This window comes from Methyloferula stellata AR4, assembly GCF_000385335.1.
Lineage (GTDB): Bacteria > Pseudomonadota > Alphaproteobacteria > Rhizobiales > Beijerinckiaceae > Methyloferula > Methyloferula stellata.
In genome coordinates this window covers 4,078,360-4,134,470 of the sequence record NZ_ARWA01000001.1, presented here as the reverse complement: position 1 = coordinate 4,134,470, position 56,111 = coordinate 4,078,360, and the positions used below count along the sequence as shown (strand labels likewise).

Below are 56,111 nucleotides of genomic sequence, written 5' to 3'. Positions count from 1 at the left end.
ATTGAATGGCGAGGTGCCCGAGGCCGCCCGCGCCGGAAATGACGATCCACTCGCCAGCCTTCGCCTCGGTCTCCTTAATGCCCTTATAGGTGGTAATGCCGGCGCAGATGAGCGGCGCGGCCTGCTTGGGATCGAGACCGGCTGGTATGTGGGCCACGTAGTTCGGATCGGCGATAACGTACTCGGCAAAGCCGCCGTTCTTAGTATAGCCGCCGAACTCCGCCTTGGCGCAGACCGTCTCCCAGGCGGTTAAGCAATGCTCGCAATGACCGCAGGCCGAGTAGAGCCAGGGCACACCGACGCGGTCACCTTCCTTGACGATCGTGACGCCTGCGCCGATGGCGACGACACGGCCAATGGCCTCATGACCTGGAATGAACGGAAGCTTTGGTTTCAGCGGCCAGTCCCCGGTCGCGGCATGCAGATCCGTGTGACACACGCCACAGGCCTCGGTCTTGACAAGGATCTGGCCTGGGCCGGGTGTCGGGATATCGACCTCCATGACCACGAGCGGCTTGCCGAAATGCTCGACAAACGCAGCCTCCATCTTCTTTGCCATATGTCGCTCCTCCTGTTGTGTCTATGTATCGATTCAGCCGCGTGAGGACTGATCATGCAGCGGCTTTCGATAAACCGCGCACAGCTTCAATCATCGTCGTCAGCACGGCAGCGGCGTCGCCGTAGACCATGTTTGTATTGTCGGCGTAGAAAAGCGCGTTCACGATTCCCGCATAGCCTTTTCCCTGACCCCGCTTGACGACGTAAACCTGCTTGGCTTGGTCGGCGTTGAGGATCGGCATGCCGAAAATCGGCGAGCCTTTTTCGGTGCGTGCCGCGGGGTTCACCACGTCATTCGCGCCAATCACCAGCGCCACATCGGTCGTCTTGAATTCTTCGTTGATGTCGTCGAGCTGGAAGATGAGGTCATAGGGAACGCCGGCTTCAGCGAGCAAGACGTCCATCTGGCCCGGCATGCGTCCGGCGACCGGATGGATCGCGAATTTGACCGAGACGCCCGCAGCCTGAAGCAACTTTACGAATTCATAGAGCTTCTGCTGGGCCTGCGCCGCGGCCAGCCCATAGCCTGGGACGATAATGACGCTCTTGGCGTAGCGCATGAATATGCCGGCATCAGCTGCTTCAACCGGTTTCAGACTGCCTTTGATGTGGGCTGGCGCATGCTTCTGTGTCTCGCCAAAATTCGTGAACAGCACGTTTGCCACGGAACGGTTCATGGCCTTTGCCATGAGCAATGTCAGCAATGTGCCCGCGGCGCCGACCACCATGCCGGCGATCATCAAGGCCGGATTCTCCAGTACAAACCCTTCGAGTCCGACGGCGAGCCCTGTGGCTGCGTTATAGATCGAAATCACCACCGGCATATCCGCGCCACCGATCGGCAGCGTCATCAGAATGCCGTAGATCAACGCACATGCGAAGAATAGATAGATCAGCTGCGGTGTCGGCAGCACCTGACCGGCTGCACCCTGAACCACATAGATGAGATAACCGCCGACGGCGAACGTGCCGAGCAAGACCAAGAGATTGAAATAAAGCTGCCCGCTAACACGGAGAGGCTTCTTGATGACGCCTTGGAGTTTGGCCCACGCGACCAACGAACCTGACAGGGAAATCGCGCCAATCAATGCGCCAAGCAGCGTCACGACAAGCTGAGTTACGCCCGGCGTTTTGGCACTGAAGAGTTCAACCGCGGCGATCGCGCCGGCGGCACCGCCGCCCATACCATTATAAAGCGCAACCATCTGAGGCATGCCCGTCATCGGCACTTTCTTGCCGCCCCACCAGGCAATCCCGCCCCCGACGATGAGCGCGACAATGCCCAAGCCGACATTGACCATCAGGAAAGGCCTCGCAGCCGTGGTGACATCGAAGACGTAGAGGAAGCTTGCCAGGATCGCGACCAGCATTCCGATGCCTGCCACGAAGATTCCTGAAGGCGCCGTTACCGGCGACGACATGCGCTTGAGGCCATACATAAACAGGAACGCTGCCACGAGATCGGTGGTGCCGATGATGAGTTGGGCGATACTCGTCATAGTCATGTCAGCTCCTCAAACCATTTTGGAGTGATGGGCCTTGGCGCGGTGCGATTTCCGATGCGCGCCTGCGTGCCCGCTGGTTTGGAACATCGCCAGCATGCGACGGGTGACGGTGAAGCCGCCAGCGGCGTTGCCGGCGCCAAGCAGCACCGCGAAAAATCCGATGATCTGCTCTTCCACCGTGCTGGCGTTGAGTAGCGCGTACATTCCGCCAACAACGACGATGCCATGCACGAAATTGGAGCCCGACATCAGCGGCGTGTGCAGGATCGCCGGGACTCCCCCGATGATGACCCATCCCGCGAAGGCCGCGAGCATGAAGATGTAAATGGCGACAAAGCCAGCGATATGAATGGAAAAGTCCATGGAAGAATCCTCCGGCTCACGCCGCCTTTATGGGGGCCTTGGCTGCGGCCTTATCGGCAGCGTTGCTGGGATAGGCCTTATGCTCGCTCTCATCGCTGTGCATCTTGCCCCCATGGGTTAGAACCGTCTTGGCAAGCACTTCATCGTCCCAGTTCAGCGTGACGATGTTGTCTTTCATCATCAAAGCGAGCAGTGCCTCGATATTTTTCGCGTAAAGTTCGCTGGCGTCCTCGCCGAGGAGCGAGGGCACATTCAGCGGCGCGACGATCGTCACCCGACCGATTCGTATCGTCTCGCCCGGTTGTGTGTCCTCGCAATTGCCACCGCCCTCGGCCGAGAGATCGATGATAACGGCACCGGCCTTCATCCCCGCGACTTGCGCCTTGCTGATCAGCTTCGGCGAAGGACGGCCGGGTATGGCGGCGGTGGTGATGATCAGATCCGACTGCTGGATATGCTTGGTCAGCACAGCGTCGATCTTGATCTTCTCAGCTGCTGTGAGTTCGCGTGCATAGCCGCCCTTGCCGCGCGCATCGACGCCGGTCTCGACGAAAGTGCAGCCCAAAGAGGCGACCTGTTCCGCCGTCGCCGGACGCACGTCATAACCCTCGACGACAGCGCCAAGACGGTGCGCCGTTGCGACCGCCTCCAAGCCTGCCACGCCGAGCCCCATCACAAGCACTTTAGCCGGCCCTATGGCACCAGCCGCCGAGGTGATCTTCGGCAACACGCGGGCCAGATGTGTCGCACCGAGCTGCACGGCGTAATAACCAGCCAGGGCCGATTGACTGGACAACGCGTCCATAGCCTGCGCCCGCGTGATGCGCGGAATTCGCTCCATGGCAAAGCAGGTGATCTTCTTATCCAGAAGACGCTTCACCAGCGCCGGTTCCTTATCCGCATAGATGAAGCAGATAAGGATCGCACCCGCCTTCATCGCATCTATGACCTCCAGCGCGGGCGGCTGCACGCCGAGAACCACGTCGGCGTCGCTGACCAAGGCGTGACGATCATCTGTGAACACAACATCGCTAAATGCGGAATCGGCCAAGCTGATCGCATCTCCCGCGCCCGACTGCATATGCAACTTGGCACCTAGCTTAACCAGCTTGGGCGCCACGGAGGGAACGAGAGCGACGCGGCGCTCGCGCGGCTGCGTTTCCTTTAGGATGGCGATGTTGACGTACATGCCTCGCTCCATTTTGTGAAAGATGCCGTTCGATAGGACGGACTGGCCAGAGAGCACCGCCGCGAGCGATGAGGCATTTCGGGGAAGGGAACGCCTCATCGTCGCGGCGGTTGGCACGAAAGCAGCCGTGCCAATCGATTGTGCTAGAGCGCAATTGCCTTAAGTTGAATCATGATCGCGCTTTACGCACCTGTTCAAACGCATGGTCTATTCCAAAAAGTCTGCGATTTTTTGGATCATGCTCTAAAGCGGCGCTTCCGCCGCTACGTAGCGAACCAGCTTTTTGTTTACGAATTCCTGGATGCCCATGTCGCCAAGTTCGCGCCCGTAACCAGAGTCCTTGATGCCGCCGAACGGCAATTCAGCATCGGACCAGGAGATGTTGTTGATGAACATCATGCCCGTTTCGACGCGGCTGGCCACGCGCCGGCCATGGGCAATATCCTTGGTGAAGACGGAGCCGCCCAATCCGAAATCGGAATCGTTGGCAAGCGCGATCGCTGCGTCTTCGTCTTTGACCCGAAAGAACAACGCGACCGGGCCAAAGAATTCCTCTCTAAAGGCCGGGTTGTTGGGCTTGATGTCGGTCAGGATTGTCGGCTGCATATATGATCCTGGACGATCGACACGCTTGCCGCCCATGACCACTTTAGCGCCATGCGAGACCGCACCGTCGACTTGCTTCAAAAGATCGACCAAGGCCGATTCCGAGGATAACGGACCCAATGTCGTCTTCTCGTCCAGCGGATCTCCGGGTTTCAGTGCCGCAAGCGCCGCCTGAAACTTCTCCAGGAACTTGTCGGCGAGTTTTTCGACGACGATGAACCTCTTTGCGGCGCAGCAGGTCTGGCCCGTATTGTACATCCGTCCCCAGACGGCCCATTTGATCGTGTGTTCGAGATCGGCATCTTCGAGGACAATGAACGCGTCGCTGCCGCCGAGCTCCATCGACGACGGCTTGAGGTTCTTTCCGGCACGTGCCGCGATGCTCCTGCCAGCCGCGACGCTGCCAGTGAGTGCCACACCTTTTATTCGCGGGTCATCGACGACACGATCCGACTGATTGTGCGAGATCAAAAGATTAGTATATAGCCCGACAGGCGCTCCGGCCTCGATCAAAAGCTTCTCGAAGGCGATTGCGCATTGCGGCACGATGCCTGCGTGCTTCACCAGCACGACATTGCCCGCCATCAAATGCGGACCGGCAACCCGGGCAAGCTGGTAATAGGGAAAGTTCCAGGGCTCTACACAAAAGATCACGCCGATGGGGCTGCTCTCCATATGGCCTTCGCCGAGCGTCGGATGGAGCTTCACCGGCGCCAGGAAGCGCTCGGCGTTCTTGGCATAGTAAGCGAGGATATTCGAACTGAACTCCACCTCTCCCCGGGCTTCGCTGATGCGCTTTCCCATCTCAAGCGTCATCGTATGCGCGAACTCGTCTGCCTTCGCATGCAGGATCTCGGAAGCTTTGGCCACGATGATGGCCCGCGCGGCATAGGTCTTGTGCCGCCAGGTCTCGTAACAAGCGGCTGCGGTTGCGAGCTTGCTTTCAAGTTCCTTGTCAGTCAGCTCCTTGAACGTCTTCAGAGTCTTGCCGTCGGCAGGGTTGACACTTTGGTATGTCATGGCTTCGTCCTCATGAATTTTGTGGGGCAGGAGCAAGAGATGTCGTCGCGACTGTCACTAAGCCTTCACCATCACCCTATCGAGATCGCGAACTTTCATCGCTGACATCGCCCTTGGCGTGAGTTCAGATAGTGGGCCGCGCGCGGCTTCATCAGACGACGTGCAGTCGGCCGGCCTTCAGCTCAAGCCGATCTGCGGGCGTCGGGATTGGCTCGATCAAAAAGCGACGCGGGCTAGAATGTGGTTCAGTGCTTTGCTGGGGCCATCTGGTCAAGTTGCTTTGAACCCGCCGCGGAAGGGGCTTCAGGTACGTCGATGCCGGCAACTGCGAAGCGCTCGCTTTCCTGCACTTGCCGTAACAACTGGCTTCCTTCGTAATATTTGCCGTCGTTGATCAACTCGGCGGCTTGATGCACGTCCTTGATGGTCTGTTCGACAGGAACAACAGCCAAGGTAATGTCCACGTCCATGCCCGCGAGCTTCAGTTTTTCCAAAGCGCCTTTGCGGTCGCCGCTCTTGAGGCTTTTATTAGCATCGGCGACTGCCGCCGTCTTGGTTGTGTCAGCCGTATAGTCTTCGTTGATTGTAATTGCGCCATTGACCGGCAACCACGCGATCGGCTTTTTCATCGCGTCCGCGGATGACGCAGATCTGCCTGTGTCGGTGGCTTGATAACTCTGGCTATGGGTGGACTTGAGGTCGGCTTCCGCCTTGGTGAAAACCGTATCGTCGGTCTTCGCCTTACCAAAGGCTTTGTCAGCCTCGCTGACGAATTTCTTGGCGTCTTCAACGCGGCCATCGAAGATAGCGATACGGGCCGACGTCAGATCCTGAAAAGCGCGCGAGCCTTCATGAGAGAGCTTACCAAAGTCCTTGTCAGCCGGCGTTTCTTTCATCGTCCGATCCGGAGTTTGCGGGCTTGCAGCCCAAACTCCGCCGGCCGTTAGAAGTGTCGTGGCCATTAACGCTGCCACTAAAGCCCTCTTATTGTGTATCATCGCCGGTTTTCCTCTCGTAGCATGCCGCGCTATTCTTCGCAGGTATTGGACCGCGGTGGCACTCTCAATAATCGTCAGACTTTGAGCGGCGTTTTGATGACCTTGTCAAAAGGCGCAGGCCACGCCGCTATCGAAGTCAAAACATATTGCACCGAGGGTTGCCGCGCCATTGTCGGAAATTACCTAGGCCGCCTGCTAGCGTTGCCGTGGTCGACCGAAGCGTCCCCGAAAAATCAATTAAATTTTCGAGTCGTTAAAGTCTGAGTAGTTTCCGAGGCTACGGACCGGAGCGCCGACCCCTATAATCTTTCAGAAAAGATTGGTCTGCCATCAACTTGACGGCAGCCGTTATGATTTTACGCAAGTTTGCAAGTTGCTGGCAGGATGGAAAGTAGCAGTTGCCCAGTTAAAGGACCCGCTTAGAAATCGTGATGTGAGGTTGGAACGGTGTGAATCGTGGCCACACAACAAAGTGTTCATGAGACTTTGATGCGCGCTTAAACCGGCGGCCGAGTCGTGCGTTCTCAAGAGTGCCGTTGTCATAATGAGAGGGAGCGAAGCAATGCGGATTGGCATGATCGGACTTGGCAAAATGGGCGGCAACATGTCTCGCCGTCTGATGAAAGCAGGACATCAGTGCGTCGTGTTCGCGCGCAGTGCCAAGACGCGCAACGCGCTGGCGAAGGACGGCGCCACAGCCGCGGCATCGCTGGAGGACGTGGTAAAGAGGCTCAGCGAAAAGCCGCGTGTCGTTTGGCTGATGTTGCCCGCCGGACAAACCACTGAAGAGACGGTCGAGCATCTTAGCAGCTTATTGGAGCCGGATGACATCATCATCGACGGTGGCAATTCGTTCTACAAAGACGACATCCGCCGCGCGAAAAAATTGGCCGAGAAGCACATTCGCTACATCGATTGCGGCACGTCCGGCGGCGTCTGGGGAATCGAGCGTGGCTATTGCATGATGATCGGCGGCCCAAAATCTGCTGTCGATCTGCTCGATCCGATCTTCGCGGCGCTCGCGCCGGGCTTAGGCGATATTCCGCGTACACCGGACCGGCCGGCCGGCGATACTCGTGCCGAGCGCGGCTACATTCATGCAGGCCCGTCCGGTGCCGGGCACTTCGTCAAGATGGTGCATAACGGCATCGAATACGGAATGATGCAGGCCTATGCCGAGGGATTCGATATCCTGCGCAACAAGGACTCGAAGGATCTGGCCGAAGACGAACGCTTCACGCTGAACATGCCGGATATCGCCGAGGTTTGGAGGCGCGGTAGCGTCATCTCTTCCTGGCTGCTTGATCTCAGCGCGGCCGCACTGGCGAAGGATCCTCAGTTGAAGGAATTTTCCGGCTTCGTCCAGGATTCCGGAGAGGGCCGCTGGACAGTTGAGGCTGCCATCGAGGAAGCGGTTCCGGCAGATGTGCTCTCCTCGGCGCTCTACGCAAGGTTCCGCTCGCGGCAGGAGCACACATTTGGAGAAAAAATACTCTCGGCCATGCGCTTCGGCTTCGGCGGCCACCTCGAGGGTCAAGAACCCATTGATCCCCAGCCTAAGCCAAAGGAATTGCCAGGGCATCCGGCAGCACAGCACGCCGCCGAGTAGACGCATGTCCAACAAACAGCCGAACCGGATACCTTCCGCCGCTCAGGTGGTTGAGTTGCCACCACAGCGTCTAGCCGAGCCGGCCGATCCTTGCGCCATGGTGATTTTCGGAGCCACCGGAGACCTGACCAAGCGCCTGGTGATGCCTGCGCTCTACAATCTCTCGCACACCAAGGTGCTGCCAGAGCAATTCGTGCTGATCGGCGTAGCCCGGGCGGCGGGAACAGCCGAAAGCTGGCGCGACCACCTTTACGACACGCTGAAAACCTATGTCGGCAATGGGGCGACGGAGTTCGACGTCGCCTCCATTGACGAGGCAGCATGGAAGCGGCTTGCGGAAAGAATGGTCTATGTCCAAGGCGACCTAACAAAGCCTGAGCTCTACGAGAAGCTTCGCGATGCTCTCGGAGAGGCTGAAAAAAACCATGGCACAAAGGGCAATGCCATCTTCTATCTCGCAGTCGCCGATCAGCTTTTCGGCACGGTGGTGGAGCAACTAGGCAAGACAAAACTCACCGATCAAAACGATCAAAATGGAAAGGATCGGTTCTGGCGCCGCGTTGTGATCGAGAAGCCGTTCGGCCATAGCTTGGCCTCGGCGCGCCAACTGAATGCCCGCGTCCAACGCACGCTGCACGAGGACCAGATCTTCCGTATCGACCATTTTCTCGGAAAGGATACGGTTCAAAGCATCATGGCCTTCCGCTTTGCCAATGGGCTGTTCGAGCCTATCTGGAATCGCGACCGGATCGATCACGTGCAGATCACCGCGGCGGAGACGGTCGGGGTGGAACAGCGCGGCGATTTCTATGAGGCGACAGGCGCTCTGCGCGACATGGTGCCAAATCACCTTTTCACACTGCTTTCGATGGTGGCCATGGAGCCGCCGACGAGCTTCGATGCCGCTTCGATCCGCACGAAGAAGGCCGAGGTGCTTGCCGCCATCCCTGCCGTCAAGCCGGTACATGCCGTGCGCGGTCAGTACGGAGCCGGCAAAATGCTGGGCGAGTCGGTGAAAGCCTATCGGCAAGAAGCGAACGTCGCGCCAGACTCAAACGTCGAGACCTTCGTCGCGATGCAGCTTGAGATCGATAATTGGCGCTGGGCAGGCGTGCCGTTTTACGTCCGTACGGGCAAGCACATGTCACGACGGATGACCGAAATCGCGATCCGCTTCAAGCAAGCGCCCTATACCGCATTTCAGGACACCGCAGTTGATGCATTGCGGCCCAACTGGCTGGTTCTGCGTATCGCCCCTGACGAAGGGATTTCTCTCGAATTCGAGGTCAAGCGGCCAGGGCCCATAGTGGATCTCGCCGCGGTCAAAATGGACTTCCGTTACGACGACTGGTTCGCGAAGGAACCCAATGTCGGCTACGAGACGCTGCTCTACGACGTCATGATCGGCGACCCGACCTTGTTCATGCGCGCCGACATGGTGGAGCAGACTTGGCGTATCGTACAGCCGGTTCTCGATTCGTGGGCGGAGGACCGCGCTGCAGAAACGCCGATCTATCAAGCGGGAAGCTCGGGACCGAGCAAAGCGGAGGCCCTTTTGGAGCGTGATGGCCGGCGCTGGCGCCCCGTCGATGGCAGTACGGATGGAAAGCCCTCGTGACTCCATTGCCGCGAATTCCCTCATCGAAAATATCGGCGCTTGTCTCGGATGTCGATGGAACGCTGGTAACTGACGACAAGGTTTTGACCGCGCGTGCCCAGACGGCCGTAGCTGAACTCCACGCCTGCGGAATCATTTTTGCCGTCATCAGCAGCCGGCCACCACGCGGTCTGCGCATGCTGCTTGAGCCCTTGGGAATCACGACACCGGTGTGCGGCTTCAATGGCGGCGTCATAGCGTCGCCCGAACTATCGGTAATTATCGAGCACGTGCTTTCACCCGAGGCTGCGCGGCGCACCGTCGACCTGCTCGGCACGCAAGATGTCCAGGTCTGGGTTTTTAGCGGACAGGATTGGCTGCTGCGCGACCCCGATGGGCCCTATGTTGGGCATGAGGAGCATACAATCGGATTTCGCCCGACAATGGTCGAAGATTTCGGGCGCAGCCTCGATGCCGCCGACAAGATCGTCGGTGTCAGCAAGGCCTTTGAGAGTCTCGCACAGCATGAGCGCGATGTTCGCACCGCGCTTGCCGGTCAAGCCTCCGTCGTGCGTTCGCAACCATACTATCTCGATATAACCCATCCGCTCGCCAATAAGGGCGTCGCCTTATCGGAACTCGCGAGGCTGGTGGCTGTTCCTCTCGCTGAGATCGCTGTCATCGGCGATGGCGGCAATGATGTCGCAATGTTCGAGAGAAGCGGCTTGAGCATCGCCATGGGCAATGCCAGTCCAGAGGTGCGGCAAGCCGCTGATTTCGTGACGGGCAGCAACCATGACGATGGGTTCGCCCATGCCATCCAGCGATTCATCCTCGGCGGCGACCGTTTGAATGCGCAACGTGGAATCGCTCGATCGGGAACCAACGCATGATAAAGCCCACGCACGCTGCATCGAAAATCTCGCTCGTATTGGCTGACGTCGACGGCACTCTTCTTACCACGGAGAAAATTCTGACGCCCAGCGCCGCGGAGGCCGTGAAGGCCTTGAAGGCAGCCGGAATCGATTTTGCGATTACCAGCGGCAGGCCGCCTCGCGGTATGGCGATGTTGATTGCTCCATTGGCGCTGCGGACGCCGATCGCCGGTTTTAACGGCGGTGTCTTCGTCAATCCAGATCTGTCGGTGATCGCCAGCCACACGCTGGATCTCGCGGCGGCGAAAGAGACTCTCTGGATGTTTCTCGATCGCGGACTGGATGCCTGGGTCTACACCTCGGACGAGTGGTTGATTCGTAACCCCGACGCTCCGCATGTGGCGCGCGAAGCGTGGACGGTGAAGTTCGACGCGCAGGTTGTGCCCGCTTTCACCGATGCGCAATTGGCATGCGCGGTGAAAATCGTCGGCGTCTCAGACGACCGAGATCTGCTCGCTGCCTGCGAGACCGCGGCGCAGAAGGCCCTGGGCAAGAAGGCAAGCGCGGAGCGTTCGCAGCCCTATTATCTCGACGTGACCCACTCACAAGCCAATAAGGGAGAAGTCGTTGCGACTTTGTCCAAACTCCTGAACATTCCAGCCGAAGAGATCGCGACGATCGGCGACATGCCGAATGACGTTCTCATGTTCCGCAAAGGCGGCATCTCCATCGCCATGGGCAATGCCAGCGACGAGGTGAAGGCACAAGCGAGCGCGGTTACCGCCAGCAACGAGGACGAGGGCTTCGCCAAAGCGATGCAAAAATTCGTTCTGAACGCGGTTGACGCATGATGCGACGCGATCGCCAAACTCAGCCTGCGTGGTCGCCAGCCCTCGCGCATAAAATCGCCGAACCAGTGATTGCCATTGTCATGGGCGTTTCGGGATCCGGTAAAACCACGGTTTCGGTCTTGCTGGCGGCGGCACTCGGTAGTCATTTTCAGGAGGGCGACGACCTGCACCCCGCCGCGAACATCGAGAAAATGCATAGCGGCAAGCCATTGACCGATGCCGACCGGCTGCCCTGGCTACGGAAGATTGCCGAGATGATCGATGGCTGGCGCGCGCGCGGCGAATCCGGCGTTCTCACCTGCTCGGCGCTGAAGCGGTCCTATCGGGACATCATCATCGGTGACCGGCATGGGGTGACGCTGGTCTATCTTAAGGGATCCTACGATCTTATCCGACGTCGCATGATCGCGAGGCAAGAGCATTTCATGCCGGTGGCGCTACTCGACAGCCAGTTTGCGACGCTGGAGGAGCCCGGACAGGACGAAGATCCGATCACCGTCGATGTCGACGGCCAGCCAGCCGAGATTGTTGCCAGGATTGTCGATCAGATAAAGGCGCGGCAAAGCGGGAGACCTCAAGAGACGGCATCGCGGGCGGAAGCATCGTCGGCAGGAGAGGCTATCGTTGGCCGCTTCCACCGCAACGCGTTGAGCGTTGGAGCATCCATCGCCAATATGCCGCTGCAAAGGCGAATTATCATCGCACCGTCGATCCTGGCTGCGGATTTTGGGCATCTCGCCGACGAGATTCGGGCCGTCGATATGGCGGGTGCCGACTGGATTCATGTCGATGTCATGGATGGTCGCTTTGTTCCGAATATCAGCTTCGGGCCGGTGATCGTCGAAGCGGTACGGCGCTACACGCGCAAGCCTCTCAACGTGCATCTGATGATCGTAGAGCCGGAGCGCTATCTCGCGGCCTTTGCCAAGGCCGGCGCCGATCATCTTCTCGTCCACGCGGAACCCTCAGCGACGACCCATCTTCATTCCCTCCTTTCGCAGATCCATGCCCTCGGCAAGAAGGCCGGCGTCGTGCTCGACCCGGCGAGCCCGATCGAGCGGATTGAATCGGTCCTCCATCTCTGCGACATCGTTCTTGTCATGACGGTCAAGCCGGGCTTCTGCGGTCAGAAATTCCTGCCCGAGATGCTGCCGAAGATCCGCCATTTGCGCCAGCTCTGCCAAGAGCGAGGCCTTGATCCCTTCATCGAGGTCGACGGCGGAGAGAATTGCGAAAGCGCTGCGCGGGTGGTCGAGGCGGGCGCGAATGTCATTGTCGCGGGATCTGCGATCTTTGGATCGCATGATTATTCCGCCGCGATTGCCGGGCTTCGCGGATCTCAGCTTCCGGCAGTAACGAGGGGCCTGCGATGATCGAAACATCCGGTGCCATACTGGAAGTTCTCGCTAATCCGGAGGCCTTGGCGCGCTGGGTTGCGGGCTGGATAACCGAAATGGCGACCGCGAAGCAGGGCGTTTTCGCCATCGCTTTGTCCGGCGGCTCGACCCCTCGACCGATCTACGAACATCTGGCTGCCCAACCCTATCGCGATGCCTTTCCCTGGTCGCGAACGCATTGGTTCTGGGGCGACGAGCGATTCGTGCCTCATGATGACCCGCTCAGCAATTATCGCATGGCACGAGAGGCGCTGCTATCGCGCGCGCCAGTCCCCGCCGCCAACATTCATTCCATCCCGACAGGCGGGGGCAATCCTGAAGCAGCGGCGCTTGCTTATGAGCGCGAGCTTAAATCCTTCTACGGTGCCGAACGCCTCGATCCGGATAGGCCGTTGTTCGATGTCAACCTGCTTGGGCTTGGACCTGATGGGCATACCGCGTCATTGTTTCCGGGCAATGCCGTGCTCGCCGAGCACGATCGGTGGGTTGCCGCTGTCGTTGGCGCAAAGCCGGAAGCGCGTATCACGCTGACCTATCCAGCGCTTGAGAGCACTCGAAGCGCGGCCTTCATAGTCGCGGGCAAAGACAAGCTGGATATCTTCGCCCGGTTCCGCAGCGGCGACGAGACTCTGCCCGCCGCACGCCTTCGGCCCACGGGCACCTTGTACTTATTTACCGATGTGGCGGCGGCGGGAGAGACGGTGCCATAACAATCGCCGTTGTTGAGCCAGAACGGCCTAATAGGCGGCTGTCGGAAAGGAAACTCTCCGTGAGCAGATGCATGGTTCGCATGGCACTGAGTTTTGAGTCGATCGACACGCGTTTATGGCGTCGGAAGGACTGTCATGCCGTCAAAGATCGAAGATTATGCGCTACTGGGGGATTGCGAGACGGCCGCCTTGGTCGGGCTCGACGGCTCTGTCGACTGGCTATGCTGGCCCCGCTTCGACAGCGGCGCTTGCTTCGCGGCGTTGCTTGGCGGCCCCGAAAACGGGCGCTGGATCATCGCGCCGCGTAAAGCTGTCAAGCGCATCATGCGCCGGTATCGGGACGATACACTTATCCTCGAAACGGACATAGAAACCGCCGAGGGTGAGGTAACGCTGATCGAATTCATGCCGCCGCGCGGTAAGGCATCGGATCTGGTGCGGCTTGTCCTGGGAAAGCGCGGCAAAGTCACCATGCGGACGGAATTGATTATCCGGTTCGATTATGGATCCGTGGTGCCATGGGTGACTCAGCGCAAAGATCGGACGCTTTGCGCTGTGTCGGGGCCGGATATGGTTGTCCTGCGGACGTCGATGCTTCTACGCGGTGAAGGCCGGAAAACCATCGGCGAGTTTACTGTGTCAGCCGGCGATACCGTCTCTTTCGTCCTGACCTATGGACCATCCTATCTCCCAGTTCCCGCCCCAATTGATCCAATGGCGGCGTTGGCCGACACGGAAGCATTTTGGCGAGACTGGTCGAGCCGCTTTCACGGAGCCGGCGACTGGTCGGCGCCGGTTCTTCGCTCGCTTATCACGTTAAAGGCTCTCACCTATCGCCCAACCGGCGGTATGGTGGCCGCCGCCACGACATCTCTGCCCGAATTGTTTGGTGGGGAGCGGAATTGGGATTATCGATTCTGCTGGCTTCGCGACGCGACATTTACACTCTACGCGCTCATCGGCGCGGGATTTCTTGACGAGGCGAAAGCTTGGCGCGATTGGCTGTTGCGCGCGATTGCAGGCAGTCCGGAAGACCTACGGATCATGTATGGCGTGGCCGGCGAACGCCGACTGCCGGAATACGAAGTACCGTCGCTACGAGGTTATGAAGGTGCGGGCCCGGTCCGGATTGGCAACGCCGCCGCGGAGCAGCTTCAACTCGATGTCTATGGAGAGGTTCTCGACGCTTTTTATGTGGGCCGTGCCGCGGGCCTCCCCGCCGAGGCAGCGACCTGGGCGCTTGAATGCGCCCTCCTCAGACATCTTGAGACCATCTGGAATCAGCCGGATGATGGGCTCTGGGAGGTTCGCGGTGGCCGCAGGCATTTCACACATTCCAAGGTCATGGCCTGGGTTGCCTTTGACCGTGCCGTGCGCTCGGTCGAAGAATTTGGTTTGAGCGGCCCAGTCGACCACTGGCGCATGATTCGTAACTCAATTCATAAGCAGGTCTGCGAACGGGGATTTGATCCGGCGCAGAACGCCTTCGTCCAATCCTATGGCGTGACCGCGCTTGACGCCAGTCTGCTGTTGATACCAATGGTGGGCTTTCTGCCTGCAACCGATCCGCGCGTGCGCGGAACGGTGGCAGCCATTGAGCGCAATTTAATGAGCAACGGCTTTGTCCGCCGATATGACACGCAAAAAGGGACTGACGGGCTTCCGCCAGGAGAAGGTGCGTTTTTAGCGTGCAGTTTCTGGCTCGCGGATAACTATGTACTGCAGGGACGCCACGCCGATGCCCTTGAATTGTTTAATCGGCTATTGCCTTTGAGAAACGACGTCGGTCTGCTTGCTGAAGAATATGATGCGTCAGCCAAGCGGCAGTCTGGCAATTTTCCGCAGGCATTCTCGCATCTCGCCCTGATCAATACGGCCCATAACCTTTTAAGCGCCCGGGGACCAGCGCATCAACGCGCCGCCAGTGGCGAGGTGATGAAGGCGAATTGAAACGACGGGTGAATAACACGGGGAGTCTTGCACCCTGGTCAGAAATCAATTTGAAGAAACAGCGGATTTGTTTCGCAGTGAGTTTATTTATGGATGCCATAGTGGCACTCCCCTTGGCCGACCTTCTGCGACCTCGGTGGAGCTAAAGATACAATAAAATCAATGACAAGTCGACTTATACCGACCCTGCGCGACCATTTGAAAATCGATTTGTGGCGGAGAGGGGGGGATTCGAACCCCCGATAGGCTTGCACCTATGCCGCATTTCGAGTGCGGTACATTCAACCACTCTGCCACCTCTCCAGAAGAATAGGCCGAGACGATCGGCTATTCAGGGGGCGGCGACGAAATATCATGGCGGTCCCGCGCATACAAGTGGGGTGCAAAAGGCGGTGCGGCCTTGGCGTCCTCTCTGGAGCATCAGCCCAAGATGGGGCTCTAGTGCTTGGCTGATGCAGGCGCTGCGTTTTTGCCAGCCTTCTTTGCCGGAGCCGGCGCAGCGGTGTCGTCAGCTGGCAGCGAGGCCACCTGAGTGAGGTCGGAATCGATGACCGAATGATCGGAGCCCAACAGTTTCAGCCGCACCAAAGTGTCGCCATCGTACCAGACGTCGCGGCTGAGGTCGCCTGAGATCTTATAATGGCGGGCTTGGCGCTGTGCGTCGTGCACGGTGATTTTTTCGTCGCCGAGATCTTTGATCTGCACGGCAAGCCTTTTGCCATTTTGCGGATCGAAAAGCTCTTTTTGCTGGTCGAAGCTTCTGTCCCAGAAGCTCGCGGGACGCAAAGTCAGCGGCGCTTCTATGTGCTTTCCATCGGCCAGGATATCGAGCTTGTCGGTTCCGGGCGTAGCTGTCACTTTATGTTTCGTGCCATTGTCGTTCGTCTCGGAATTGAAAGAGACGAGCTGCCCGGTCTTCCAGACTTCGGTCGAGTCGTGGTCGAAGCGGTAGGCTTCGATGAACATCACCTTGACCAGGATCTTGGTGCCGATCTTCACTTGCGTCGTGTCGCCGCGGCGCTCGACATCGACCGTATTGACCCCGATCGTGCTGCCTTCGCGAATGATATCATACGATTGATGCGTCTTTGTCGCCGCCGGAGGCGTTTCGGCGGCAGCGGGACAAAGCGGCAGCGCCAAAAGCGCGAGGCCTAGTCCTGCTTTTCTCATGTTCGCATCCCTCCAGAGCGTGATCCCAAAAAGTTGCAGACTTTTTGGATAAGATCACGCGTCAAAATAAAAGATTAGAACGTGACGACGATCCAACCTAAAGCAATCCCGTTCTAACGAAGCGACCGCGCCAGTCGGATGCCCTTAAAAAGCGACCGTTTTAGGACGGCTCTCCCTTTCGGCTGTGAGCTCGGGCTTGCCTGTAGCTGAATCAAGGGCGATGGTCCGGCCAGGCCACGCGGCCCATAATATCCTTAGCTGTCTCAGGCTCTTGCTTTGCTCGATATTCTCCTTCCCGTATTCGGATTGGTCGCGGTTGGTTATTTTGCCGCATGGTTCGGGCTTTTGAACCCGGAGGCCGATGCGCGCCTCTCGGATTTCGTCTTCATCATCTGCCTGCCTATTTTGATCTTCAAAACCGTCGCCACGGCGGTGCTGCCCGACGTGCAGCCATGGGGCTATTGGATTTCCTATTTTCTCGGAGTCGCCATCGTTTGGGCGATCGCCTCATGGGCCGGAAAACGCTGGTTTCGGTGCGGCCAAACCGAATCCGTCGTCGCCGGCTTCGCGTCGGGACAATCGAATACGATCTTCATCGGAATTCCGCTCATCCTCAAAGCCTATGGCGATGCGGCGAACGTGCCTTTGTTCCTGCTCATCGCGATCCATTTGCCGGTGACGATGACGGTTGCCGCCATTTTGATGGAACGCGGCAATGGTGTTTCCATCAAGACCTTGCTCCGGCGCCTGATCCTCAATCCGATCGTGCAAGGCCTGCTCATCGGCGTCGCCTGGCGGGTGATCGGTCTGCCTTTCGGCGGGCCTTTCAAAACCGTCGCAGATGATCTCGCCGGCGCCGGAGTGACCTGCGCGCTTTTTGCGATGGGGCTGTCGCTCTATCGTTATAATCTCCTCGGGGATCTGAAGCTTGCGAGCCTCATTACGGTTTTGAAGATCGTCGCGCATCCGAGCCTCGTATGGCTCTTCGCCTTCGAGATTTTTCCAATGCCGACGGTCTGGTCCGGTGTCGCCGTGCTCTTCGCGGCCATGCCGACCGGCGTCAATTCCTATCTTCTGGCCGAGCGAAGTCAGGCGGGCGTCGCCGCCGTGTCGAGTGCGATTGCGATGTCGACCTGCCTCTCGCTTTTCACCTCGGCCTTTTGGCTTTGGGCGTTAAACGTAGCGTAAGCATCATTGGCAGATTTTTCTGCGGGATGATGCGGAGGGATGTTCTGGGGGCAGGGCTCAATTAAAGCGCAGCCCGCCGTCATTGCGAGCGTAGCGAAGCAATCCAGGGCTGCAGCCCAGCTTTTGCTCCTGGATTGCTTCGGAGCGTCGCGCCTCGCAATGGAGGCTGAACAACAGAGTCCGATCCCTAAACCCGGGTGGCCACTTTCGGCAGGCCGAGCTTGCGATAAATATCGGCGGGCGTCAGCCCCTCCTGGCGCAAAGCGCGCAGGGACTTCGCGTCGCGGCTCTTCGAGAGTTTGCGGCCGGCTTCGTCCAGCACGAGATCATGGTGGCGATAGGTCGGGGCCGGCAGCACGAGCAAGTCCTGCAACAGCCGGTGCAGGCTTGTCGCCATGAAAAGGTCTTTGCCGCGCACGACATCGCTGACGCCCGCAAGCGCATCGTCGATGACGACGGCGATATGATAACTGACCATGATATCCTTGCGCGAAAGGACGGCGTCGCCCCAAAACTCCGGACGGGCGGGGATAACCTGTTCCGTGCCGGCGACATCGCACTCCCGCCATGTCAACGGCGCCTTGACCGCGCGGATCGCTTTTTCCATGTCGAGGCGTTGCGCCGGATGCTGTCCGGCTGCGAGCTTGTCGCGCCGATTGGCATTCGACAGAGGCTTGCATGTGCCGGGGTAAAGCGGCGCGTCATCAGGGTCGCGCGGCCAATCGGGCTTCGCGCTGATCGCCCGCAGAATATCGCCGCGCGTGCAAAAGCAGGAATAGAGCAGATCCTGCGCGGCGAGCCGGTCGAGCGCCTTGGCATAATCCAGAAAATGTTCGGATTGGCGGCGCACCGGCTCTTCCCAGGTCAGGCCGAGCCAGGCCAGATCCTCGTAAATGGCCTGTTCGAATTCGGGCCGGCACCGGGCGACATCAATATTCTCGATGCGCAGAAGAAAGCGGCCGCCGCAGGCTTGCGCCATCTGATAATTCAAAATCGCCGAATAGGCATGGCCGAGGTGCAAATAGCCGTTCGGCGAAGGCGCGAAGCGAAAGACCTGCGGCGTATGGGACCTTGTCATGCGCCTTTTTACCACAGCTTGATGGGTGCGATCATCCGGCCGAAAGAATGAGCCCTAACTTGCGCGTGCTTTCGCGCGGCGGAGGAGTTATGAGAAGGCGCTCGCGCGTCGCAGCTTGACCTTAAGGCCTGATGGCGGCGCGCCAAACCAGAGTCCCACCTTCCGGATTTTCAAATGGCGTCCACACTCGATGGTCCGCGGATTTCGGCCAAAAATCTCACGGCCAAACAGCTTGTCGTTTTTCTGCACGGCTATGGGGCCGACGGCAAAGATCTGATCGCGATCGGCAAGCAATGGCAGAATATGATGCCGGATGCGGCTTTCGTCGCGCCGAACGCGCCGGAGATCTGTGCCCAATCGCCGATGGGGCGGCAATGGTTCAAGCTCGAAACCTTCGAGCCGGAAGAGCAATGGCAGGGCGTGACGCAAGCGGGCCCGCTTCTCGACGCCTTTCTCGACGACGAATTAAAGCGCTATGGGCTTGATGATTCGCGCCTGCTTCTGGTCGGCTTCAGCCAGGGAACCATGCTGGCGCTTCATGTCGGCTTGCGGCGCGCCAAGGCGCCGGCCGGCATTCTCGGTTTTTCGGGGGCCATCGTCGGACCGGAGTTTCTGAGTGAAGCCATAGCGAAGACGCCGGCCGGCCGGCCGCCGCCGATCCTCCTGGTTCACGGTAATCAAGACGAGATGATTCCAGTCGAAGCCCTGTTCCTGTCGGCCGAAGAATTGGCGAAGGCCGGGATTCCTTGCGAGTGGCATCTTTCACCTGGCCTCGGTCATAATATCGATGCCGGCGGTCTCACGCATGGCGGCTTGTTTGCCTGCAAATCCTTGAAGATCGAAATCCCGAAAGAGGCGTGGCTGCGGAGATAGGGGCGTTTCAAGGCGCTCATGCTTCGAGACGGGTCCTGCGGACGCTCCTCGGCACGAGGACGACGGTCTAATCGTCTCCAACTCGAACCAAGGGCGCAATCACGTTCGGCCGGAACACCGGTGCCCATCTCTGCTGCGCCCTTTCGAGCCGCCGCTGCATGATCGGACGATAAAGCTGTTTCATCGCTTCGATGATGATGATGCCGGCGCCGGGCAGGGACAAAAACGCGCCGACCCTCTCGATCGCGAGCGTCGAGCGCAACAGCATCCGCCCCTTGAACGGCGGCGCGTAAAGCGCTTCGGTCCAATGCGTCGGCGAGAACCAGGTCTCGCGCATCAATTGATGCAATTGGCTGCGCGAATAGGGCTGGCCATGGCCGAAGGGCGTCGTGTCGAGCCGCGCCCATAGGCCGGAACGGCTCGGCGTGACGATGAGCACCCGGCCGCCCGGCGTCAGGATGCGCCAGATTTCGGCCAGAAGCTCATGCGGATGTTCGGTGCCTTCGAGCGCATGGACGACGAGCACGCGATCGATGCAGGCGTCGGGCAGGGGCATCATATGGGTCTCGACCAGCGCCGAGGACGAGAGGCCCGAAGACGGCCAGTTCACGACGCCTTGCTCCGCCGGCATGAAGGCCAGCACGCGCAACGCCTCGGGCTTGTAGACGCCGAGATAGGGCGTGGCATAGCCGATGCCGACGACCGACAGGCCGGCGCAATTCGAAAACCGCTGCCGCAGAATGCGTCCGACGAGACGCCGGGTCACTTCGCCCAGGGGCGAATGGTAGAAGGACCTGAGATCGACGACGTCGAGCGGCATGAAGACCCTTTCCGAGCGGGTCTGATGGCTCTAAATCATGGTTTCGAAAGGCGAAAGGCTAAACTGTGTCCACGCCGGCGGCTTCGCGGGCCTTCACGACGCCTTTCCTGCCATCAGCGCCAGCCAGTTGAGCCAGCCATTTTGATCGGACGTCTCGCAATTGCGGTCGATCCAGGCATCAAGCTCATATCTGTCGAAACGCTCGCATTGCGCGTCCCGATCCGCGGTCGTCGGGAGAACGGGGCAGGTCTTGAGAAAGGCCGAAGTCGTGAGACCGCAATAGGTTGCCGCCTGCGTGCGCGTGAGGAGTCGCGGCCAAAAGGAGCCAAACTCCGGCCCACCGCTCGAAACGGTCGGAAATGCGATCAATCGGCCCAATCTGCTCCTCCCCGCAATGTCTTGTCTGGACGTCGATTCTGAATTGCGATCGCTTCGTCTGGCGTGCGGCCATTCATAAGACCAAGTCTTAAGACCGCTGCTTCGAAATGTTATAAACAAACAGATACGCGTCTCATTTTCCAATAGCTCATGCGAGGCCAGAGTCACGTTCAATAGAGAACACTTCAGAGAAAATTCGCTGCGTGTTGCTGCCGGGTATCGCCAGGCGGGGCGCCTGAAACGCTCTCGGACGTAGCGTCAGCGTGGCGCCAAGCCGGCGAGTGCGGCGAAAAGCGCATTATCCGCATGGACTTCGGCATTAGGCGTCGTCAGCAGCGTCTCGCCATAGAAGATGGAATTGGCACCTGCAACCATGCAGAGAATCTGCGTCTCGCGGGAGAGATCGGAGCGGCCCGCGGAGAGCCTGACCCGCGCCTTCGGCATCAGGATGCGCGTCGTTGCGATCATGCGCACGAGATCGAGCGGATCGACGCGCTCTCTTTGCCCCAGCGGCGTGCCGGCCACGGGCACAAGCGCATTGATCGGGACGCTTTCGGGATGCGGATCGAATGCTGCGAGCACGCGCAGCATGGCGGCGCGATCGGCCGTGCTTTCGCCCATGCCGATAATGCCGCCGCAGCACATTTCTATGCCGGCGCCGCGCACGGCGGCAAGCGTCTCAAGACGGTCGTCATAGGTTCGTGTCGAGATGATCTCGCCGTAATAGTCCGGCCCCGTATCGAGATTGTGATTATAGGCGGTAAGCCCCGCCTGTTTCAGCCTTTGGGCCTGGCTCTCGTTAAGCATGCCCAAGGTGACGCAAGCCTCCATGCCGAGCGCACGCACGCCTTTCACCATATCGAGCACGGCATCGAATTCCGCGCCATCGCGCACCTGGCGCCAGGCGGCGCCCATGCAGAACCGGTCGGCGCCAGCGGCGCGGGCTAGCTTCGCCTTCTCCAGCACGTGATCGACGCGCATCAGATCGGCGGCCTCGATATCGACGTCGCCATGGTGTGAAGACTGCGGACAATAGCCGCAATCTTCGGGACAATGACCCGTCTTGATGCTGAGCAGGCTCGCCTTCTGCACGTCGCCGACATCCTGATGCGCGCGATGCAGCGCATTCGCTCTTGAGATCAGCTCGAGCAAAGGTAGATCATGGATGGCGAGAATCTCCTCGACCGTCCAATCATGGCGGAAGGAAAAATGCGCTCTGTCGTCGGTGCCGTCGTGCAAGTCTATTCTTTCAGGCTTGGAATGGCTTAGGGCTTAACGGGCCTTTTCTCCGGGGTCAATCGAGGGCGTGGACACCACAATTGCCGCGCTTGCCGGCTTTGTTAAACCTGGGTGAGATGATGATCGATGCCGCGACCGAAGCTTTGATGCAAATGTTCACGCCGCCCTTCCGGGCCGTGCTCTACAAAACCTTGGGCCTGACGCTGGTGCTTCTCGCCCTGGTTTTCGTTGCCCTCGACAAGTTCATCATCCATTTCATCGCGCTGCCCTATCCCTGGGCGAACACGCTGCTCTCGGTTTTGACCGGGATCGGCCTTGTCGTGACATTGGCATTCGTCGTGGCGCCGACCTCCTTCGTCGTCGCAGGGTTCTTTTTCGACGAGTTGGCCGAAGAGGTCGAGCGCGAGGCGCAAGGTCCGGTCGGCAGGGCGCCCCCGGTCGGGGACACGGTCTGGCTCGCGATCAAATTCGCTCTGGTCGCTGTGCTCGTGAACCTGATCGCGCTTTTGCTGCTTCTCGTGCCGGGTGTGAACGCCGTCGCCTTTTTCGGCGCCAATGCCTATTTGTTCGGGCGCGGCTATTTCGAATTATCCGCCTTGCGCTATCTGCCGATCGCCAGGGTGCGCCGCCTGCGCCAGCAGAATGTGTTGAGACTATTCGTGGCCGGGCTTTTCATCGCGGCCTTCTTGTTGGTGCCGATCCTCAATCTTTTGACGCCGCTGTTCGCCACGGCTTTCATGGTGCGGATCTCCAAGGATATTTTGAAGCCGGAGCTGGTGGCGGGACAGGCGGGCGTTTGACCGTCGTCGCCTCACGCCACCTTTGGGTCCGCGAATTGTCCGGTCTTGCGGAAGCGGTAGAGATAGGTCGGTACGATCGACTCATAGGAAGTCGGCGCGATGCCGAGCCCGGCCAGAACGCGGCCCTCGGCCTCCGCCTCGGGCGAGACCACATTATCGTGCCGCAGCAATTCGATCTGATCGCGCGTGACGTGGAAGGCTGAGGGCAAAAGCCCCAATGACAGCGCCGACGCGATTTCGCTGCCGAATCCAACGAGTTTCGCAAGCCCGAAGGGCAAAGGCAGAAGCAGCCGCTTGCGGCCGGTCACAGTGAGCACATAGGCCATGATCTCGTGCATTGTCGCCACGTCCGGGCCGCCGAGTTCATAAAGCTTGCCGCAGGCCTTCTCATCGAGGCTCGCCGCGACGGCCGCGCCGACATCGCCAGCATAGACGGGCTGGAGCCGCGTCTTGCCGCCGCCGATCAGCGGCAAGGCCGGCATCAACTGCGCCATTGTGGCGAAGCGGTTGAAGAAATCATCTTCCGGTCCAAAAACCACGGACGGCCGCAGGATCGTGGCGCCAGGAAAGGCTTGACGCACGGCTGCTTCGCCTTCGGCCTTTGCTTTGGCATAGGCAGAGGCGGAGCCTGGATCGGCGCCGATCGCCGACATTTGCACGAAATAACGGGCGCCGGCCGAAGCCGCTGCCTTTGCGACGGCCTCTGCGCCCTTATGCTGGATGGTGTCGAAGGTCTGCGCGCCGGAGGGGCTCAAAATGCCGACGAGATTGATGACGCCATAGGCCTCCCGCACGGCGGCGGCGATCGAATCAGGGTAGCGGATATTGGCCTGGACCGCGTGGATCTGGCCGACTTTGCCGGCCGGTTGCAGGAAAAAGGCGAGATCCGGACGCCGCGTCGCAACGCGCACCCGCCAGCCGGCTTGTGCGAGCGCGCGCACCACATGGCGGCCGACAAAGCCCGAGCCTCCGAAAACCGTGACGAGGCGGTCTGTTTTCAGCTGATATTCGGCCATGCTATTGGCTCCGGAAGAGCAGGGATGCCGCATCCTTTAAGCGAGACCAAAACGCCTGTACAGGGCTTCAACCGGGCTTGGCATCACAAGCCTTGCGCCCGTGCTCATTGACAAGGAATGGCATGGCCTTTTAAGGACATGGCATGCCCTGGTGGCGGAATTGGTAGACGCGCAGGTTTCAGGTACCTGTGGTGAAAGCTGTGGAGGTTCGAGTCCTCTCCAGGGCACCAAGTAATCGCCGAATAGTAGCGTTAATTCAAGTGCTTAAGGTGCTGCAGTAGCTCTCAAGGTGATACTTGAGGTGATCCACTGCGGCAAAAATCATTTTCCATGATGGCCGCATCACCGGTGCGAACGCATTTTATTGCGAAACCCGACGGCACTTATTTCTATCGGTGCCGTGTCCCGGCGAACCTCAAAGCTCCATCCGGTCAAACCCAAATCCGCCTCAGCCTCAACAAGGAACGTTGCCGGGTCGCTTGCCGCGACTGCCGGATCCAAGATGTTTTTGGCCCGGTTCAGGCTCGATCCTTTAACGTGCACCTTTCTTCCGAGGTGATGGGCAGAAGGCCGCATGCAGGGCTTCAACGATCGTCAAAACTTCCGGACGAATGATACGATAATAAACCGTCGTGCCCTCGCGTCGCGCCTCTACCAATCCGTCTGCCCGTAGTCGCATCAGCTGCTGCGACATTGGCACCTGATCGATTTCGAGTTCTTCACGAAGCTCGGCGACCGACATTTCTTCTTTTCCAAGAGCGCAAAGCACGAGAAGCCGCTGCGGATGCGACAAACTGCGCATCAGCTCAGCAGCCCTTTCGGAGGCCGGAATCATATCCTGTACATTCATAGACTTGAATTTATAATATTTGAATGTTAAACGTCAAGCCTGGCACCGAGAGGGATGGTCTCGCGAGTGTCAGCGCAGCAGCACGCAGCAGAATCTCATCGTGACAAAGCCTCATCGTGAATGGTGTCAGATCGAATAATTGGTAGCTCAGCGCTGTAAGATCCGCATGCTATCTCAAGAGCTTCGATTGTCGTGGGACTGTGCGGCAGATGGAAAAGGGCGGGGTAGCTTCATGGCACGAATTGTAATTCTCGGCGCTGGTCTCGGCGGAACGATTATGGCCTATGAAATGAAGAATGAAATGAGGCCCATCGATGACCTGACCGTCGTAAGTCTCGGAACGACCTATTCCTTCGTGCCGTCAAATCCGTGGGTGGCAGTCGGTTGGCGTCAACCGAAGGACATCTCCGTCGATGTTTCGAGCGCCTTTGCAAGACGCGGGATCAAGCTCCGGCCTGAAGGCGCAAAGAGAGTTCTTCCTGCGCAAAATCTCATCGAACTCAACGACGGCAGTATCCTCGACTATGATTATCTCGTCATTGCTACCGGTCCGGATCTCGCCTTCGACGAGGTGCCGGGCTTGGGACCCGATGGTCATACGCATTCGATCTGTCAAACCAATCACGCGCTCGATGCGAAGGCAGCTTTTGAGGCCCTGCTGAAAGCGCCAGGACCTATCGTCGTCGGGGCGGCGCCCGGAGCGTCCTGTTTCGGTCCGGCGTATGAATTCGCCTTCATCCTAGACACCGCGCTGCGGCGCGCCCGCACGCGCGATCGCGTTCCAATGACCTTCGTGACGCCCGAGCCTTATATTGGCCATCTGGGGCTTGATGGCGTCGGAGATACGAAGGCCCTTCTGGAGAGCGCTTTGCGTGAGCGCCACATCAAATGGATTACCAATGCGCGCGTGATGAAGGTCGAGCCCGGCCATATGATCGTCGAAGAGGTGAATGACGAAGGGACGGTCAAAAGCACGCAAGACTTGCCTTTCGCCTTTTCGATGATGCTGCCCGCCTTCCGGGGTGTGCCGGCGGTGCGTGGCATAGGAAGCCTCACCAATCCGCGCGGATTCGTAACGATCGATAAGCACCAGCGCAACGAGGCCTTTCCAAATGTCTTCGCGGTCGGCGTCTGCGTTGCCATTCCGCCAGTCGGAAAAACGCCGCTACCCGTGGGCGTTCCCAAAACCGGCTTCATGATCGAGTCCATGGTGACGGCAACTGCCAAAAACATTGGCGCGCTGCTCCGCGGCGCAGCCCCGCGCGCAGTCGCAACATGGAATGCCGTCTGCCTCGCGGATTTCGGCGACCAAGGTATTGCCTTCGTCGCCCAACCGCAGATCCCGCCACGCAACGTCAACTGGTCGGCGCAGGGCAAATGGGTGCACGCCGCCAAGGTCGGCTTTGAGCGTTATTTCCTCCACAAGATCCGTCAGGGCAAGAGCGAAACCTTCTACGAGAATTTCACGCTCGATCTCCTTGGGATCAAGAAGCTCAAGGACATTCAAATCGAGGCCGCCGAATAGACTTTGCGGTAGGTGCAATGAAAGAGCGGCGAAAGGAAAATCACATGAATATCGATCGTGCCGTCCTGATGTTCGCAGGCCTGATGGTGCTTCTGTCGCTGGCTCTCGGTTTCTATGTATCGCCATATTGGTATTTGCTCACGGCCTTCGTTGGCTTGAATCTGATTCAGGCCTCGTTCACCGGCTTTTGTCCGGCAGCGCTCATTTTCAAGAAGCTCGGCTGCAAGTCGGGTGTTGCCTTCGAATAACGAAGTACGCCGGTTCATTTTGGCGAATTTTCAGCGGCGTCGATATTCGGCGCAGCTCCAGACAACCCGTGAAAGATCATGATCCGTTTTCGTATTTTTGTCTCGGCTGCCGTGCTCGGGCTTCTTAGTGCTTGCGTGCCGCCTGCGGTGGCTGAGGAATTCGTGGCCAAGAGCATCGTTGTGCCTGAGCTCAAGGCGGTCTTCGGGCAGGTCGAGAGCTACACGATATTGCCGGCGCGCGCCCAGATTGGAGGCACGCTCCGCGAAATCACTGTACGCGAAGGTGATGAAGTCAAGGAAGGGGTGGTCATTGGTCGAGTCGTCGATGACAAGCTCGCTTTGCAGCTCAATGCCGCCAACGCAAAGCTGACGGAGCTCAACTCTCAGCTTTCGAATGCGCAAAGCGAACTCAACCGGCGGCAACAGCTTTTTGCCCGCGACGTCGCGAGCCAGGCCCAAATCGATCAAGCGCGAATGGGTTATGAAGTTGCTCTTAATCAAGTGAAAGCAGCCCAGGCCGATAAGGAGGTGGTCGAGCAAAGGACACGCGAAGGTGACGTTCTTGCTCCCCAGACCGGGCGCATTCTGACAGTGCCCGTCAGGGTCGGTTCCGTCATTCTCGCGGGTGAAGAAATCGCGCGTATCGCCAGCGGCCAATATTATCTGCGGCTTTCCCTGCCCGAGCGCCACGCGATTGACACGAAGGAGGGTGCAACCGTCCTCATTGGTCAACGTGGCGTCTCTCCGGCAAAGGGCGGAGACATGGCAAAGGCCCGAGAGGGCCGCATCGTGAAAGTGTATCCGGAGATCATTGCCGGCCGGGTCATCGCCGATGTCGATGTGGCTGGACTCGGCGACTATTTCGTTAACGAACGCACTCTGGTTTGGGTTCCGGTCGGTACGCGCACGGCCATTGCCGTACCTCCCGAGGCGGTCACGACGCGGCACGGCATAGACTATATCCGCGTTGCGACGCCGGATGGTTTGCTCGATGTGGCCGTGATCCTCGGCGAAGCCTTTCTGATTGACGGCAAGCCGCGCCTCGAGATCCTGACCGGATTACGGGACGGCGATCCCGTCGTGCTGCCGGACACAGCAAGATGAAGCTTGGAATCGCCGGCAACCTGACGCGGGCCTTTATTGCTTCACCGCTCACGCCGCTCTTTTTGCTCGCGGCATTTGCATTGGGCCTCGTCGCTCTTGTCACCTTGCCAAGAGAAGAAGAGCCGCAAATCTCCGTGCCCATGGTTGATATCCGCATCGAGGCCAATGGGCTCAAGGCGGAGGATGCTGTTAAGCTCGTCACGGAACCGCTTGAGACGATCGTCAAGAGCATCGACGGCGTCGAACATGTCTATTCACAGACGCAAGACGATTCTGTCGTCGTAACCGCCCGTTTCCTGGTTGGGACGACATCGGACGCTGCCATACTGCGCGTGCACGAGAAAGTGCGCGCGAACATGGACCGCATCCCGCGCGGCATTCCCGAGCCTCTGATCGTCGGCCGAGGAATCGACGATGTCGCGGTCGTCGTCGTCACCTTGATGCCGACCGAAGCCGCCGCGGCTCGCTGGAGCGAGAATGGCCTTACCCGGCTTGCCCGCGAGTTGCAGGTCGAAGTGGCGAAACTGCCGGATATAGGCCTCACCTATATCGTCGGAGAGCAGCCGGAGGAAATTCGCGTCGAGCCAGATCCCGAGAAGCTGACCCTCTACGGCATTACGTTGCAACAGCTGGCGGCCAAAATAGAAGGCGCCAACCGCTCCTTCGAGTTGGGCCGCGTGCGTGAGGCTGAGGAGCAACGGGTCCTTGTCGCAGGCCGGACGCTTCAAACTGCTCCTGAAATCGGCAACATGTTCATCACGGCCCGCGATGGGCGGCCCGTCTATGTGCGCGACGTCAGCACGATCACGCTTGCTACGGAGGCAAATGAGACGCGCGTCAGCGACGTGCGCAAATTCGCCGGCGGACTTGCGCGCCGCCCCGCGGTATCGCTCGCCATAGCCAAACGGCCCGGGACCAATGCGGTCGTGATAGCCGATGCGATCATGCGCCGTCTGGAAGCGGTGCGTGGTCAGATCTTTCCGCAAGATGTCGAGATGACGGTCTCGCGTAACTACGGCGAAACGGCCAATGAAAAAGCAAATGAATTGCTTTTTCATCTCGGGCTGGCCACGATCTCCATCGTTTTGCTCGTTGCCGTTGCGATCGGCTGGCGTGAGGCGCTCGTCGTCGCCGTCGTCATTCCGACAACAATTCTTCTGACGCTTTTTGCGTCTCGTATTATGGGCTACACGCTTAATCGCGTCAGCCTTTTCGCTCTTATTTTTTCGATCGGTATTTTGGTCGATGACGCGATAGTCGTCATCGAAAATATTGCCCGGCACTGGGCGATGCCGGACGACAGACCGCGCGCACAATCGGCAATCGAAGCTGTTGCGGAAGTCGGTAATCCGACCATCGTCGCGACACTCACGGTTGTCGCTGCGCTTCTTCCAATGCTTTTTGTGTCTGGCATGATGGGCCCCTACATGAGCCCGATCCCGGCCAATGCCTCAGCCGCTATGTTCTTTTCCTTTTTCGTCGCGGTTGCCGTGGCACCATGGTTGATGCTGAAAATCGCCGGCAAGAGCCGCATGCCGGCACATCGGCCCGGCGGACAAAACAGCGGGTGGCTCGGCCGCGCTTATGTCGCAGTCGCGCGGCCGATCCTCAAGACGCGAGCGCGCGCCTGGACCTTTCTGCTCGTCGTCGGCTTCGCGACCTTGGCTTCGCTCGGCCTGATCTACACTAAGAGTGTCACGGTCAAACTTCTGCCCTTCGACAATAAGACCGAGCTTCAAGTTGTCGTCGACCTGCCGAATGGCGCCTCCGTGGAGGATACGGACCGGGCGTTGCAATCGATGGTCGATAGGTTGGCGGACATGAAAGAGATTGTTTCCTTCCAAACATATGCCGGGACGGCGGCGCCTTTCAATTTCAATGGCCTTGTGCGTCACTATTATCTTCGGTCCGAGCCGCAGCAAGGCGACATAGCCGTAAACCTTGTCCCGAAGGATGATCGCAACCGGCCGAGCCATGCTATCGCACTTGAGATGCGCGAGCGGTTGAAGGGGCTTGATCTACCGGCCGGGACAGTCGTGAAAGTCGTTGAGCCGCCGCCGGGACCTCCGGTCCTCGGCACCCTCCTCGCTGAAGTCTACGGTCCGGACGGCGACACGCGACGCGCCGTCGCGGCCAAGGTCCGCGAAACTTTTGCCAGCGTGCCTTTCATCACGGATGTCGACGACAGCTATCACAATCAATCGACGCGCGTGCGGATCGCGATCGACCAGGACAACCTTGAATATTACGGCGTGGAGCAAAGCGACGTTTATGATGCGATCCGCGCCTTTTATCACGGGTCGACAGTCGGCTATTCGCATCGCGGTGGTGGCCGGCAGCCCATTCCTATCCGCATAGCTCTATCCAAGAGCAAGGAGGTGGTAAACGCGAGCACCCTTACAACGCCAGTTCCAGCGAATGCCTTGCCCGGCAATCGCGGCGTGGTGGAACTCGGCGATGTCGTGACCGTAACGCGCGAGCCCGCATCCTTTCCGATTTTTCGTCATAACGGCCGCGCCGCGGAAATGGTCACCGGCGAACTCGCCGGTCAATTCGAGGCCCCGATTTACGGCATGATCGCAGTCGACGACGCGATCGCCAAGGCGGATTGGGGCGTTGTGCCGAAGCCAACGATCGCCCTGCATGGTCAACCCGACGACGAATCCCATCCAACACTCTTATGGGATGGCGAGTGGGAAGTGACCTGGGTGACGTTTCGCGATATGGGCGCTGCTTTCGCCGTTGCGATTTTGGGCATCTATATCCTCGTCGTCGCGCAATTCGGCTCGTTCAAGCTGCCGCTCGTCATCCTGACGCCGATCCCGCTGACTTTGATCGGAATCATGCTCGGCCATTGGGTGTTCGCGGCGCCCTTTACCGCAACGTCGATGATCGGCTTCATCGCGCTTGCCGGCATTATCGTGCGCAATTCGATCTTGCTCGTCGATTTCATTCGCCACGCGCGCACGCCTGACCGGCCCTTGATCGACGTGCTCTTGGAGGCCGGTGCCATTCGTTTCAAGCCGATCCTGCTCACAGCCCTCGCTGCGATGATCGGTGCGGCCGTCATTCTCGCCGACCCGATCTTCCAAGGGCTCGCTATTTCTCTGCTCTTCGGGCTTGCGTCGTCGACGGCGCTCACCGTGCTTGTCATTCCGGCGATTTACGTGGCGCTGCGCAGCGAAAAGCAGCCGAAGCAACGCACTGAACTACCGGCGGCCTGATATGCCGGTTCCGACAACACTCGCTTGAATGGCAGGAGACGAGACATGCGCAAGGACTATAAATCGATTATAGGCGATATCGGAGCCTATGCGGGCGAGTTACGAAAGCTCATTCCCGAAACGATGAGCGGTTTCGCCGCGATGAGCAAAGCGGCGACGCAGCCCAAAGTATTAGATGAGAAAACCAAGGAAATGATCGCGCTCGCGCTCGGTGTCGCGGCCCATTGTGATGGGTGCCTGGGCTTTCATGCGAGAACGCTGGCTCGCCTCGGCGCATCGCGCGAGGAAATAGCCGAAACCCTTGGGATGGCCATTTACATGGGAGGCGGTCCATCGTTGATGTATGCGGCGGATGCGCTGCGTTCATTCGATCAGTTCGCGCAAACGCAGACTCAATCGACTCCCTCGTGACGTTGGACCGCCACTAGGCGATCTTGAGTCGAACGAATGCCGGAACCATACCAAGCCAAGACAATGCGAAGGTAGCCGCTGCAGTCAACGTGCCGGCGATTGTTAGGGCCGGTAAAGGCGTCATGATCTCCGGCAGGCTTCGCCGACAGGGCTCTCACGTTTCTGGATCGTCTCGTTCAACGCTCACCGGATCGGGCTCATCGGCGAAACTATGCGGCCGGCGAAAACGGATCCGGACAGGTTGACCTGACTGGGGCTGAATGCCAGAAAATAAGCTCGCCGGAATGCCCCCCTGAGCCGGCAACATCAAATCGGAACTCGGCGGGGCGAGCCGCGCCGGTTGGGGCATCGCATAATCGATGCAAAAGACCGCAGATCCGGCGATGAGTGCGGTAGCGCACAGCACCGCCAGCGCCAATTCCGCTATTTGACGAAGCATTTTTTGATCGGCTTCGTATGAAGCTGATAAAGAAACCCAGGGTGGCAAGAATATCTGCCGACGGCGGCCTTACGCTAGACTTGAGGTCCCGGGGCGTAACGTATCGCGGCGGGAAGATCGCCTAAAACGGGATAGATCGCGCGTCTGGGCTTTGCAGGGTGGCGTCTTCTTCCGGCTATTACATCTTGTTGCTGATATTATGTTACGAAGCGTCGAAATATCTTACCGTTTATACGTGACTGAAGCGTCGCCTCATGAAAACCGCCCCGGGACCGGACAATCTCGAACATGTTTATGCCCTGCCGAACGGGGGCTTTCTGCACGAGTATGAAATCCGCTCCGTTTTGGGCCATGGCGGCTTTGGAATAACGTATCGCGCTTTTGATACGTTGTTGAACGAGTTTGTCGCGATCAAGGAATATCTGCCGTCTTATCTCGCGGTGCGTTTCACGAATAAGACCGTCGGCCCCAAAACCGAGATGGATGCGGAAGCCTACAAAAAAGGTGTCGACGCCTTTTTGAACGAAGCGCGGACGATCGCGCGTTTCCGCCACCCGAACCTCACTCAGGTCCGCCGCTATTTCGCACTCAACGGCACAGGTTATATTGTTCTGAATCTGGAAGAAGGTGTCTCGCTCGACAAAATTCTCGCGCAGGGTCGCTTGCCCGAAAAACAATTGCGCGAGGTTTTTTTCGGCGCGCTTGCGGGCCTTGAGATCGTCCATAATGGCGGCGTCCTCCACCGGGACATCAAGCCGAACAATATAATTGTCCGGCCAGACGGCAGCGCGGTTCTGATCGATTTTGGCGCCGCGCGGGATTTCAAGGCCCGGCAAAGCATGACGACGATCATGTCGCCCGGCTATGCCCCTCCCGAGCAATATGGCGAGGGCGGCGTGCAAGGCTTCTACACGGATTTCTATGCGCTTGGCGCAACGGCCTATCAGTGCATTACGGGCAAAAAGCCGGATGATTCCCTTTATCGGATGCAATTGTCGCGGGCCAAGGCAGATCCTTTGGTGCCGGCGGAAAAGGCGGGTCTTGGGAATTACGAGGCTTCGTTCCTTCGCCTGGTCGATTGGACCTTGCGTCTCAATGAAAATGAACGCCCGCAGACAGTCGCGGAGATCCGCAAATATTTTGACTCCCTCAACCGTGAGAAACCCAAACCCAGACCGAAGCCCAAGGCTCGGCCTGCGCCATGGAAACCGGTCGCAGCGGCACTCGCTGGTTTGTTTTTGGTCGGCGGCGGAATTTATGCCGGCACGCGTTTTTTCGAGCCCGAAAAGCCGCTCCTGGCGGAAACGCCCAAACTCGTGCATCCGGCAAATGTGAACGAGCTATCGCATCTCGCCAATCTTCTTCATGCGGCAGGCTATGATCGAACCAAGCTCGACGCGTTTCAAACGGAATGCGGTCCTCAATGTCCGGACGATTTGACTGCCGAGTTCCAGAAGCAGATGCGTCTGCTCGATAAGGAGAGACAGCAATTCGATGCCGCGCGCGATAATGCAGATGAATTGAAAGCCTATGTTCAAACCTGCGAGGCTTGCGAATTCAAAGGGCTCGCCGAAAAGCGCCTCAACGCGAAAACCGCGCATGGCGAGGACGTTGCGGTCGACGATCCCGGGCTGCTGAACGAAATCAAAGATCGGCTCTTCGAACAGAATTTCAACCCGGGAAATCCGGGGTCTCAGGAAATGACCGACGCGATACATGGGTTCGAGACCAAGGCCGGTCTGCCTCTGTCGGATCAGCCGACTTTGGGATTGCTGCAGAGCCTTCGTGATGCGGCGGCGCTGGGCCCTTGGGCCGCGATCGTCTACGGCCGGGAGGTCGATAAATGGGGCATGTCGTGGAATGCCAATTCCCGGCGTGAGGCGCTGGCCGAAGCGAAGGCGCGATGCGGGTCGGACAAATGCGTCGCGCAGCAGAGTTTTTTCGCGCACCGCTGCGGCGCGCTTGCGCAATCGCCGAAAAGCTGGGCCATCAGCTGGCGGACCGATGAGACGCTGGCCCATCGCGCGGCTCTCGAAAGATGCGAAAAGAACGGAGCGTCCTGCCGTATCGTTGCCGCGGTCTGTTCCGATGGGTCGGGACATATCCCATGAGAGTTGAGAATAGGGGTGAAAATCATGCGAAACATTTCGACCGGTATGTGCTTTTTATTCTTAGCTCTCAGCCTTGGCCTCATCGAAACACGGCCTCTCTTCGCCAGCCCACGATCATCCGCGACGGGAGGCGTGGCACGTTTCGATGGATATTGGAGCGTGTCGGCGCGCGGTTCCTGTGCTTCGGGGGCCTCCGGGCAAGTCACCATTTCCGCCGGCCGTGTATTTGACAGCAGCGGCGCCGTCATCGGCATTGTGAGCCCGAGCGGTGCGGTCAGTACGCAGGCCAGTTTCAACGGCACGACGATTGTCGGCAGAGGGCGGATCAGCGGCCGCTCGGCCTCGGGCACGTTCCGCCAGTCTGACGGCTGCTCCGGGGGATGGAGCGCGGTCAGGTATTAGCGGTCTCACGTCATTAGGATTTGCCGCCTCACAACGTCTTTAAATAGGCGATGAGATCATTGATCTGGTCGCCGTCGAGGCGCCATTCGGGCATGGATGGATGCCCTGTCCGGATGCCTTCGGCAAAAGACTCGGCGAGATCTTCCACCGGGTAGCGCTCGTGCAAGGTGCGAAACGGCGGCGCCTCGTTCAGAGGCGAATCGCCTATCTTTCCGATAGCGTGGCATTTGGAGCAATTGGTCCGCGCGAAATTGAAGCCGCGTTGCGCGTCGGGGTCCAGCGCTTGCGCCGGCGACATGCCCGTGAGTGCCAGAATGGGAAGAATGCTCAGCAAGAGAATGCTACGGCGGATCATTAAACCTCCCTGACAGTTGACACCTGCCGATTGAGGAGCGCATCGCATGCCGCTCCCATATAAAGATAACATGGCCCGATCGCGAAAGCTTCGCGTTGATACGGATCAACCTAGAGCATGATCCCGAAAAGCCGCAGCGTTTTCGAAAATAAAATTGTGCCTTAGACACGATGATTTTGGACTGAATCAGTCCAAAATCATGAAACGTGATTGATTCAATAAGTTAGAGCGGGATGCGGGCGCAAAACCGCTTACACTTTTGCTCATCCCGCTCTAGGGAAGCTGGCGCCGCAATTCCTCGATCATATGGGGAAGATTGGCATCATCGGGCGAAATCCGGGCAAGATGCTCGGCATTTTCAAGCGCGGTCCCAATATCGCCGTCCGACCGGCTGAAGTTGACCATGGCTGACAGGAGTTCGCGGCTGTCTGGATGCTGCCCGAGGGCATCTTTCAGGACGGCTAGCGCCTCCTTGCTGCGCCCGCTCGAATGCAAGGCCACGGCATAAACATAGGTAAATCGCGCCTGATTCGGGTCGAGTTCGGCGGCGCGCTGCAATTCGGCCAGTGCCGCGCCGCTTTGCTTCATCCGCACCAGCGTCAAGCCGAGCGCATGGTGAAGCCCGGCATCCCCGGGCGCGATAGCGATCGTGGCGCGCAACAGGCTCAGGCCTTCATCGTCGCGCCCGAGGCCGCGGTAGAGATCGGCGAGATTGGTGGCGGCGGGCGCATATTGCGGGCTCAGTCGCAAGGCCGCTTTCCATTCGGTCTCGGCTTCGCTGAGGAAGCCGCGCTTTGCAAAAAAGCTGGCGAGCATGCTGCGCGCTTCGGGCCGGTCGGCGTTGAGGCGCTGGGCGGCGACGAATTCACCGGCGGCATGCGCGAAAGCCGCGCGGTCGGCCGGAGGCTGGCTGGCTGTTGGGACAGTCGCGAGCAGTGAAGCGGCCTTGATGCGCACGCCCCGGCTTTCATCGGAAAGCAAAGATGCGACAAGCGGCCAAAGCTGCTGAGCGGGAAGACCTTCGAGCATCTCCAAAGCGCCGATACGGACCATCGGGTCGGGGTCTTTGAGACCGTTTCGCGCCGCACCGGCATTGGATCGCGAGACATGTGAGGACAGAGCCTCCAAGGCGCCGGTCCGCGCAAAACCCGGCGTATCGCGATCGGCGGCGACGGCTACAAGCAGGGCATCGGCATCGGCCTGATCCGCGAAGGCTGCGTGGAAGGCTTCCGCGTAATGCTGAAAGCCTTCGCACTTCGGTCCAAACCAGTGCTCGATTGCGGTAGCCGCCCATGCGGGCGATTTCTCCGCGTGACAGCCATTGCAGACATTGGACGTGCCGAGGCTCACCGAAAGATCCGGGCGGGGAATACGAAAGCTGTGATCGTGCCGTCGATCGACGACCATGTAGGTGCGCTCCGGCATATGGCACGATGCGCAGGTGAGCGCGGGCGTCCCGCCTTCATGATGCGTGTGAGCTGCGGTTTCGTAGCGATCTCCGGCATGACATTGCAGACATGTGCCGTCGCCGGACATCCGCAGCTTGCCGCTATGCGGCTCGTGGCAATCGCTGCATGTGACGCCCTTCGCAAACATCTTGCTCTGCTTGAACGCGCCGTAATTATAGACCTCGTCGCGCATCTGCCCGTCGGCTTCGAAGAGCCCGCGGGTGAGGCCCGATACGGCATGCGTATCCGAGAGCCAGCGCCCCGGAGTCCAATCCTCTGCAAATGCGCTGCGCCGCGCGTGACAAAGCCCGCAGGTCTCGAGCTCCTTGCGCAACATCGCCGGTGCGGCACTGCGACGGGGCAGGCCGGTCGCGGGATCGGGCTGCCAAGCGATCCCATGCCGCTCATCGAAACGCACCAAAAGCCCCATGGCGGCGTCATCCGAGGCGGCGGGATCTTGCTTCCGCGCCCAGGCGACATGGCGCGAGCCTTGCCCATGGCAGGCCTCGCAGCCGACGCTGATTTCCGCGAAATGGGTGGCGAAGCGATCGCTCGCCGCATCGTAATTCTTGACGACGCCGGTCGAATGACATTCGGCGCACATGAAATTCCAGTTCTGGTTCAACTTGGTCCAGTGCAGCACATCGTCGTGCTTTATGGCGTCATCTGGATAGAGATGAAACCAGCGCTGGCCGCCTTTTTCCTTCGGCCGCGTGTCCCAGGCAAACGGCAGGGCCTGCACGCGTCCATCTGGAAATGCGACGAGATATTGCTGAAGAGGCTCGACGCCGAATGTGTATTTGATTTCGAATGTGGCAAGCTTTCCGTCCGGCCCGTCGGTCTCGACTAGGAACCTGCCGTCCTGGCGGAAAAACCGCGACCGCGTGCCGGAATAGTCAAAGCTCCGATCGGCAAAATCGCCCTTGACCGTCGTATCGCTTGCGTGGTCCATCGCGTGTCTGTGCTGCGACGTTTGCCAAAGCTGTGCTTCGGCCCGATGGCACTGGCTGCAGGTTTCGCTGCCGACAAAATGCGGTGCGGCAGAGGCGGTGGTACTCTGCGGCTCGGCATGGAGCTGTTGAAAAACAAAGCCTGCGATGAGCACGAGCAGGGCTGCGCCGATCGCACCGGCCCAGGCTGTCGCTTTCGAAAGCCTGGCGGAGGAACCGTCGCGACCCGCCGCTGTCACTCAAGACCGAGCAGATATTTTGCCTTGTCGAGTGAACTCATGCATTCGGCTTCTTTTCCCGCAGCATCCAAATCCTTGGCTTTGCTCAAGACGAGTTCGACGCTATCGGCCGCGTTGTTCTGGGCCTTCGCAATGGATTCGGGCGTTGGTTGATGGTGGAGCTGAGCGCCGATGGATTGACGCCCCGTCGGCCCGACGAAAGCACGCGGCACGGTCGCGGTCGCCAGCTTCTGAAGTTTGGCGATCTCTTCGCTGCAGGTTCCGGCATTCGCCGCCATGGGTTGAAAACTCATAAAAGCGACGAGCAGAGTTCCAAGGGTTTTATGAACCATGTTGCACCTTCCTTACGCTCACTGGCTGTGTAACTTTTTCTGCGCGGCTTCGATCTGCTGCTTCACCGTCTCCATGTTGAAGCTGGCCCCTTTTTGCATCGGCGGATATTCGATGAAGGTCTGGGCATAGATCCCGACTTCTTTCTGCACATAGACGAAGCGCCAGAATTCGTGGACGAAGAAATCATAATAAGAAAGCGATCCGTTGGTCGCGGTCGGCATGCCAAGCCGCTCGAGCGGATCGAGCCGCAGATTGATGATATTGGGCCAATCCAATTTCACCGTGCCGCCGAGCCAGCCGTTCGGTTGATCGATGAAACGATATTTGTAATCGTCGATGCGAACCGCGCCTAAAGTGCTTTCGGCGAAATAGAAGATTTCATGCCGGTTGGAGGGGCCTTTTCCGGTGATCAGACTCGTTTGATCATAGCCGTCGAGATGGACCTTGTAGGTCACGTCGCCGAGCTTTTTGCCTTGCAGGAGTTCGCTGGCGATGTTGGAATCGCCCGCCACGGAAACGAAGGTCGGAAACCAATCCAGGCCCGATATGATCGCGTTCTCGATCTTTCCGGCAGGTACATGGTCCGGCCAGCGTATGATCGCCGGGACCCGCATGCCGCCTTCGAGCACCGTGCCCTTGCCGCCTGCGAATGGCGTATTGCCGCCGTCCGGCCAAGTGAAATTCTCGGCGCCATTATCGGTCGAGAAAACCACGATCGTATTCTTGTCGAGCCCGCCGTCCTTGAGCTTCTTCATGACCGAGCCGACGATATCGTCGAGCTGAGTCATGCCGCTTTCCTCGGTGTAATAGCCATTCTCCGGCGTCTCCACCGCTTGATATTTCGGCGAGAGATGCGTGATGATATGCATGCGGGTGGGATTGAGCCAGACGAAGAACGGCTTCTTCTGCTCGACCGCCTTATCGATGAATTGGAAGGAGAAATCGAGGATCGCGTCGTCGACGGTCTCCATATTGTATTTTATGCCTTGCATCGGATGCGGCGGCAGAGGCCCGGCGTCTTCGATGCGCTGTTTGCCGATCTTGCCCCAGCGCGGCTGCTCGGTCGGATCGTCCGCGTCGCTCGCCCATGTGTGCAAGAGGTTGCGCGGCCCGACGGTATCTTTGAGCGCCGGCGGATAGGAATGCCAGAATGGGTCCTCCATCGCATCGAGGTGATAGAGGTAGCCGAAAAATTCGTCGAACCCATGCACGGTCGGCAGATATTTGTTGAGATCGCCGAGATGATTCTTGCCGAATTGTCCGGTCGCATAACCCATAGCCTTCAAGGCACCGGCAATCGTCGGCGCTTCTGCCGGCATGCCTATATCGGCACCGGCCTGGCCGACCGTGGTGAGGCCGGTGCGGATCGGCAGCTCGCCGGTGATGAAATTGGCGCGCCCGGCCGTGCAGCTCGGCTCCGCATAATAATCCGTAAAGCGCATGCCTTCCGCGGCCAGTTGGTCGAGGTTTGGCGTTTTGCCGCCCATGATACCTTGATTATAGGCGCCGATGTTGAACCAGCCCACATCGTCGCCCATGATGAAAATAATATTGGGCTTTTGAACTTGCGCCTGCGCCGAGACCGCCGCGACAAAGAGGCCGGCGGCAACGCCGCACGTCGATCGTAAAAATGCGAGCATTTTCGTTCTCCCTTGATCGAGGGGTCGTGGGCAATCCAAACGTCAATGCGCAGGCGGATTCGGACATAGGCCAGCGCTAATTAGAAAATATTCGCTGCTTTGCAGACATGTTTACACAATCGATATGAACATGATTGCGATGGTAAATCGCTACATATTTCCGCTGAATGCGCTCTTTTCCCATCCGCTATTTCGTAACCATGGGCTTTGGCGTCTCGCTCGGCGGTGCCGGCGTAATCGAGAATGTAAGCCAGAGATCCCAGCCATCCGGCCGGTTTCTCGCGGCGAATTCCTTATAGGCTTTCAGATTTATGTAGCCTTGATGGTCGCCGACCGGAAAGATGAAACCGAGCTGCGGTCCTAAGCCTATGACGCGCGACTCGAAGGCGCCGACGCGATTACCTGCGCCGCCATCGGCCGATATCTGATCGTAGACATAGCCGACGACACCCGCTTGCACCTGTTTTGTTATGAATTGCGAGGCGGCCCAATCGAGATGAAAATCGACGCCGCTTCTGACATCGGTCGTCGGATTGATGAAATTATATGTAAGACCGCCGACTGCCGAAAACTCATGTCCGGTCTGCGGATCGAAATAGGTGTAGCCAAGGCCTCCATCCACCGCGCTATGTCCGAGGCCGAGATTGGCGAGGCGTTGTGCATTATAATTGCCGACCGGCGCGTCTCCGGTGACATAGATCATGATATTATTGGTGCCCATGTTCCAGCGCAGTAAGGCCTGAGGATAGAGGTCCCCGACGCCTGTGACACCCTCGTTGCGGCCGCCGCCCATGAAATTGCCCATTGGGCCGGTCAGCTGCGCCGATGCCGATACATCGGCGTTTCCAACCACGCTCATCATGCCGACGGTGAATTGCCCGCCGAAAACAGGCGTTTCGAAAACATAGCTCGGAATGATGATGGCCAGATCGCCGGTCGCGGCGACACCCGCGACGATCGAGACTCCGTGCTGGAAGGAGATGTTGCGGCCAGCTTCCACACCCGTGTGGTAATAGATGGTTGCGAGCGCGGGGCCGGGCTGTTGCGGCACCGCGGCGAGACTTCCAAAAAGGCCCGGAAGCCAAAAGCTGACACCGCTTTCGTCCGCCACGGCGGCAGCCGGCGCCAAGATGAAAGCGCCAAGGCATAGACCCGAAGCGAAGGCTCTGCTGCTGGAATGCCGTTTGAACGCTAAGCGATTCATGCCGGCCTCCATTTCGGATCCTGGCCTCTATGCGACGCGCTTGAAACAATGTGCCTATGGCGATGTGATTCGCGCAATAGCAAATGAAGCCGACCGCCGTCAGTGTTTCAACGCAGCTGCCTTGCACGACGCAAACGGATGTTGCGTCCTTGCGGTGGCCTTACTTCAAATCCCATTGGCAGATTTTATAGCCGCTGTGCCGCTCGGCGAGATCCACATGGAGGTGGCTCTCGTGGTAACCGTCGGAGCCGGGACCGAGCACGGTCATGAACCTCGCACAGCTCGCGCTCTTCAATGAGGACATGAAATCGCGCGCCTCGGTTTGACGGTCGAGCATAAGCTTTTGACCATTGTGCAGCGCGACACCCAACAGATCATAAGCATTGCCTTTTCCGTGCTCGCTGAGCTTCGCGCCCTCCACGCGATTGCGCGGCCGGCATTCGTAGCCTTCCGACCCGATGAGTTTCGAAAGGCCGCTGCCGGTCTTTTCGGCGAGCGGCGCGATGTCGTCGCGCACCCAATCGCCGAGTGCTTCGGCAAGCGTGCAACGGATTGTGGCCGGCGGTTCAAGCAACACATGGGTGCCATCCGCGAGCACCACCGCAGCGAGTTTGACCGGCGTTGCGATGCCGCAGCCTTCCGATCCGCCGATGGGCGCGATAGAGGTCGCGACGAGTCTGGCGCTGGCGAGCACGCGCGCGCAGGCGGGATCGGGGGCCGTTGTTTCAGGTTGCGCCGGCGCATGCTCCGCTTCGGGCGGCGGTATGAGATCGGGCGGCCGTTTGGGCGGTAGAGGTATCTCGAGGCCAGGCGCAAAGAGTGAACGGGGTGGATGAATCCGGTATCGTGCATGCGCAGGCACGATACCGATCAGGCTCGCAATCAGAACTGACGCGGCAATGCGACCGTTGAAAGAAACCCGCTTCGCGAGGATCATCCCACTTTTCCCTTGCGACTGCGGTTGTGACGGACTTGGTTTGCTTGCCCCGCTTCAGCTGCGGCAAAACGCCTGACGTAAGGGATCGGTTCTTATATATAATTAGATACAAGTGAATATGTCTGAGGGTCTTGGCCGTGACGGAAGCTGAAACGATTGAGATGGAACAGGCCATCACGAATCTGGTGCGAGATTTCTATGCCAAGGCCCGCAAGGATCCAGACCTTGGACCGATCTTCAATGCAGCCGTCGACGATTGGGATGTGCATTTGCGCGTCGTTGCGAATTTCTGGTCGAAGGTTCTGCTGCAGACCGACCGTTACAACGGCCATCCCTATGTCGCTCACGTGAAACTGCCGATCGAGCTCGAGCATTTCGGCATTTGGCTGAAGCTCTTCACCGAAACGGCGAACGAGGCTTTGCCGCCCGACTATGCGGAAAAGGCCATCGCCAAAGCCCACCATATGGCCGAAAGCTTCCGCGCCGGACTTTTTCCGTTCCATGACCAAGAGGGCAGGCCCTCGCGCTGCCCGGTCTGAGGATACCGCTTACGCCCTATAGATGTGGCGCGGCCGAGCTTAGGGCCGCGCGGACAAAGGCGTTTCCCCGTTTATAGGGAAACGGCCGCTCATCCTGCCTCGACAGGGCCGCGCTGAAGCCCCACATTGGACAGATGATTCGCTTTTTGTTCGTCTAGAGCGGGATGAGGAAAAGTGTGCAGCGGTTTTCCGCCCGCATCCCGCTCTATTCCCTTAGGATCGATCACGATGATTTTGGATTGATTCAATCCAAAATCATCGTGATTTGGGCGCATAATGGCGGCTACGTCTGAATCTTTGTTTTGGCGCATGATCTTGACCGAAAAGTTTGCAGCTTTTCGGAATCGTGCTCGGGAGCGCGCAGCTTGACCAAATCCTTTGCCAGAGCGGAGCAGAAGGCTGCCGAGCCGCATGCCCTGCAAGAGGGCGGGATCGCGGCACGGGCGCGGGCCGCGTCCGGCCATGCCCGCTATCTCGACGGGCTGAATGCCGAGCAGCGCGAGGCTGTCGAGGCGACCGAAGGCCCGGTACTGGTGCTGGCCGGTGCCGGAACCGGCAAGACGCGGGTGCTGACGACAAGGATCGCGCATCTTCTGGCGACCGGCCGCGCGCGGCCGCATGAAATTCTCGCCGTGACCTTCACCAATAAGGCCGCGCGCGAGATGAAAGACCGCATCGCTTTTTTGGCGGGTCCTGTCGCCGAAGGCATGCCCTGGCTTGGGACCTTTCACGCCATATCGGCCAAGATCCTGCGCCGCCACGCCGAGCTGGTCGGGCTGAAATCCGATTTCACGATTCTCGATACGGATGATCAGATCCGGCTTCTGAAACAGGTTTTGCAGGCCGCGGATATTGACGACAAGCGCTGGCCGGCGCGCTCGCTCGCCTATCAGATCGATGCCTGGAAGAATCGCGGGCTCACACCGGCGCAGGTGCCGGCAGGCGAAGCGCAAGCCTTCGCCAATGGCAAAGGCGGCGAGCTTTACGCGCATTATCAGGAGCGGTTGAAAATCCTGAATGCCACGGATTTCGGCGATCTCATGCTCGAATGTCTGCGGCTCTTCCGCGAGAACGCGGATGTGCTCAAGACTTACCAAGAGCGCTTCCGCTATATGCTCGTCGACGAATATCAGGATACGAACACGGTCCAATATTTGTGGCTGCGGCTGCTCGCGCAGGGCCGTCACAATGTCTGCTGCGTCGGCGACGACGATCAGTCGATCTATGGCTGGCGCGGCGCCGAGGTCGACAACATCCTGCGCTTCGAAAAGGATTTTCCCGGCGCGAAGATCATCAGGCTCGAGCGCAATTACCGCTCGACCGGCCATATTCTCGCGGCAGCCGCCAATCTTATCGCGCATAACGAAGGCCGTCTCGGCAAGACGCTCTTCACCGACGATGTCGCGGGCGACATGCCGACCGTCACGGGTGTCTGGGATTCGGAGGAAGAGGCGCGCGGCATCGGCGAAGAGATCGAGCGCCTGCAGCGCAAGGACATGAGCCTCGACGAAGTCGCCATTCTTGTCCGTGCTTCGTTTCAGATGCGCGAATTCGAAGAGCGCTTCATCACGCTCGGCCTGCCTTATAAGGTGATCGGCGGTCCGCGTTTCTATGAACGCGCCGAAATCCGCGATGCGCTTGCCTATCTGCGCTGCGTCGCGCAGCCTGCCGACGATCTCGCCTTCGAGCGCATCTTCAATGTGCCGAAACGTGGTCTCGGCGATGCGACTTTGCAGCTTCTGCACGATCATGCCAGGCGCGCCCGCATTCCCTTGATGCAGGCCGCGCGCAACATGATCGAGACGGAGGAATTGAAGCCGAAGCAGAGGCAGACGTTGCGCGGCCTCCTCTCGGACTTCGACCGCTGGGCAAGCCTCATCGATCAAAAGCCGCAGGGCGAATTGGCCGAGACGATCCTGGAGGAATCCGGCTATACCGACATGTGGCAGAAGGACCGCACGGCGGAAGCCGCGGGCCGGCTCGAAAACTTGAAAGAGCTTGTGCGCTCGATGGAGGAGTTTCCCGATCTTGGCGCCTTCCTCGAGCATATTTCGCTGGTCATGGACGTCGACAATAAGGACGCGGGTCCACGCGTTTCCATCATGACGCTGCATGCCGCCAAGGGTCTCGAATTCGAGACCGTCTTCCTGCCCGGCTGGGAAGAAGGCCTGTTTCCGCATCAGCGCTCGCTCGATGAATCCGGCCGCGCCGGATTGGAAGAAGAACGCCGGCTCGCCTATGTCGGGTTGACGCGCGCTAAGCGCATCGCGAAAATCTATTTCGCAACCAATCGCCGGATTCACGGGCTCTGGCAGACGACGATTCCCTCGCGCTTTTTGGACGAGCTTCCAGCCGATCATGTCGAGGTCGTCGAAGCGCCGACAGGCGCGGCCTATGGCGGCTATGCGCAATCGCGCTTCGCCAATATGGACACCTATACGTCCTCTTACGCGACGCCCGGCTGGCAGCGCGCACAGCGTCGTACCGGCGGCTCGGGCGCTGAGGAAGAGCAAAGCACGTTCAACGGCGCGGCACCGCGCCGCGCCGCTGCCAAAACGCAGACGCGGCCTTCGCGCGGTCCGATGACGATCGAAGGCGAGCTTGTCGCCAAATCCTCCGTCGGCTCAGCCTTCGAAAAAGGCGTGCGGGTCTTTCACATCAAATTCGGCTACGGCAAGGTCGCGGCCGTCGACGGCAATAAGCTCACGGTCGATTTCGACAAGGCCGGCCGCAAGATGGTGCTGGAGAGTTTTCTACAGCCGGGCTGACTGTGGATAGGCTGTTGAAAACCTGTCGAGCGCTTGTGGATTACCTGTGAACAAAAGTCCGAGCCTTTTATCGATCCTGCGATGAACTGCGGATCGCATTGGCCGGGTGAACATTGGCATCGAGCCATTGCACGACCTTTTGCCAAACCTCCGGCTTCCCGAGCATGACATGCCCGGCGCCGGGAACCTCGATCAAGGTCTTCGGTTCGTTGGCGAGATCGAAAAGCGCTTTGCCAAAACGCAGCGGAATCATTTCATCGTGCATGCCATGCGCGATCAGCACCGGCACATGAATTTTGCCGATCAGCTTGTCCGAATGATATTGGTCCCACATCAACAGCCGTAACGGAAACATCCAATAGGTTGCCGAGGCGACATCAAGGGTCGAGGTATAGGGCGAATCCAGAATGAGCGCGGCCACAGGCTTCTGCGCGGCGAGGGCGACGGCGACGCCAGTGCCAAGCGATTCCCCCACGACGACGATACGATCCGGCGTGTAGCCGAGCTTTATGGCCTCAGCATAAGCGGCATCGGCATCGAGGTGCAGGCCCGCTTCCGTAGCGGTGCCCGTCGAGCCGAAATAGGAGCGATAGGCGACGGCGAGCAATCCTCTGCCATCCTCGGTCATAGGTATGAAGCGCTCGACCCGATCCGAAAGGCCGCCGCCATTGCCCTGAAAATAGAGAAACAGCATTTTGCCGCTTTCGGCCGGCACATACCAGGCGACCAGATTTTCTTTATCCGCCGTCTCGATATGCAGCACTTCGGCCTTCGGAAAACCCGCGGCGGCCGGCGTCATCGTCTCCTGGACCGGAAAATAAAGCAGCGTGCGCTGCACCCATGTCAGGCCGATCATAGTCGTGACATAGACCAAAGCCACGATCGCCAAGATCCAACAGGCGATCTTCATCTCAAGGCTCCGCCGGTTGGAGAGGTTTGCGACGCCTTCCGCACAAAGCATGCCGAAAAAGGTGATTATGCATACGGGCTGGCCTTTTCTTTATTTTCCGCGTTCCTTCTTGCAGGCGATGTCATGCGGCAGACAGGCGATGCCGGGCGTCGAACAGGAGACGTTGTTTGTGGCGTCCCGTGAGCAGGTCCGGCAGCCATCTGTCCATTCCACACAGGCGGGATTGGCCGTGCCAAAGGCCTCCATCGGAACATCGAGCGGCACTTTCTGCATCGGAAGTGGCGCTTCGGGCGCCGGTTCCGGCGCCGTGGGCTCGGTGGGAGAAGACTCCTTTAGCGGGGTCTCCTGCGCGCTGAGCGGAGCCGCGGCAAGACAAAACGCGCCGACGCAGAGGACGAGGGAAGGAAGCCGGGACAGCGAGATCATGGCCGTAGCATAGACCTGTCCGTCGGACGCGCCAATGACATCGAATGGCTGCTCGCCTTCTCATTTCTTGCGGGACGGGGCCGCCCATGCTACCGGCGCACATGCTCGAAGGTCTGCCGCCCAATAAAGCCGCCCATGTCATGCGGCTCGAATGCGATGAGGGAATAGCGCGCCGCATTGCCGATATTATCGTCGAGACCTACGATCCGGCAGAGACCGCGGCCTCTGCCTTCGAAGCCGTGACGAATACCAAAGACTGGAAAGAGGTTCCCTGGATCGTCGAGGTCTATTTCGGCCATCCGCCGGATGAGGACGGCATTCGCGCTCTGGTTGAATGCGCCGCCGGGCCCGCCGCCGCCGCGGCGGCGGTTTTCGCGCGCATCGATCAAAAGGATTGGGTGGCCGCGTCGCTCGAAGGCCTAGTCCCCGTGCGGGCCGGACGCTTTCTGGTGCATGGCGCGCATGACCGCGCGGCCTTACGGGAAAACGATATTGGCCTCGAAATCGAGGCGGCGCTGGCCTTCGGCACGGGCCATCACGGCTCGACGCGCGGCTGCCTTTTGATGCTCGATCGCGTCGCGAAACGCCGCAAGCCGCTGGCCATCCTCGATCTTGGTACCGGCAGCGGCGTGCTTGCCATTGCCGCCGCGCGGCTTTTTCATCGCCGGGTGCAGGCGAGCGATATCGATTCCGTTTCCGTCGCGGCGGCGGCATCCAATGCGCGGCTCAATGGCGCCGCGGCCTATGTGCGGCCGGTCCATGCGGCCGGGCTTGCGCATCCGAAGCTTGCGGCAGGCGCCCCTTACGATCTCGTCTTTGCGAATATTTTGGCGCGGCCTTTGCGCCGCATGGCGGCGGCTGTCGTGCAGCACATGGCGTCGGGAGGCGAGATCATTCTCTCAGGGCTGCTTGCGCGGGACGTTCCTGGCGTCATCTCGGCCTATGGCGCGCAAGGCCTGCGGCTTAGTCATCGCCTCGAAATCGAAGGCTGGGTGACGCTGCTGATGCAACGTCCTCATGCGCTAGCGGATGACGAAGATTAGAGCATGATTCCAAAAAGGTGCAGACTTTTTGGGAAGGATCATGCGTCCAAAATGGATGATTAAAGCGTGCGCAGCCGCCGGACGACAGGCCGCAGATAGTTCAAGACCAGGCCGCGCAGGCCGGCGATATCGAGCATCACGACAAAAAACGCATAGACGAAAACGCCCGCCGATATTTGCACCAGGAGCGTCACGACACCGGGTTCCTGCTCACGGAATGGTAGAAGGGCCGCGGCCATTGAGGCGGTACCAAGCGCTGTCGCCGCGAGATCGCGCACCGACGGCCATTGCGGCTTCGACGCGCAGGCAAAGAAAATCAAGGCGATGAGCGCGGCGGCGAAGGCGCCTGCCTGGGCGATGGCAAGGCTCGATGCGTCAGTGCTGCGCGGCAGGATGAAAACCAAAAGCGGATCGACGACGCAGGCGACGGCGGCGGCCGCGATCAACGGTCCCGTCCGCTTGGAGATCTGAAAGATCGGATTGATGCCGAATTGAATGAGGCCGGAGCAGAAGAGCCCGGTCATCATCAGCGGCAGAAGCTCGCCGAAAGGTCCGCGATATTGCACGGGTACGATCAATTGCTCGATCGACGGAAGAATCAGCCAGATGCCCGTGCAGGCAGGCAGAAGGATGGCAATGACGATCGCCATATTATGCGCGATCTGCTGGCGCGCGCGCGCCGCGCCATGGCGCTCGTGCGTCGCGACCGCGATCTGAAACAAGAACACGTCGAGCGTCGAGCCGATCGCCTGCACGGCCTTGGTTCCGATGTCATAGGCCAGTGAAAATTGCCCGGTTTCGGAAAAGCCGTAGAGCACCGTGACGATGGACCTGTTGGCAAGCGGGATCAGGAGATAGAGCAGGTTCGCGCCGACGATCGGCAAAGCATAGGCGGCGACCGATTCTGCGATCGAGCCTTTTGCCGAGCGGACTTCGGCGCCCGGATCGTGCAGCGCCGCGCGCGCCGTGATCAATGTACAGCTCATGCTCAGGATGCTGCCGACGAGCGCCATTTTCGCGGAGCCGAACCAGAAGGCACCGCCGCCGACAAGCGCGAGCGATAGGACATTTTTAACGACGATCAGCCGCGTATAGAGCTTGTTGTGGAAACGCGCCCGCACCAAGGCCGACGTATAATCGAAAAACGCATTGGTGATGGACGAGCCGACGGCGAGCGCGATGAGCCCGTTCGAGAGCGGAAAGTTGATGCCGGCCATGAGCAGCACGGCGGTACCGATCGTCAGACCCACGGCGATGACTGTGAAGGACACATCAAGCGTCGCCCGCAGGCCCGGGTCTTCGGTACGGATGCGTTCCGAATAAAACCGTGTCGCGCCGAGCCGGAGCCAATCGAAGAACGCCGTCTGCACGGCCATGGCGGTTGCAAGCGCCAAGGCGAAGCGGCCGAACTCCTCGGGGCCCAGAAATTTCGCGACCGACAGCCCGATCACGAAATTGAACATGATGTTGCAGACGAAGGCGATCATCATTCCCATGTGGCTGATCCCTGCACATGGAAGGACGTGACCGAACCGGCCAAGGCGCTTTGCCGGAATGAAAAGACGCTTGAAATCATGAATGTGTCATAACCCGGATCGGCTAAAAATGTCTTGTTTCGAAGCCGACTCCCGGCGCTTGAACAAACGATTTTGTGATCTTGCGTCCCCCAGAACACATAAGACCTTGCGCCACCGTTTTAGCTTTGCAATAAAAAAATAAGTTAAATCAATTATTTAAACGGAAATGGCGATCGCGGTGCCGGAAGCTCTGCTTCGAGCGGGAGGGCCGGGATAAAAACCTTAAGGCCAAACCTGTCTGAAAGGTCATGCTTCCTCAAGAATGGTTTGTTAGAAGCGGGGCATGGCTCTCGATGTCACTTTTTCAGCAGCTGCTGCGGCGGGACTTCTCTCCTTCCTCAGTCCATGCGTTTTACCGCTGGTCCCACCCTATCTGACCTTCATCGCCGGCACGACGATCGAAGAAGTTGCGAGCGAGGGCGAGAGCCGCGCGCAGCGCGATATTTTCATCGCGGCGGTGCTTTTCGTATTGGGCTTCTCGACGGTCTTCGTCGCGCTTGGCGCGACGGCCTCAGTCTTCGGCCAGGTTTTGCGTGAGCATCTTGCTGTGCTGTCGGTGCTGGCCGGCGGCGCAATCATCCTCATGGGCCTGCATTTTTTGGGCGTCTTTCGTATCGCATTCATGTATCGCGAGGCGCGGCTTGAAGTGAATAAGCCGCTTGGCCTTTGGGGCGCCTATGTCTTGGGTCTCGCTTTCGCTTTCGGCTGGACGCCCTGCATCGGTCCGATCCTCGCGGCGATTCTGGCCGTTGCCGCCTCACAAGAGACTTTAGGCAAAGGCGCCGGACTTCTCGCCGTTTATTCGCTCGGGCTAGGCGTGCCGTTTCTGCTGGCGGCGCTCGCCATCGAGCCCTGCATGGGGTTTCTCAAACGGTTCAAAAAATATTTCGGCATAGTCGAGCGCATCGTCGGCGTGCTCTTGATTTTGACCGGCATCGCCTTTTTGACCGGCTCTTTGCAGAACCTGTCCTTCTGGCTGCTCGAGACCTTTCCGGGTCTCGCCAATCTGGGGTGAAGAGCACCTACCTTCGGCGCGTCATGCGCGGGCTTGACCCGCGCATCCAGGCACTCCGCAGAAAATCGTAAGCGCATTCTTGGATGCCCGGCTCAAGGCCGGGCATGACGCAGCTGATGGATTTGTGCTTCTAGCTCTGCTTGTCCAGCTCGTAATAGCTGATCTTGCCGTCGGGGCCTTTGCGCCAGACGAAGACGGTATAATCGGCGCGCGTCACATCGCCCTTTTTATCGTAGCTTAAATCGCCGATCACGGTCTTGAACGTCATGCCGGAATGCATGGCCTTGGCGATCTCCAACGGATCGAGAGACTTCGCCGCTTCCGCCGCCTGTTTGATGACTTCGAGCGCGGCATAGGAATAGAGCGTGTAAGTCTCCGGATTGATGTTCTTGGCCTTATATCTTGCCACGACCTCGGCCGCTTCCGGCCTGTTGCGCGGATCGGGGGGGAAGGTCATCAGCGTGCCTTCGACACCGGGACCGCCGATCGCGGCATATTCGTCGGAGGCCAATCCGTCTCCCGCCATCAAGGTCGCCATGACGCCCTGGTCGCGCATCTGCCGCACGATCAACCCGCCTTCGGTGTGATAGCCGCCCCAATAGACGATGTCGGCGCCCGACGCTTTGATCTTCGAGACGACGGCGGAATAATCCTTCTCGCCCTTGTTCACGCCTTCATAAAGCACATCCGTGACGCCGAGCGCGGCAAGATCCTTGCGCGTCTCGTCGGCGAGCCCTTTGCCATAGGTCGTCTTGTCGTGCAGAAAGGCGATCTTCTTGTCCTTCAGGCTTGCGAGATATTTGGCGGCCACGATCGCCTGCTGATCGTCGCGCCCGCAGGTGCGGAAGATTGTCTCCAGGCCGCGATCGGTGATCTGCGGATTGGTCGAGGCGGGCGTGATGTCGAGTATGTTGTTTTCGGCGTAGATGTCGGTCGCTGGCATGGTTACGCCGGAATTGAAGTGACCGATGACGAGCTTGATCCCGTCGCTCACGAAACGGTTGGCGACGGAGACGCCTTGCTTCGGATCGGCGGCATCGTCGCCGATGGCGATCCTGAGCTTCTTGCCCATGATGCCGCCGCTGGCGTTGATATCCTCGATCGCCTGCTCGACGCCGAAGCGCAATTGCGATCCGAAGACGGCGTCAGGCCCTGTCATCGGACCAGCGACGCCGATCTTGACCTGCACGGGCGATGGCACCGGCACTTGCGCCGCGGCTGGCAAGCCAAACACAAGCGGCAAAAGGAGACCGAGGATTTTCACACGCATCAGGTTTCTCCAGCGAGCCATCCATATTGCTGTTTCATTTGTCTTCGTCGTGTCCAGGAAAAGCTGAGCCAAGCCAGGCAATAGAGCACCGCGACATCCATCATATAGGCCGTGCCCGATAAAAGCGCCTCCCCAAGCAAGGCATAATGAAGAAAGCGGACCGCCATGGCGAGCAGGAGCATGGCGAGGACGATGTGCCAGCGCGAGCGCCAGATCAGCGCGAGCGCGCGTCCGCTCATGACCGCTGCTGTGCCGCCAAGGCCAAGCGTAATCACCAGAAAGCCCAGCATCACGCGCCTCCGAGATAGGCGGCGCGGATATCGTCGCGGGCGAGAAGCTCAGCCCCCGCGCCAGCATGGCTGATCTCGCCGTTGACCATGACATAGGCGCGATCGGCAAGCTTCAGCGCATGATAGGCATTTTGCTCGACGAGAAACACGGTGAGGCCTTCGTCGCGATTGAGCCGCTTAAGCACGTCGAAGATCTGCTTGACGATGAGCGGCGCCAGACCCAGAGAAGGTTCGTCGAGAAGCAGCAGCCGCGGGCGGCTCATCAAGGCGCGGCCGATCGCAAGCATCTGCTGTTCGCCGCCCGACAGCGTGCCGGCACGTTGTGTCGCGCGGGTGCCCAGCCAGGGGAAGTGATCGACCACGCGTTCGAGATCGCGGGCGAAACTGCCATTGCCATTCAAGGCACCCATTTGGAGATTTTCGAACACCGTCATGCGCGGAAAAACCCGGCGGCCTTCCGGCACCTGCGCGAGACCCGCGCGGGCGATCTCATGCGTCTTGCGATGCGTGATGTCTTCGCCATCGAAAAGGATGTGGCCTTCACGTGCCTGCGGCTTGCCGAAAATGGTCATCATCAGCGTCGATTTGCCGGCGCCATTGGCACCGATCAATGTAACGATCTCGCCTTCATCGATATGGAGCGCGACGCCCTTCAAGGCGGCGACGGGCCCATAGAAGGCCTTGACGCCCTCTATGGACAAGAGCGTCGAAGAAGAAGGCCCCGCTTTCATGCGCCGACCTTTGTCTCGGCCAAACGCAGCTCGTCGTCTTCGACGCCGAGATAGGCTGCGACGACATTTTCATCGCGGCGGACGGCGGATGCCGTGCCCTCGGCGATCTTGCGGCCATAGTCGAGCACCACGACGTGGTCGGATATGCTCATGACGACCGACATGTCATGCTCGATCAACAGGATCGACGTGCCGTGCGTCTGGCGAATATCCCGCAGCAGTTCGTTAAGCTTCGATGATTCCGCTGCGTTCAATCCGGCGGCGGGCTCGTCGAGGCATAAAAGCAGCGGCTCCGTCATCATGGCGCGGGCGATTTCGAGCTGGCGCTGCGCGCCATAGGAGAGATTGCCGGCCGCATCATCCGCGTGTTCGGCAAGGCCGATCTTGGCGAGCCAATATTTCGCTGCCTCGACTGCTTCTTTTTCCGTCGTGTGATAGGCGCCGATGCCGAGCAGACCCAAGATCGTATAGCCGGACGCGGCCATCAATTGATTGTGGCGCGCGACGATCAGGTTTTCGAGCGCCGTCATGCCGGAGAACAGCCGTATATTCTGAAAAGTCCGCGCCACATGTCCGCGACGGGCGATCTCGGCATCGCTCATGCGCTCCAGAAGACAAATGTCGCCGGATGCAAAGACGCCGTGGCGGCGGCCGGAGCGCGTCAGCCTGTCGATATCGGCCGCCTTCGGCTCGCCTTGCATCAAGACGATGCGGCCGGCATCCGGTTTGTAGAAACCGGTAATGCAATTGAAGAGGGTCGTCTTGCCGGCGCCGTTCGGTCCGATCAGCGCCGTGATCTCGCCGCCTCTGGCCTCGAAGCTCACATCGTCTACGGCGGTCAGACCGCCGAAACGCATGGTGAGATGTTCGACGCGCAAAAGTGGAGGCGCCATCAAGTGCGCCCTTCCGCGATAAGCTCGACCGCGACGGGCTTGGCTTTTTTCAGAAAGATCGAGGGCCGCCGCACAGAGACGAGACCGCGCGGACGCCAGTTCATCATGGCGACCATGGCGAGGCCGACGAGCAACATGCGATATTGCGTCGGATCGAATGTATAGCCGAAGAATTCCTGCAATACGTCGAGCTCGCGCAAAAACTCCGAGCCGCCGATAATCAGGATCGCGGCGAGCACGATGCCAAGCTGCGAGCCCGCGCCGCCTAAAACGACGATCGAAAGGATCGTCGCGGATTCGATAAAGCCGAAGCTCGATGGCGAGACGAAACCCTGCCGCACGGCGAAGAAGGCGCCGGCGATGCCTGCGATGAGCGCGCCGATCGCGAAGGCGGAGAGTTTTGCTTTGACCGTGTCGATGCCAAGCGACCGGCAGGCGATCTCGTCTTCGCGCAGCGCCTCCCAGACGCGGCCGAGCGGCAAGCGGCGCAGCCGCGTGGTCAAGAAATTCGTCAGCAGCGCGAGCGCAAGAATGAGATAATAAAGAAAGATCGTTCGCTCGATCGGAAAAAACGGAAGGCCGAAATGCGCGGCGAAACCCGCTTCACCTTTAGTGAATGGAATGCCGAGGAAGGTAATTTTCGGGATCAGGCTGACACCTGCATCGCCATTGGTAAGCGCCGTCCAATTGACCGCGACGACGCGGGTGATTTCGCCAAAGGCCAAAGTGACGATGGCGAGATAATCGCCGCGCAGCCGCAGCACCGGAAAGCCGAGCGCTATGCCAAAGAGCGCCGCGATGGCGCCGCAGATCGGCAGGCAGAGCCAGAAGGACCAGCCGAGATCCGTCGCAAGCAGCGCATAGGCATAGGCGCCGACGGCATAGAAGGCGACATAGCCGAGATCGAGCAGGCCGGCGAGGCCGACGACGATGTTCAAGCCCCAGCCGAGCATCACATAGATCAGGATCTGAATGCCGTAATTGTCGATCCATTTGAGCGAGCCCGCCGGGCCGAGCGTAAAGACGGCGGCGAGCGGAAAGGCAATCAGCGCGCCGATCCCGGCAAAGCCGATGAGGCGAAGAGCGTTTGGCGAAACGCCGTATTTGGTCTTCGGCGTTTCGGCGGCGGCGCGTCTGCCATGCATCCAAGAGAGGACGATCTCGCCGAGCAAGCGGAGGATGAAAACCCCGCCTACCAGGAGTGCAACCAGCGGCCAGCGGCTTTCGAGAAAGAGACCGCGCGTCAGATCCATATCGGCGTGATAGGCGACGATCGGAAACGAAAGACCGAGCATAATCAGCGCTGCGAGGCCGGCGCTTTTGACTTTGCTCGGAATTCCTTCCGTTCCCACGGTTAAACTTTCTCGATGTCGGCGCGGCCCAAAAGACCGCGCGGCAGAAAGATCAAAGTGACGGCGAGCACGCTGAAGGCCGCGACATCCTTATAGTCGGAGGAAAAATAAGCAGCCCAAAAGGTCTCGACGAGGCCGATCAGCAAGCCGCCGAGCACGGCGCCGGGCAAAGAGCCGATGCCGCCGAGCACCGCCGCCGTGAAGGCTTTGACTCCCGCGATGAATCCGTCGTTCGGATTCACCACACCATAATAAAGCATGTAAAGCACGCCGGCGGCGGCCGCGAGCACCGCGCCAATGACGAACGTCGCAGAGACCGTGCGATCGACATCGACGCCAAGCAAAGCCGCCATGGTCTGGTCCTGCTCGCAGGCACGCTGCGCGCGGCCGAGCGGCGTCTTTTCGACGACATACCAGAGGCCAAAGAGCAGCACGGCCGTGACGGCGATGATGAGGATCTGCTTCAACGACAGAGTGACGTCATAGCCGTGCCCATGCGTCAGCTTGAAAACCTCGTCGAGCATGGAGGGAACGGCCTTGTTGCGCGGGCCTTGCGCGAGCGCGACGAAATTCGACAGAAAGATCGACATGCCGATCGACGAGATCAAAGGCGCCAATCGGAACGATGAGCGCAGGCGTCTATAGGCGAGGCGCTCGATCATGAAATTCCAGAGGCCGGTGAGCGCCATGGCAGCGACGAGCACGATCACGAGATCGAGCGGGATCGATGCGAGGCCCAGGACCTGCGTCAGCAGGAGAAAGATGATGAGCGCGATGAAGCTCGACAGCATGAAGACATCGCCATGCGCGAAATTGACCATGCCGATCACGCCGAAGACCATCGTATAGCCGATCGCGATCAGGCCGTAGATCGCGCCGAGGGTCAGTCCATTGATCAATTGTTGCAGAAAGATTTCCATGCCGTACCTTTGCCTCAGGCGATGGACCATATTCTAAGCATTTGTTTCAAGGCGTGATCATGCTGTCGCTTTGTTTGTCGCGCAGCCTTTGCTATCAAGGCCTTTCGGCCCCCTAAGCCCGGGGCAGTCGCACCGGCAGGCCGAGCCCCGAAAACGACAAGACCCCGAAACGATAAAACCAAGCCCTACAACTATAAAACAAGGTGTATCATGGCCGAACTTACCGTTGCTGCTCCTGGCTCAGGCGTCGATCCCACACATTTCAAGGAAGCGATGAGCCGTTTCGCGGCGGCGGTCAATATTGTGACGACGGACGGACCGGCCGGCCTTGGCGGCATCACAGCAACGGCCGTGACTTCGATCACGGTCGAGCCGCCGATGATGCTGTTTTGCATCAACAAGACTTCGCCTTCGGCCGCGCGCATGATCGCCAATGGCTGTTTCTGCATCAATACGCTTGCGCCGCCGGATGAGGCTTTGTCGAATATTTTCGCCGGTCGCACCGACGAGCATCTCGAAGAGCGGTTCAAGACCGGCGCCTGGACGAAGCTCGTCACCGGCGCGCCGGCGCTTGCGACCGCGCTCGCCTCTTTCGATTGCCGCCTGATCGAGGCTAAGGAAGTGACGACCCATTTCGTCATGATCGGCGCGGTCGAGGCAGTGGCTTTCGCTCCGGAGAGCGAGTGCCTGGCCTATGTGCACCGGAAATATCGCGCGCTGTAGAGACTGGGCTAGTCCCTCACCCTGAGGAGCCGCCAAAGGCGGCGTCTCGAAGGGCGAGGGATCGGCGTGCTTTCTTACAAAGTGCCAACCCTCGTCCTTCGAGACGCATGCTCCTGAGGATGAGGCTTAGCGCGTTCTCTCAGCGCCGCTTCGCCTTCTTTGCGACGCTCTTCTTGGCGACGGCCTTCTTGATGGGCTTGCGGGCTACTTTCGCCGGTCCGGCTTTGCGTGACGGCAGCGTCTTTTTCACAGCCTTCTTCACGGTGCTTTTCTTTGCCGCTGTTTTCTTCACGGCCGTCTTTTTAACTGCCTTCTTCGTGGCGGCCTTCTTGATTGCGCCTTTTTTGATCGGGCCCTTCTTGGCAACCGTCTTCTTCACCGCGGTCTTCTTGGCGGCGGATTTTTTCACGGCCTTCTTGGGCGCAGCCTTTTTGGCAGCAGTCT

52 protein-coding genes and 2 tRNA genes (2 of these 54 only partly in view) are annotated in these 56,111 nt (G+C 59.3%); 22 read left to right on the top strand and 32 right to left on the bottom strand.

Annotation, left to right across the window (positions count from 1 at the left end; genetic code table 11):
* From adhP to A3OQ_RS23205, 6 genes are all read right to left on the bottom strand, one after another.
* Positions 1-559, bottom strand: partial view of an alcohol dehydrogenase AdhP gene (gene adhP / locus A3OQ_RS0120515; RefSeq protein WP_020177325.1) — the 5' portion only. 539 nt of this gene lie to the left of the window's left edge; 559 of the gene's 1,098 nt are visible here — the first part of the coding sequence; it begins with the start codon at positions 557-559; the stop codon falls past the left edge of the window.
* Between the two features lie 52 nt (positions 560-611).
* Positions 612-2,063: an NAD(P)(+) transhydrogenase (Re/Si-specific) subunit beta gene (locus A3OQ_RS0120510; RefSeq protein WP_026596069.1), complete on the bottom strand. Its 1,452-nt coding sequence runs from the start codon at positions 2,061-2,063 to the stop codon at positions 612-614.
* 9 nt (positions 2,064-2,072) lie between these two features.
* Complete coding sequence (locus A3OQ_RS23210) at positions 2,073-2,426, bottom strand: NAD(P) transhydrogenase subunit alpha part 2 (protein ID WP_020177323.1); 354 nt, start codon at positions 2,424-2,426, stop codon at positions 2,073-2,075.
* Positions 2,427-2,442: 16 nt separating this feature from the next.
* Positions 2,443-3,615 (bottom strand): NAD(P) transhydrogenase subunit alpha, encoded by a 1,173-nt coding sequence (locus A3OQ_RS0120500; RefSeq protein WP_020177322.1) that lies wholly within the window; start codon positions 3,613-3,615, stop codon positions 2,443-2,445.
* A 243-nt stretch (positions 3,616-3,858) separates the two neighbouring features.
* Positions 3,859-5,241 carry an NAD-dependent succinate-semialdehyde dehydrogenase gene (locus tag A3OQ_RS0120495; RefSeq protein ID WP_026596068.1) on the bottom strand — a complete coding sequence of 461 codons (1,383 nt, stop codon included), beginning with the start codon at positions 5,239-5,241 and terminating at the stop codon, positions 3,859-3,861.
* A gap of 245 nt (positions 5,242-5,486) precedes the next feature.
* On the bottom strand, positions 5,487-6,137 hold the full coding sequence (locus tag A3OQ_RS23205) for a YfdX family protein (RefSeq protein WP_020177320.1): 651 nt from the start codon (positions 6,135-6,137) through the stop codon (positions 5,487-5,489).
* Positions 6,138-6,801: 664 nt separating this feature from the next.
* On the opposite strand from A3OQ_RS23205, the gene gnd reads away from it, so the two are divergent.
* The 7 genes from gnd (at position 6,802) to A3OQ_RS0120450 (ending at position 15,228) form a co-directional block, all read left to right on the top strand.
* Positions 6,802-7,848 carry a phosphogluconate dehydrogenase (NAD(+)-dependent, decarboxylating) gene (gene gnd / locus A3OQ_RS0120480; RefSeq protein ID WP_020177318.1) on the top strand — a complete coding sequence of 349 codons (1,047 nt, stop codon included), beginning with the start codon at positions 6,802-6,804 and terminating at the stop codon, positions 7,846-7,848.
* A gap of 4 nt (positions 7,849-7,852) precedes the next feature.
* The gene (gene zwf, locus A3OQ_RS0120475; RefSeq protein WP_083931633.1) at positions 7,853-9,466 is read left to right on the top strand and encodes a glucose-6-phosphate dehydrogenase; all 1,614 of its coding nucleotides are present in this window, start codon (positions 7,853-7,855) and stop codon (positions 9,464-9,466) included.
* Positions 9,463-10,338, top strand: coding sequence for a Cof-type HAD-IIB family hydrolase (locus A3OQ_RS0120470; protein WP_026596066.1), 876 nt, complete (start codon positions 9,463-9,465; stop codon positions 10,336-10,338). The genes zwf and A3OQ_RS0120470 overlap by 4 nt, the downstream gene beginning before the upstream one ends.
* Positions 10,335-11,171, top strand: coding sequence for a Cof-type HAD-IIB family hydrolase (locus A3OQ_RS0120465; RefSeq protein ID WP_020177315.1), 837 nt, complete (start codon positions 10,335-10,337; stop codon positions 11,169-11,171). Before A3OQ_RS0120470 ends, A3OQ_RS0120465 begins: the two co-directional genes overlap by 4 nt.
* On the top strand, positions 11,168-12,544 hold the full coding sequence (gene rpe, locus A3OQ_RS25240) for a ribulose-phosphate 3-epimerase (protein WP_020177314.1): 1,377 nt from the start codon (positions 11,168-11,170) through the stop codon (positions 12,542-12,544). Before A3OQ_RS0120465 ends, rpe begins: the two co-directional genes overlap by 4 nt.
* Complete coding sequence (gene pgl, locus A3OQ_RS0120455) at positions 12,541-13,278, top strand: 6-phosphogluconolactonase (RefSeq protein WP_020177313.1); 738 nt, start codon at positions 12,541-12,543, stop codon at positions 13,276-13,278. The genes rpe and pgl overlap by 4 nt, the downstream gene beginning before the upstream one ends.
* 135 nt (positions 13,279-13,413) lie before the next feature.
* Positions 13,414-15,228 (top strand): glycoside hydrolase family 15 protein, encoded by a 1,815-nt coding sequence (locus A3OQ_RS0120450; protein ID WP_020177312.1) that lies wholly within the window; start codon positions 13,414-13,416, stop codon positions 15,226-15,228.
* Positions 15,229-15,441: 213 nt separating this feature from the next.
* Here the strand turns inward: A3OQ_RS0120450 and A3OQ_RS0120445 are convergent.
* Both A3OQ_RS0120445 and A3OQ_RS0120440 read right to left on the bottom strand, forming a co-directional pair.
* Positions 15,442-15,531: transfer RNA gene (locus A3OQ_RS0120445), tRNA-Ser, on the bottom strand.
* Between the two features lie 135 nt (positions 15,532-15,666).
* Complete coding sequence (locus A3OQ_RS0120440) at positions 15,667-16,398, bottom strand: DUF6134 family protein (protein ID WP_152428550.1); 732 nt, start codon at positions 16,396-16,398, stop codon at positions 15,667-15,669.
* 276 nt (positions 16,399-16,674) lie between these two features.
* Here A3OQ_RS0120440 and A3OQ_RS0120435 point away from each other — a divergent pair, with 276 nt between their 5' ends.
* On the top strand, positions 16,675-17,586 hold the full coding sequence (locus A3OQ_RS0120435; protein ID WP_020177310.1) for an AEC family transporter: 912 nt from the start codon (positions 16,675-16,677) through the stop codon (positions 17,584-17,586).
* Positions 17,587-17,773: 187 nt separating this feature from the next.
* Here A3OQ_RS0120435 and gluQRS read toward each other — a convergent pair whose 3' ends face one another.
* On the bottom strand, positions 17,774-18,664 hold the full coding sequence (gene gluQRS, locus A3OQ_RS0120430; protein ID WP_020177309.1) for a tRNA glutamyl-Q(34) synthetase GluQRS: 891 nt from the start codon (positions 18,662-18,664) through the stop codon (positions 17,774-17,776).
* 174 nt (positions 18,665-18,838) lie between these two features.
* Between gluQRS and A3OQ_RS0120425 the strand changes: the two genes are divergently transcribed.
* Positions 18,839-19,537 (top strand): alpha/beta hydrolase, encoded by a 699-nt coding sequence (locus A3OQ_RS0120425; RefSeq protein ID WP_020177308.1) that lies wholly within the window; start codon positions 18,839-18,841, stop codon positions 19,535-19,537.
* A 67-nt stretch (positions 19,538-19,604) separates the two neighbouring features.
* On the opposite strand, the gene A3OQ_RS0120420 is transcribed toward A3OQ_RS0120425, so the two are convergent.
* The 3 genes from A3OQ_RS0120420 to bioB all read right to left on the bottom strand — a co-directional run bounded on the left by A3OQ_RS0120420 (position 19,605) and on the right by bioB (position 21,974).
* Positions 19,605-20,357, bottom strand: a complete 753-nt coding sequence (locus A3OQ_RS0120420; RefSeq protein WP_020177307.1) for a class I SAM-dependent methyltransferase — start codon at positions 20,355-20,357, stop codon at positions 19,605-19,607.
* A gap of 93 nt (positions 20,358-20,450) precedes the next feature.
* Positions 20,451-20,726 (bottom strand): hypothetical protein, encoded by a 276-nt coding sequence (locus tag A3OQ_RS0120415; protein WP_026596064.1) that lies wholly within the window; start codon positions 20,724-20,726, stop codon positions 20,451-20,453.
* A gap of 267 nt (positions 20,727-20,993) precedes the next feature.
* Entirely contained in the window at positions 20,994-21,974 is a 981-nt protein-coding gene (bioB, locus tag A3OQ_RS0120410; RefSeq protein WP_020177305.1) for a biotin synthase BioB, read from the bottom strand.
* Positions 21,975-22,054: 80 nt separating this feature from the next.
* Here bioB and A3OQ_RS0120405 point away from each other — a divergent pair, with 80 nt between their 5' ends.
* On the top strand, positions 22,055-22,774 hold the full coding sequence (locus A3OQ_RS0120405) for a sulfate transporter family protein (RefSeq protein ID WP_244427213.1): 720 nt from the start codon (positions 22,055-22,057) through the stop codon (positions 22,772-22,774).
* Between the two features lie 11 nt (positions 22,775-22,785).
* Here the strand turns inward: A3OQ_RS0120405 and A3OQ_RS0120400 are convergent, their stop codons facing one another.
* Entirely contained in the window at positions 22,786-23,790 is a 1,005-nt protein-coding gene (locus tag A3OQ_RS0120400; RefSeq protein ID WP_026596063.1) for a complex I NDUFA9 subunit family protein, read from the bottom strand.
* Positions 23,791-23,935: 145 nt separating this feature from the next.
* On the opposite strand from A3OQ_RS0120400, the gene A3OQ_RS0120395 reads away from it, so the two are divergent.
* Positions 23,936-24,020, top strand: a tRNA-Leu gene (locus A3OQ_RS0120395).
* A 302-nt stretch (positions 24,021-24,322) separates the two neighbouring features.
* Here A3OQ_RS0120395 and A3OQ_RS23200 read toward each other — a convergent pair.
* Positions 24,323-24,640 (bottom strand): ArsR/SmtB family transcription factor, encoded by a 318-nt coding sequence (locus A3OQ_RS23200; RefSeq protein ID WP_020177302.1) that lies wholly within the window; start codon positions 24,638-24,640, stop codon positions 24,323-24,325.
* Positions 24,641-24,872: 232 nt separating this feature from the next.
* On the opposite strand from A3OQ_RS23200, the gene A3OQ_RS0120385 reads away from it, so the two are divergent.
* From A3OQ_RS0120385 to A3OQ_RS0120365, 5 genes are all read left to right on the top strand, one after another.
* Positions 24,873-26,165 (top strand): NAD(P)/FAD-dependent oxidoreductase, encoded by a 1,293-nt coding sequence (locus tag A3OQ_RS0120385; RefSeq protein WP_020177301.1) that lies wholly within the window; start codon positions 24,873-24,875, stop codon positions 26,163-26,165.
* Between the two features lie 44 nt (positions 26,166-26,209).
* Positions 26,210-26,413 (top strand): YgaP family membrane protein, encoded by a 204-nt coding sequence (locus tag A3OQ_RS0120380; RefSeq protein WP_020177300.1) that lies wholly within the window; start codon positions 26,210-26,212, stop codon positions 26,411-26,413.
* Between the two features lie 78 nt (positions 26,414-26,491).
* Positions 26,492-27,517: an efflux RND transporter periplasmic adaptor subunit gene (locus A3OQ_RS0120375; RefSeq protein WP_020177299.1), complete on the top strand. Its 1,026-nt coding sequence runs from the start codon at positions 26,492-26,494 to the stop codon at positions 27,515-27,517.
* Complete coding sequence (locus A3OQ_RS0120370) at positions 27,514-30,741, top strand: efflux RND transporter permease subunit (RefSeq protein ID WP_020177298.1); 3,228 nt, start codon at positions 27,514-27,516, stop codon at positions 30,739-30,741. Before A3OQ_RS0120375 ends, A3OQ_RS0120370 begins: the two co-directional genes overlap by 4 nt.
* Positions 30,742-30,786: 45 nt before the next feature.
* On the top strand, positions 30,787-31,152 hold the full coding sequence (locus A3OQ_RS0120365) for a carboxymuconolactone decarboxylase family protein (protein ID WP_020177297.1): 366 nt from the start codon (positions 30,787-30,789) through the stop codon (positions 31,150-31,152).
* A gap of 154 nt (positions 31,153-31,306) precedes the next feature.
* On the opposite strand, the gene A3OQ_RS0120360 is transcribed toward A3OQ_RS0120365, so the two are convergent.
* Complete coding sequence (locus A3OQ_RS0120360; RefSeq protein WP_152428549.1) at positions 31,307-31,639, bottom strand: hypothetical protein; 333 nt, start codon at positions 31,637-31,639, stop codon at positions 31,307-31,309.
* A gap of 206 nt (positions 31,640-31,845) precedes the next feature.
* On the opposite strand from A3OQ_RS0120360, the gene A3OQ_RS23830 reads away from it, so the two are divergent.
* On the top strand, positions 31,846-33,702 hold the full coding sequence (locus tag A3OQ_RS23830) for a protein kinase domain-containing protein (protein ID WP_020177295.1): 1,857 nt from the start codon (positions 31,846-31,848) through the stop codon (positions 33,700-33,702).
* 430 nt (positions 33,703-34,132) lie between these two features.
* Here the strand turns inward: A3OQ_RS23830 and A3OQ_RS0120350 are convergent, their stop codons facing one another.
* From A3OQ_RS0120350 to A3OQ_RS23185, 6 genes are all read right to left on the bottom strand, one after another.
* On the bottom strand, positions 34,133-34,459 hold the full coding sequence (locus A3OQ_RS0120350) for a c-type cytochrome (protein ID WP_020177293.1): 327 nt from the start codon (positions 34,457-34,459) through the stop codon (positions 34,133-34,135).
* Positions 34,460-34,732: 273 nt separating this feature from the next.
* Positions 34,733-37,096: a tetratricopeptide repeat protein gene (locus tag A3OQ_RS0120345; protein WP_020177292.1), complete on the bottom strand. Its 2,364-nt coding sequence runs from the start codon at positions 37,094-37,096 to the stop codon at positions 34,733-34,735.
* Positions 37,093-37,428 carry a hypothetical protein gene (locus tag A3OQ_RS0120340; protein ID WP_020177291.1) on the bottom strand — a complete coding sequence of 112 codons (336 nt, stop codon included), beginning with the start codon at positions 37,426-37,428 and terminating at the stop codon, positions 37,093-37,095. The genes A3OQ_RS0120345 and A3OQ_RS0120340 overlap by 4 nt, the downstream gene beginning before the upstream one ends.
* 18 nt (positions 37,429-37,446) lie before the next feature.
* A complete protein-coding gene (locus tag A3OQ_RS0120335) occupies positions 37,447-39,069 on the bottom strand; it encodes an arylsulfatase (protein ID WP_020177290.1) in 1,623 nt (540 codons plus the stop codon).
* 187 nt (positions 39,070-39,256) lie between these two features.
* The gene (locus A3OQ_RS0120330; protein WP_152428548.1) at positions 39,257-40,273 is read right to left on the bottom strand and encodes a SphA family protein; all 1,017 of its coding nucleotides are present in this window, start codon (positions 40,271-40,273) and stop codon (positions 39,257-39,259) included.
* Positions 40,274-40,433: 160 nt separating this feature from the next.
* Positions 40,434-41,210: an extensin-like domain-containing protein gene (locus A3OQ_RS23185; RefSeq protein ID WP_020177288.1), complete on the bottom strand. Its 777-nt coding sequence runs from the start codon at positions 41,208-41,210 to the stop codon at positions 40,434-40,436.
* A gap of 137 nt (positions 41,211-41,347) precedes the next feature.
* Here A3OQ_RS23185 and A3OQ_RS0120320 point away from each other — a divergent pair, with 137 nt between their 5' ends.
* Positions 41,348-41,749, top strand: a complete 402-nt coding sequence (locus A3OQ_RS0120320; protein ID WP_244427211.1) for a group III truncated hemoglobin — start codon at positions 41,348-41,350, stop codon at positions 41,747-41,749.
* An 89-nt stretch (positions 41,750-41,838) separates the two neighbouring features.
* Here the strand turns inward: A3OQ_RS0120320 and A3OQ_RS24955 are convergent, their stop codons facing one another.
* Positions 41,839-42,060: a hypothetical protein gene (locus tag A3OQ_RS24955; RefSeq protein WP_051116060.1), complete on the bottom strand. Its 222-nt coding sequence runs from the start codon at positions 42,058-42,060 to the stop codon at positions 41,839-41,841.
* A gap of 54 nt (positions 42,061-42,114) precedes the next feature.
* Here A3OQ_RS24955 and A3OQ_RS0120310 point away from each other — a divergent pair, with 54 nt between their 5' ends.
* Positions 42,115-44,517, top strand: a complete 2,403-nt coding sequence (locus A3OQ_RS0120310) for an ATP-dependent helicase (protein WP_051116059.1) — start codon at positions 42,115-42,117, stop codon at positions 44,515-44,517.
* Between the two features lie 67 nt (positions 44,518-44,584).
* Here the strand turns inward: A3OQ_RS0120310 and A3OQ_RS23180 are convergent, their stop codons facing one another.
* Entirely contained in the window at positions 44,585-45,427 is an 843-nt protein-coding gene (locus A3OQ_RS23180; protein ID WP_152428547.1) for an alpha/beta hydrolase, read from the bottom strand.
* Positions 45,428-45,517: 90 nt separating this feature from the next.
* Positions 45,518-45,853, bottom strand: coding sequence for a hypothetical protein (locus A3OQ_RS23175; protein WP_020177283.1), 336 nt, complete (start codon positions 45,851-45,853; stop codon positions 45,518-45,520).
* Positions 45,854-45,954: 101 nt separating this feature from the next.
* Here A3OQ_RS23175 and A3OQ_RS0120295 point away from each other — a divergent pair, with 101 nt between their 5' ends.
* Positions 45,955-46,896: a 50S ribosomal protein L11 methyltransferase gene (locus A3OQ_RS0120295; RefSeq protein ID WP_020177282.1), complete on the top strand. Its 942-nt coding sequence runs from the start codon at positions 45,955-45,957 to the stop codon at positions 46,894-46,896.
* A gap of 59 nt (positions 46,897-46,955) precedes the next feature.
* Here A3OQ_RS0120295 and A3OQ_RS0120290 read toward each other — a convergent pair whose 3' ends face one another.
* Positions 46,956-48,392, bottom strand: coding sequence for a lipopolysaccharide biosynthesis protein (locus A3OQ_RS0120290; protein WP_020177281.1), 1,437 nt, complete (start codon positions 48,390-48,392; stop codon positions 46,956-46,958).
* A 364-nt stretch (positions 48,393-48,756) separates the two neighbouring features.
* Here A3OQ_RS0120290 and A3OQ_RS0120280 point away from each other — a divergent pair, with 364 nt between their 5' ends.
* Positions 48,757-49,488: a cytochrome c biogenesis CcdA family protein gene (locus A3OQ_RS0120280; protein ID WP_020177279.1), complete on the top strand. Its 732-nt coding sequence runs from the start codon at positions 48,757-48,759 to the stop codon at positions 49,486-49,488.
* A gap of 130 nt (positions 49,489-49,618) precedes the next feature.
* Here A3OQ_RS0120280 and A3OQ_RS0120275 read toward each other — a convergent pair whose 3' ends face one another.
* From A3OQ_RS0120275 to A3OQ_RS0120250, 6 genes are read right to left on the bottom strand one after another with little or no spacing between them, the layout of a single operon-like run.
* Positions 49,619-50,758 carry a branched-chain amino acid ABC transporter substrate-binding protein gene (locus A3OQ_RS0120275; protein ID WP_020177278.1) on the bottom strand — a complete coding sequence of 380 codons (1,140 nt, stop codon included), beginning with the start codon at positions 50,756-50,758 and terminating at the stop codon, positions 49,619-49,621.
* Positions 50,758-51,048 carry a DUF6867 family protein gene (locus A3OQ_RS0120270; protein ID WP_020177277.1) on the bottom strand — a complete coding sequence of 97 codons (291 nt, stop codon included), beginning with the start codon at positions 51,046-51,048 and terminating at the stop codon, positions 50,758-50,760. Before A3OQ_RS0120270 ends, A3OQ_RS0120275 begins: the two co-directional genes overlap by 1 nt.
* A complete protein-coding gene (locus A3OQ_RS0120265; protein WP_020177276.1) occupies positions 51,048-51,779 on the bottom strand; it encodes an ABC transporter ATP-binding protein in 732 nt (243 codons plus the stop codon). Before A3OQ_RS0120265 ends, A3OQ_RS0120270 begins: the two co-directional genes overlap by 1 nt.
* Positions 51,776-52,672 (bottom strand): ABC transporter ATP-binding protein, encoded by an 897-nt coding sequence (locus A3OQ_RS0120260; protein ID WP_020177275.1) that lies wholly within the window; start codon positions 52,670-52,672, stop codon positions 51,776-51,778. Before A3OQ_RS0120260 ends, A3OQ_RS0120265 begins: the two co-directional genes overlap by 4 nt.
* The gene (livM, locus tag A3OQ_RS0120255; protein ID WP_020177274.1) at positions 52,672-54,024 is read right to left on the bottom strand and encodes a high-affinity branched-chain amino acid ABC transporter permease LivM; all 1,353 of its coding nucleotides are present in this window, start codon (positions 54,022-54,024) and stop codon (positions 52,672-52,674) included. Before livM ends, A3OQ_RS0120260 begins: the two co-directional genes overlap by 1 nt.
* A 2-nt stretch (positions 54,025-54,026) precedes the next feature.
* Entirely contained in the window at positions 54,027-54,944 is a 918-nt protein-coding gene (locus A3OQ_RS0120250) for a branched-chain amino acid ABC transporter permease (protein WP_020177273.1), read from the bottom strand.
* A gap of 210 nt (positions 54,945-55,154) precedes the next feature.
* Here A3OQ_RS0120250 and A3OQ_RS0120245 point away from each other — a divergent pair, with 210 nt between their 5' ends.
* On the top strand, positions 55,155-55,667 hold the full coding sequence (locus A3OQ_RS0120245) for a flavin reductase family protein (protein WP_020177272.1): 513 nt from the start codon (positions 55,155-55,157) through the stop codon (positions 55,665-55,667).
* 139 nt (positions 55,668-55,806) lie between these two features.
* On the opposite strand, the gene pcaD is transcribed toward A3OQ_RS0120245, so the two are convergent.
* On the bottom strand, positions 55,807-56,111 hold the 3' end of the coding sequence (pcaD, locus tag A3OQ_RS24950) for a 3-oxoadipate enol-lactonase (protein ID WP_020177271.1). Its footprint extends 1,000 nt past the window's final position; the window shows 305 of its 1,305 coding nt (coding positions 1,001-1,305); its start codon lies beyond the right edge, outside the window — the gene reads right to left on this strand; its stop codon occupies positions 55,807-55,809.

What these genes read in the sequence shown, in the direction of transcription:
- A3OQ_RS0120420 (WP_020177307.1), bottom strand. Translation starts at nt 20,357, where the DNA reads ATGCCGCTCGACGTCGTCGATCTCAGGTCCTTCTACCATTCGCCCCTG.
- A3OQ_RS0120275 (WP_020177278.1), bottom strand. Translation starts at nt 50,758, where the DNA reads ATGCGTGTGAAAATCCTCGGTCTCCTTTTGCCGCTTGTGTTTGGCTTG.
- A3OQ_RS0120250 (WP_020177273.1), bottom strand. Translation starts at nt 54,944, where the DNA reads ATGGAAATCTTTCTGCAACAATTGATCAATGGACTGACCCTCGGCGCG.
- A3OQ_RS23185 (WP_020177288.1), bottom strand. Translation starts at nt 41,210, where the DNA reads ATGATCCTCGCGAAGCGGGTTTCTTTCAACGGTCGCATTGCCGCGTCA.
- gnd (WP_020177318.1), top strand. Translation starts at nt 6,802, where the DNA reads ATGCGGATTGGCATGATCGGACTTGGCAAAATGGGCGGCAACATGTCT.
- A3OQ_RS0120465 (WP_020177315.1), top strand. Translation starts at nt 10,335, where the DNA reads ATGATAAAGCCCACGCACGCTGCATCGAAAATCTCGCTCGTATTGGCT.
- A3OQ_RS0120290 (WP_020177281.1), bottom strand. Translation starts at nt 48,392, where the DNA reads ATGGGAATGATGATCGCCTTCGTCTGCAACATCATGTTCAATTTCGTG.
- A3OQ_RS0120295 (WP_020177282.1), top strand. Translation starts at nt 45,955, where the DNA reads ATGCTCGAAGGTCTGCCGCCCAATAAAGCCGCCCATGTCATGCGGCTC.
- A3OQ_RS0120335 (WP_020177290.1), bottom strand. Translation starts at nt 39,069, where the DNA reads ATGCTCGCATTTTTACGATCGACGTGCGGCGTTGCCGCCGGCCTCTTT.
- A3OQ_RS0120385 (WP_020177301.1), top strand. Translation starts at nt 24,873, where the DNA reads ATGGCACGAATTGTAATTCTCGGCGCTGGTCTCGGCGGAACGATTATG.
- A3OQ_RS0120365 (WP_020177297.1), top strand. Translation starts at nt 30,787, where the DNA reads ATGCGCAAGGACTATAAATCGATTATAGGCGATATCGGAGCCTATGCG.
- A3OQ_RS0120340 (WP_020177291.1), bottom strand. Translation starts at nt 37,428, where the DNA reads ATGGTTCATAAAACCCTTGGAACTCTGCTCGTCGCTTTTATGAGTTTT.
- rpe (WP_020177314.1), top strand. Translation starts at nt 11,168, where the DNA reads ATGATGCGACGCGATCGCCAAACTCAGCCTGCGTGGTCGCCAGCCCTC.
- A3OQ_RS23205 (WP_020177320.1), bottom strand. Translation starts at nt 6,137, where the DNA reads ATGAAAGAAACGCCGGCTGACAAGGACTTTGGTAAGCTCTCTCATGAA.
- A3OQ_RS0120450 (WP_020177312.1), top strand. Translation starts at nt 13,414, where the DNA reads ATGCCGTCAAAGATCGAAGATTATGCGCTACTGGGGGATTGCGAGACG.
- A3OQ_RS0120265 (WP_020177276.1), bottom strand. Translation starts at nt 51,779, where the DNA reads ATGAAAGCGGGGCCTTCTTCTTCGACGCTCTTGTCCATAGAGGGCGTC.
- A3OQ_RS0120495 (WP_026596068.1), bottom strand. Translation starts at nt 5,241, where the DNA reads ATGACATACCAAAGTGTCAACCCTGCCGACGGCAAGACTCTGAAGACG.
- gluQRS (WP_020177309.1), bottom strand. Translation starts at nt 18,664, where the DNA reads ATGACAAGGTCCCATACGCCGCAGGTCTTTCGCTTCGCGCCTTCGCCG.
- A3OQ_RS0120245 (WP_020177272.1), top strand. Translation starts at nt 55,155, where the DNA reads ATGGCCGAACTTACCGTTGCTGCTCCTGGCTCAGGCGTCGATCCCACA.
- A3OQ_RS23210 (WP_020177323.1), bottom strand. Translation starts at nt 2,426, where the DNA reads ATGGACTTTTCCATTCATATCGCTGGCTTTGTCGCCATTTACATCTTC.
- zwf (WP_083931633.1), top strand. Translation starts at nt 7,853, where the DNA reads ATGTCCAACAAACAGCCGAACCGGATACCTTCCGCCGCTCAGGTGGTT.
- A3OQ_RS0120380 (WP_020177300.1), top strand. Translation starts at nt 26,210, where the DNA reads ATGAATATCGATCGTGCCGTCCTGATGTTCGCAGGCCTGATGGTGCTT.
- A3OQ_RS0120400 (WP_026596063.1), bottom strand. Translation starts at nt 23,790, where the DNA reads ATGGCCGAATATCAGCTGAAAACAGACCGCCTCGTCACGGTTTTCGGA.
- A3OQ_RS24955 (WP_051116060.1), bottom strand. Translation starts at nt 42,060, where the DNA reads ATGCGCCAAAACAAAGATTCAGACGTAGCCGCCATTATGCGCCCAAAT.
- A3OQ_RS0120350 (WP_020177293.1), bottom strand. Translation starts at nt 34,459, where the DNA reads ATGATCCGCCGTAGCATTCTCTTGCTGAGCATTCTTCCCATTCTGGCA.
- A3OQ_RS23180 (WP_152428547.1), bottom strand. Translation starts at nt 45,427, where the DNA reads ATGAAGATCGCCTGTTGGATCTTGGCGATCGTGGCTTTGGTCTATGTC.
- A3OQ_RS0120280 (WP_020177279.1), top strand. Translation starts at nt 48,757, where the DNA reads ATGGCTCTCGATGTCACTTTTTCAGCAGCTGCTGCGGCGGGACTTCTC.
- A3OQ_RS0120440 (WP_152428550.1), bottom strand. Translation starts at nt 16,398, where the DNA reads ATGAGAAAAGCAGGACTAGGCCTCGCGCTTTTGGCGCTGCCGCTTTGT.
- A3OQ_RS0120375 (WP_020177299.1), top strand. Translation starts at nt 26,492, where the DNA reads ATGATCCGTTTTCGTATTTTTGTCTCGGCTGCCGTGCTCGGGCTTCTT.
- A3OQ_RS0120270 (WP_020177277.1), bottom strand. Translation starts at nt 51,048, where the DNA reads ATGCTGGGCTTTCTGGTGATTACGCTTGGCCTTGGCGGCACAGCAGCG.
- A3OQ_RS0120370 (WP_020177298.1), top strand. Translation starts at nt 27,514, where the DNA reads ATGAAGCTTGGAATCGCCGGCAACCTGACGCGGGCCTTTATTGCTTCA.
- pgl (WP_020177313.1), top strand. Translation starts at nt 12,541, where the DNA reads ATGATCGAAACATCCGGTGCCATACTGGAAGTTCTCGCTAATCCGGAG.
- A3OQ_RS23830 (WP_020177295.1), top strand. Translation starts at nt 31,846, where the DNA reads ATGAAAACCGCCCCGGGACCGGACAATCTCGAACATGTTTATGCCCTG.
- A3OQ_RS0120510 (WP_026596069.1), bottom strand. Translation starts at nt 2,063, where the DNA reads ATGACTATGACGAGTATCGCCCAACTCATCATCGGCACCACCGATCTC.
- A3OQ_RS0120330 (WP_152428548.1), bottom strand. Translation starts at nt 40,273, where the DNA reads ATGAATCGCTTAGCGTTCAAACGGCATTCCAGCAGCAGAGCCTTCGCT.
- A3OQ_RS23200 (WP_020177302.1), bottom strand. Translation starts at nt 24,640, where the DNA reads ATGAATGTACAGGATATGATTCCGGCCTCCGAAAGGGCTGCTGAGCTG.
- A3OQ_RS23175 (WP_020177283.1), bottom strand. Translation starts at nt 45,853, where the DNA reads ATGATCTCGCTGTCCCGGCTTCCTTCCCTCGTCCTCTGCGTCGGCGCG.
- A3OQ_RS0120260 (WP_020177275.1), bottom strand. Translation starts at nt 52,672, where the DNA reads ATGGCGCCTCCACTTTTGCGCGTCGAACATCTCACCATGCGTTTCGGC.
- A3OQ_RS0120500 (WP_020177322.1), bottom strand. Translation starts at nt 3,615, where the DNA reads ATGTACGTCAACATCGCCATCCTAAAGGAAACGCAGCCGCGCGAGCGC.
- A3OQ_RS0120425 (WP_020177308.1), top strand. Translation starts at nt 18,839, where the DNA reads ATGGCGTCCACACTCGATGGTCCGCGGATTTCGGCCAAAAATCTCACG.